Source organism: Streptomyces sp. H51 (assembly GCF_035656535.1).
GTDB lineage: Bacteria > Actinomycetota > Actinomycetes > Streptomycetales > Streptomycetaceae > Streptomyces.
In genome coordinates, this window is sequence record NZ_JAYMHD010000049.1 from 113,545 (window position 1) to 170,884 (window position 57,340).

Here is a 57,340-nt window from a genome sequence, read left to right on the forward strand (position 1 = left end):
CGCGCACCCGAGGGCATCGGCGGTCCTTCACCCACGCAAATAAGTGGATCTTGTGATTCCCTTTGGGCGATCTTGTGGGCGTACTGATCAGCTCTTTATGGTCTGCTGGCGATCAAGCGAGTTGATCTATACGAGGGGGCTTTGTGCGCAAGGCAGTCGTGCCCGTCATCACCGTACTCTCTCTGTCCTTATTCGCTCCGCTGCAGCCCGCGGCCGCAGCCACCGTCGATCCGCCACTGGCCACGGGCGAGATCCAGCAGATAGGCCCCGGCCTGTACCTGTCCGAGAGCCAGTCCTTCGAGATCGCCGAGGGCGACGTGTCCGTCGGCGCCGTCGGCCGCAGGCACAGCGTCGTCGCCCAGGCGGGCACGGTCGCGCAGCCGGAATCGGCACCGGCGTCCCGCGCCGACATGGGTGCCTTCGGCCCCGGCTGGGAAGCGGAATTCCTCGGCGGCACGCTCAACCGCAAGCTGGAACAGCAGGGCAGCGACATCGTGGTCACCGACCTCGGCGTTGACGAATCGTTCCACTACGGCCTGACCAGCAGCATCGCCTATCCGAGCGGTGGCGGCGTCAACAAGTACGAGACCACCGACGGCTCCAAGATCACCGAGACCACGAAGTGGGACACCTCGGCCGGAGCCATGGTCACCACCATCGTCGAGAGCCTCGGCGCGGACCTGTCCGCGACGGAGGCCGGGGACGACACGTTCACCGACGCCAACGGCAACCCGGTGCCGGCCGTCGACCTCAAGCCCACCTACACGTGGAAGCAGGCGGCCCCCGGCATCGACAAGTGGCGGGTCACCGTCGTGGGCAGCACGTCCAACGGCACCTCCACGGTCGGCTACGACAGCCAGGGGCGCGTGTCCACGATCACCGAGCCGGCCGCAGGGGAGACCCCGCAGCAGTCGCTGACGGTCACCTACGCGTCGAACACGACGGCCTCCGGGACATCGTTCGGTGACTACCAGGGGCGTGCCAAGGAGATCACCGTCACCACCGGCTCCACCACGCAGACGGTCGCCCGGTACGCCTACGACGCCTCGGGTCTGCTGCGGACCATGACCAACCCCGTCGAGGGCACGGAGCCGGTGGCGTCGTACTCCTACGACACGACCGGCCGCGTCTCCGCGATCAGCTCCGCGGTCAACGGCGCCTGGGACCTCACCTTCCCGGCGGAGTCGGCCGCCCCGAACGTCGAGGAGACGGGCCTGGCGCGCCCGGCCTCGCAGTCCGAGTTCCAGGGCGCGGCCGGAATCAACGACCCGAACGCCTCCGGCCCGCCCGCCACCGACTTCACCACCGGTGAGATCTCCGACCCGCAGGCGTACCCCCGCCACTGCAACACCGCCACGTCCTGGCTGTGGTACACGAAGAGCGGCTGCGCCGCGTGGGTCGCGCACTACGGCTGGCACGCTCCGTACTGGAAGCAGCTGCCCAGCGGCTACTACGTGGTCGGCATCAACCACGACCACTGCACGAACGCTCCGGACAAGCCGTCCGGCTACAACTTCAAGTCCGCCTGCGACATGCACGACTACGGGTACGGCCTGATCGGCAACACCTACAAGGGCTACAAGTACTACCTCGACCGCAGCAAGAAGCCGAACGTGGACTACGCCTTCCACACCACGCTGCGCGACTACACCTGCTCGGCCTACCGGTTCAAGAGCCTGTGCCGCAGCATCGCGTACACGTACCTCAAGGCCGTCCAGAAGTACGGCAACCCGAAGAACGGCGCCAACGCCACCTGATCCGCGGCACCGCCTTCTGACGGATCACGCCCACGAGCGGCCTGGCCGGGCGGCGGAACCTTTCGCCGTCCGGCCTCCTCGCGCTCGGCTCCTTTCCCCGCCACACGCATCAGCGGGCTCAGCCATGCCCGCTTCCCACCGGAGCTTCTGTGAAAAGACCTCTATGGACCACGGTCGTCACCGCGGTGATGGCCGTGACTCTCGGCGCCGTTCCGGCCCAGGCCGCGGTACCGCACAGCGCGATCGCGGCGGCGACGACCGGCGATCCGGTCGATCCGCCGCTGTACGACGCGACTTCCGCCGGCGGCACCGTCCGCGTCAACGTCGTCACCGCGAACCGCACGGACCTGTCCGCCGCCGCATCGGCCGGTGAGACGGTGCAGTCGTTCGAGACCATGCCGGTCGTCACCCTCAAGGTCGGCCGGAGCGGGCTGGACCAGCTGGCCGCCCAGCCCGGCGTGGTCAGCGTCACCGAGGACGTACCGGTGCCGCCGTCGCTGGACGAGAGCGTCCCGATCATCGGCGCCGACCAGGCCTCCGCCCAGGGCATGACCGGAGCGGGCAGCGTGGTGGCCGTCCTGGACACCGGGGTCGCGACCCACCACCCGTTCCTCAAGGACCGGGTCATCTCCGAGGCGTGCTTCTCGCCGATCGACCCCGACCTCACCGCCACCAGCCTGTGCCCCGACGGGACCGCCCATCAGGAGGGGACGGGCACGGCCGACTCCGGTACCGGCCCCTGCGCGACCATCGCCGAGTGCGACCACGGGACCCACGTGGCAGGCATCGTCGCCGGCAACGGCGAAGGCATCACCGGGGCCCCCAAGCGCGGTGTCGCCCCCGGCGCGAACATCATCGCCCTCCAGGTGTTCAGCAAGTTCGACTCCGAGGACGTCTGCGGCCCCGGCGCCGCACCGTGCGTGCTCAGCTTCACCAGTGCCCAGCTGTCCGCGCTGGAGAAGGTGCTGCAACTGCGGCAGTCCGGGACACCGGTGGTGGCCGCGAACCTGAGCCTGGGCGCCGGCCGGTACGCCACCGCCTGCGACAACGACGCGCGCAAGCCGGCCATCGACAACCTGCTCGCCGCCGGCGTCGCCACCGTGGTCGCGGCCGGCAACAACGGGTACAGCGACGCGGTGAGCGCCCCCGGCTGCGTGGCGTCCGCGATCACGGTCGGTGCCACCACCGACGACGACCAGCTGGCCGCGTTCACCAACCGGGGCCCGCTGCTGGACCTCCTCGCCCCCGGTACCGGCATCATCTCCTCGGTTCCGGGCGACGGGTACGCCTCCAAGAACGGCACCTCCATGGCCGCGCCGCACGTGGCCGGTGCCCTCGCGATCCTGCGGCAGGCGTTCCCCGACGAGAGCATCGCGAGCCTGGAGTCGCGGCTCAAGACCAGCGGGAAGACCATCACCTACACGGGCGCCGACACGCCTCGCATCGACGTCGCCCAGGCGCTCGGCGCGGTCGTTCAGCCGCTCGCCGTCGGCAACGACTTCAACTGCGACAAGAAGGAGGACATCGCCGTCGCCGACCCCGAGGCGACGGTCGGCGGTGACGCCAAGGCCGGCCTCGTGCGGGTCGTCTACGGCGGTGGCAAGGGCACGTCCGAGCTGAACCAGGACCTCGCCTCGGTGCCCGGCGACGCCGAGGCGAACGACTACTTCGGTGACTCCCTCGCCGCCGTCGACCACAACGGTGACGGCTGCACCGACCTGGTCGTGGGCACCTCCCGCGAGGACGTCGGCACCGCCACGGACGCCGGCACCGTGGACGTGCTCTACGGGGCCTCCGGCGGCCTCGGTACCGGCAAGGCGGCACTCCACTTCGAACAGGGCACGGGCGCGGAAGCCGTCCTCGCCGCGTCCTCGGAATCCGGGGACCGCATGGGCGCCGCCGTCGCGGCCGGCCTCACGCTCGACCAGGAGCCGTACCTGGTCATCGGAGTCCCCGGTGAGGACATCGACGGCAAGACGGACACCGGTGCCGTCTTCTATCTGCGCGGCAGCGTCAACCGGACGCTGGTCCAGGGCAGTTCGGGAGTGGCGGGCACTCTGGAGGCGGGCGACAAGTTCGGTTCCTCGGTGGCCGGGAGCCCCGAGTACGTCGTGGTCGGCATTCCGGGCGAGGGCATCGCGGACGTGAGTGGATCCGAGGTGATATCGGGGCAGGTCGATGTGATGACGCACGCGCTGAACAGCAGCGGTGTCCCGGCCCATGTGGGATCCGTCGACCAGGCCAGCCCGTACGTGAGCGGTGAGAACGAGGCCGGGGACCAGTTCGGCGCGTCGGTCTCGGCCGCCCAGGCCATGTACAGGAGCGGCTTCCCGTGGCCCATGCGGGCCACGTACATCGCCATCGGAGTTCCGGGCGAGGACCTCACGTACGGAGGAGCGGCCAAGGCCGACGCCGGACGTGCCGTCGTGGTCAGGGTGAACAGGATCATTTCTCCCCCGATCTCGGAGGTCAACAGTGGCTACGACCAGGCTCCCGACGACGTCTCCGGAGCACCCGAGGCCGGTGACCGCCTGGGCGCCCAGGTCACCGTCGTCAACCGGGACCCGGGGTCGACCGTCACCGACGCCACCCTGGTGATGGCCGTCGGCGTGCCGGGCGAGGACATCGGCACGGTCACCGACGCGGGGGCCGTACAGGTCTTCGGCCTGTACAGCGCGCCGGGTGTCACCGACCGGTGGATCGAGGCCGGCAACAACTCCGGAATGCCGGGAACCCCGACCGCCGGGCAGAGCACGGGCACCAGCCTGCACGGCACGCGGGCCAACCTCTACATCGGCATGCCCTACGGACCGGGCGCCTACGGCTGTCTGTACGCGATGCCGTGGGCGAACGTGACCGGAGGCACCGTACAGCCGGTCACCACCTACGCACCGGGCACGGGCGGCCTCCCGGCTGCCGGGCTGCGGTTCGGCATGTCGGCCCGTTGAGTGCCGGGAGTGCCGACTCCCGTTGACGGCATCACGCACTGTGCCCGGCCTCCCCGAGGCCGGGCACAGTGCGTGGCGCAACCTCTTCCCGGGTTTCCCCGTCTGTCTCATTGGGGTGACGATGGTGCGGTACGTGTTGTTTCGACCAGGCCTGTCCCAGGCAGCAAGGGGTAACCGACCGGAGGAGACGCGAGGAGAACATTGACCGCCGAGAGGACGCCGGAGTCCGGCATAACGGACAAGAATGCCACGAACGGCCCACACCGCCGCGCCGGCCGCCGCGCCGGGGGCCGCGCCGGGGGCCGCAAGCCACGCAGCGAGCACCGCAGAGCACTGATCCTGGTGGCCTGGACCGCTGTGGGCATCGCCGTGCTCGGCGGCACCGGAGCCGGCTACGTGTACTTCAGACTCAATGGCAACATCAAGAGCGTCGACATCGACCGGGCCCTGGGCACCGCCCGGCCCCCGAAGGCCGACAACGGCTCGGAGAACATCCTCGTCCTCGGCTCGGACACCCGCTCCGGCCGGAACCGGAAGCTCGGCGGCGGCTCGGACGACGGCAGCGCCCGCTCCGACACCGCGATGGTCGTGCACGTCCGCAAGGGCCACCGGAAGGCCGACGTGGTCTCCATCCCGCGCGACACCCTCATCGACCGCCCCGAATGCACCGACACCGAGGGCGTCACGCACGGCGCCGCCTCCGGTGTGATGTTCAACTCCGCGTACTCCACCGGGGGCGCCGCCTGCGCGGTCAAGACCGTGGAGTCCCTCACCGGCATCCGGATGGACCACTACCTGGAGGTGGACTTCGCCGGCTTCGAGAAGCTGATCGATGAACTCGGCGGCGTCCGGGTCACCACCACCAAGGACATAGCGGACTCCGACAGCCACCTCAGGCTGAAGGCCGGCACCCACACCCTCGACGGCGTGCAGGCCCTCGGGCTGGTCCGCACCCGGCACGGCGTCGGCGACGGCTCCGACCTCGGCCGCATCCAGCTCCAGCAGGCCTTCGTCAAGGCGCTCGTCGACCGGGTCGGGGACCTCGGCGTCTTCACCAGCCCGAAGAAGCTGTACGACCTCGCCGACACCGCCACCAGCGCGCTCACCGCGGACTCCGACCTCGGATCGGTCGACAGGCTGATGTCCTTCGCGAGCGGCATGAAGGGCATCACCTCGCGGAACATGCACATGGTCATGCTGCCGGTGCGCTACGACGCCGCGAACCCCAACCGCGTGATCGTCGAGCAGGCCAAGGCCCAGCAGGTCTGGGACGCCCTGAAGAACGACGGGACGATCCCGGCGAGCGCCACCACGGGCACGGCCACCGGCGAGGCCGGCGGTGTCGTCAGCTGACGGCGCCCCCGGGCGGAACGACCACCACCCGGCCGCGAACCGGACGCACCCCGGCCGGGAACCGCACGCATCCCGGCCGCGCATCGGCCGCGAATCGCACGCACCCCGGCCGCGCATCGGCCGCGAATCGCACGCGGAATAGAACGGCCCACCCCCCGGTTTTGGGGGATGGCGCCAGTCCTGGCAGACTGGTACGTCGGCTCCGGTTCACGCCTGTCGCATCCCGCGGCGGCGACCCGGCGCCCTCCCGAAACCTAGGAGACACCTTGAAGCGCGACATCCACCCCACATACGTCGAGACGCAGGTCAGCTGCACCTGCGGCGCGTCGTTCACCACCCGCAGCACCATCGAGTCCGGCACCATCCGGGCCGAGGTCTGCTCCGAGTGCCACCCGTTCTACACGGGCAAGCAGAAGATCCTCGACACCGGTGGCCGTGTGGCCCGCTTCGAGGCCCGCTTCGGCAAGGCTGCCGCCGGCTCCAAGAAGTAGCGAGCCCCATTCCGCCGGTCCACGGCCGTGCCCCTGCCCAGGGGCGGCCTGGACCGGCGTTTTTGGTCGCCCGCCTTCCCCTTCCGAGCAGTATCAGGAGCCCAAGATGTTCGAGGCCGTCGAGGAACTCATCGGTGAGCACGCCGACCTGGAGAAGAAGCTCGCCGACCCGTCGGTCCACGCCGACCAGGCCAACGCGCGCAAGCTGAACAAGCGCTACGCCGAGCTCACCCCGATCGTCGCCGCGTACCGCTCCTGGAAGCAGACCGGCGACGACATGGAGACCGCGCGCGAGTTCGCCGCGGACGACCCCGACTTCGCGGCCGAGGTCAAGGAGCTGGAGAAGCAGCGCGAGGAGCTGACCGAGAAGCTGCGTCTGCTGCTCGTCCCGCGCGACCCCAGCGACGACAAGGACGTCATCCTCGAGATCAAGGCGGGCGCGGGCGGCGACGAGTCCGCCCTGTTCGCCGGCGACCTGCTGCGCATGTACCTGCGCTACGCCGAGCGGGTCGGCTGGAAGACCGAGATCATCGACGCCACCGAGTCCGAGCTGGGCGGCTACAAGGACGTCCAGGTCGCCGTGAAGACCCGCGGCCAGAGCGAGCCCGGCCAGGGCGTGTGGGCCCGCCTGAAGTACGAGGGCGGGGTGCACCGCGTGCAGCGCGTCCCGGCGACCGAGTCCCAGGGCCGTATCCACACCTCCGCGGCCGGTGTCCTGGTCACCCCGGAGGCCGAGGAGGTGGACGTGGAGATCAACCCCAACGACCTCCGCATCGACGTCTACCGCTCCTCCGGCCCGGGCGGCCAGTCCGTCAACACCACCGACTCCGCCGTGCGCATCACGCACATCCCCACCGGAGTCGTCGCCTCCTGCCAGAACGAGAAGAGCCAGCTGCAGAACAAGGAGCAGGCGATGCGTATCCTGCGCTCCAGGCTGCTCGCAGCGGCGCAGGAGGAAGCGGAGAAGGAGGCCGCCGACGCCCGCCGCAGCCAGGTCCGCACCGTCGACCGCTCCGAGAAGATCCGCACCTACAACTTCCCGGAGAACCGCATCTCGGACCACCGCGTCGGCTTCAAGGCGTACAACCTGGACCAGGTCCTGGACGGCGACCTCGACGCGGTGATCCAGGCCTGCGTCGACGCGGACTCGGCGGCGAAGCTCGCGGCCGCCTAGCCCCACGCACGCACGGGCGCCGGACGCGACAGGCGCACCGACGCAGGCGCACAGGACGCACTAGACGCACGAGACGCACGAGACGCACGGACGAGTACGACACGGAGGACTTGCGTGAACCTGCTGCTCGCGGAGGTGGCACAGGCCACCCAGCGGCTGGCCGACGCCGGCGTGCCCTCGCCGCGCAACGACGCGGAGGAGCTCGCCGCGTTCGTGCACGGCGTGAAGCGGGGCGAGCTGCACTCCGTCAAGGACTCGGACTTCGACGCCCGCTACTGGGAGGTCATCGCCCGGCGCGAACAGCGCGAGCCGCTGCAGCACATCACCGGGCGGGCCTACTTCCGCTACCTCGAACTCCACGTCGGCCCAGGCGTGTTCGTGCCGCGGCCGGAGACGGAGTCGGTGGTCGGCTGGGCGATAGACGCCGTCCGCGCGATGGACGTCGTGGAGCCCTGCATCGTCGACCTGTGCACGGGCTCCGGCGCCATCGCGCTCGCCCTCGCCCAGGAGGTGCCGCGCTCGCGCGTGCACGCCGTGGAGCTGTCGGAGGACGCCCTGCGGTGGACCCGCAAGAACATGGAGGGCTCCCGCGTCGACCTGCGCCAGGGCGACGCGCTGACCGCCTTCCACGACCTCGACGGCCAGGTCGACCTGGTCATCTCCAACCCGCCCTACATCCCGCTGACCGAATGGGAGTACGTCGCTCCCGAGGCGCGCGACTACGACCCGGAACTCGCCCTGTTCTCCGGGGAGGACGGCCTGGACCTGATCCGCGGCCTGGAGCGCACCGCGCACCGGCTGCTGCGCCCCGGCGGCGTCGTCGTCGTGGAGCACGCGGACACCCAGGGCGGCCAGGTGCCGTGGATCTTCACCGAGGAACGCGGCTGGGCCGACGCGGCCGACCACCCCGACCTCAACAACCGCCCGCGGTTCGCCACCGCGCGTAAGGCGCTGCCGTGAGCACCCCCGACACTTCGATCCCGCAGTACGTGTACTTCGTGTACGAGGAGGCCCGCTAGATATGGCACGGCGATACGACACCAACGACGCGACCGACCGCACGACCGGTCTGCGTGAGGCCGCGTCCGCCGTCCGCCGTGGCGAGCTCGTGGTACTGCCCACGGACACGGTGTACGGCATCGGCGCCGACGCGTTCTCCTCGGAGGCGGTGGCGGACCTGCTGGCGGCCAAGGGCCGGGGCCGCAACATGCCCACGCCCGTGCTGATCGGCTCCCCGAACACCCTCCACGGTCTCGTCACCGACTTCTCCGAGCTGGCCTGGGAACTGGTCGACGCCTTCTGGCCGGGCGCCCTCACGCTCGTCGCCAAGCACCAGCCGTCCCTGCAGTGGGACCTCGGCGACACCCGGGGCACCGTCGCCGTGCGCATGCCGCTGCACCCGGTCGCCATCGAACTGCTCACCGAGGTCGGCCCCATGGCGGTGTCCTCGGCGAACCTGACCGGCCACCCGGCGCCGGAGAACTGCGACGCGGCCCAGGAGATGCTCGGCGACTCGGTCTCCGTGTACCTGGACGGCGGCCCCACCCCGGGCAACGTCCCGTCCTCCATCGTCGACGTCAGCGGCCGGGTGCCGGTGCTGCTGCGCGAGGGCGCCCTGTCGGCCGACGAGCTGCGGAAGGTCGTACCCGACCTCGAGGTGGCGAATTGACGTCCCCCGACGCGGGGCGTGGCATAGGCAACGGGGAAAGCCCGGCGGAGATCACGACGACGTTCGTGGGGCTTCCGCGCGACAGCTTCCGGATCCTCCACGTCAGCACCGGCAACGTGTGCCGCTCACCCATCACCGAGCGGCTGACCCGGCATTACGTCAGCCAGCGGCTCGGCATCCTGGGCCGCGCGCTGATCGTGGAGAGCGCCGGCACCTGGGGCCACGAGGGCGCGCCCATGGAGGCCAACGCGGAGCAGGTCCTCGCCGACTTCGGCGCGGACCCCTCCGGCTTCGTCGGCCGGGAACTCCTCGACGAGCACGTGATCATGGCCGATCTGGTGCTGACCGCTACCCGCGACCACCGTGCCCAGGTCATCTCCATGGGCCACTCGGCGGGCCTGCGCACCTTCACGCTGAAGGAGTTCACCCGCCTGGTGAAGGCGATAGACCCGGCCACCCTGCCCCCGCTGGAGGACGGCGTGGTGGCGCGCGCGCGTGCCCTGGTCCGCGCGGCCGCCGCGCTGCGCGGGTGGCTCCTGGCCCCGACGGCCGAGGCGGACGAGGTCTACGACCCCTACGGCGCCCCGCTGCCCTTCTTCCGCTCCGTCGGCGACGAGATACACCAGGCACTGGACCCGGTGGTGACGGCCCTCACGGGAGTCCCGGCCCGCATGTGACCCACACCGCCACGCACGCCGCGCGGCCCCGCCCCCACCCCCCGAACCCCGACACCCCGGCCCCACCCGGTGCCCGAGCCCCCCAGGAACCGGCCTGGTGGCCTGGCGGCCTTCGGCCTTCCGGCCTGGTGGCCTTCCGGCCTTCCGGCCTTCCGGCCTGGTGGCCTTCCGGCCTTCCGGCCTTCCGGCCTGGTGGCCTTCCGGCCTTCCGGCCTGGTGGCCTTCCGGCCTTCCGGCCTTCCGGCCTGGTGGCCTTCCGGCCTTCCGGCCTGGTGGCCTTCCGGCCTTCCGGCCTGGTGGCCTTCCGGCCTTCCGGCCTTCCGGCCTTCCGGCCTTCCGGCCTTCCGGCCTTCCGGCCTTCCGGCCTTCCGGCCTTCCGGCCTTCCGGCCTTCCGGCCTTCCGGCCTTCCGGCCTTCCGGCCTGCGGCCTTCCGGCCTGCGGCCTGCGGCCTGCGGCCTTCCGGCCTGCGGCCTGGCGGCCTTCCGACCTACGGCCCGGCGGCCCCGGTGGCCGAGGTCCGCGACGCGAGTGTGTGGACGGCCGGAGTCCGCCGCAGAGGTTGGAGGCGCCGGAGGCCTGCCGGGGCTGGATGGACAGGACCGGCTGCACAGGCCGGCTGGAGGCGCGGTGTGCCGTGTGCCTCTACCGGGCGCGGGCGCGGGCGCGTGTCGCTGGCATGTGCGCGGTCATCGGCGCGGGCGCGGGCGTGAGAGGGCCGGGTGGGGGACGGGAGGGCCGGGTGGGTGTCAAGGGGCTGGTCGGCCACCCGGGAGGACGTCGCGGCCGGGCGCACCGGCGGTGCCGGGCCTACATTGGTCCTACGTCACCGTCGACGCCCCCGGAGCCCACCATGCCGGTCACCCCCACGCGCGAGGCCGATGTCCTGCGGCGGCAGGACCCGGAACTGGCCGACATCCTGTTCGGCGAGCTCGACCGGCAGTCCACGACGCTCCAGCTGATCGCCGCCGAGAACTTCACCTCGCCCGCCGTGCTGGCCGCGCTCGGCTCGCCGCTGGCCAACAAGTACGCCGAGGGCTACCCCGGCGCCCGCCACCACGGCGGCTGCGAGATCGTCGACGTCGCCGAGCGCCTCGCCGTGGAGCGGGCCAAGGAACTGTTCGGTGCCGAGCACGCCAACGTGCAGCCGCACTCCGGCTCGTCGGCCGTCCTGGCCGCCTACGCGGCGCTGCTGCGCCCCGGGGACACCGTCCTCGCCCTCGGCCTGCCCTACGGCGGCCACCTCACGCACGGCTCGCCCGCGAACTTCTCCGGCCGCTGGTTCGACTTCGTCGGCTACGGCGTGGACGCGGAGACCGGCCTGATCGACCACGACCAGGTGCGCACCCTGGCCCGCACCCGCCGGCCGAAGGCGATCGTGTGCGGGTCGATCGCCTATCCGCGCCACATCGACCACGCCTTCTTCCGCGAGGTCGCCGACGAGGTCGGCGCGTTCCTCATCGCCGACGCCGCCCACCCGATCGGGCTCGTCGCCGGGAAGGCGGCGCCCAGCCCGGTGCCGTACGCCGACATCGTCTGCGCCACCACGCACAAGGTGCTGCGCGGTCCGCGCGGCGGGATGATCCTGTGCGGGGCCGACCTCGCCGAGCGGGTCGACCGGGCCGTCTTCCCCTTCACCCAGGGCGGCGCCCAGATGCACACCATCGCCGCCAAGGCGGTCGCCTTCGGCGAGGCGGCGACACCGGCGTTCGCCGCGTACGCCCATCAGGTGGTCGCCAACGCCCGGGTCCTGGCGGCCCAGCTCGCCGCCGAGGGGCTGGTGGTGACCACCGGCGGCACGGACACCCACCTGATCACCGCCGACCCGGCGCCGCTCGGCGTGGACGGACGCACCGCGCGCGGGCGGCTGGCCGCCGCCGGGATGGTGCTGGACTGCTGCGCGCTGCCGCACGGGGACGGCCGGGGCCTCAGGCTGGGCACGGCAGCGGTGACCACCCAGGGCATGGGCCAGGGGGAGATGGCGTTCATCGCCGGTCTGCTGGCCGGCGTGCTGCGCGGCGAGGTGGAGAGCCAGAAGGCGCGTGAGGAGGTGCGCGAGCTGGCCGGTAGATTTCCGCCGTACTCCGGCTGAGCGGGGACAGCCGCACCGGCGTGCACAGGGGTCCGCGCACCGGCGTGCACATGAGGTGTGACCGGGGCGCGACCCGAGGACACAGCCGCACGTGCAACCATCGTCGATACCCGGAAGTCCCCACTGGTATGCGTCCGTCGCTAGGGTGTGGGGCTGTGATGGCCAGCGAGACCTGTGGGGAAGCCCGTGCGTGAATACCTGCTGACGCTCTGCATCACGGCCGCGGTGACGTATCTGCTGACAGGGCCGGTACGGAAGTTCGCGATCGTGGCCGGGGCGATGCCGGAGATCCGGGCACGCGACGTGCACCGTGAACCCACCCCGCGGCTCGGCGGTATCGCGATGTTCTTCGGCCTGTGCGCGGGCCTGCTCGTCGCGGACCACCTGACCAACCTCAGCGAGGTCTTCGAGAAGTCCAACGAACCGCGGGCGCTGCTGTCCGGCGCGGCGCTGATCTGGCTGATCGGCGTGCTGGACGACAAGTTCGAGATCGACGCGCTGATCAAGCTGGGCGGTCAGATGATCGCTGCCGGCGTCATGGTCATGCAAGGTTTGACCATTCTGTGGCTGCCGATCCCGAGTGTCGGTACGGTCGCCCTGACGCAGTGGCAGGGCACCCTCTTGACGGTCGCTCTGGTCGTCATCACCATCAACGCGGTCAACTTCGTGGACGGCCTCGACGGTCTCGCCGCAGGAATGGTGTGCATCGCGGCGGCCGCGTTCTTCATGTACACCTACCGCATCTGGTACTCGTACGGCATCGAGGCCGCCGCTCCCGCGACGCTGTTCGCCACCATTCTCATGGGAATGTGCCTGGGCTTTCTGCCGCACAACATGCACCCCGCGCGCATCTTCATGGGCGACTCGGGGTCGATGCTGATCGGACTCGTACTGGCCGCGGGCGCGATCTCCGTCACGGGGCAGGTCGACCCGGACAACCTGTTCGGGGGCTCCGAGCGCAGCACCGTCCATCAGATGGTGCCGGTGTACATCCCCTTGCTCATGCCGCTGACGATCATCGCGGTGCCGACCGCCGACCTGGTGCTGGCGATCGTGCGGCGCACCTGGCGTGGCCAGTCGCCGTTCGCGGCCGACCGCGGCCACCTGCACCACCGGCTGCTGGAGATCGGCCACTCGCACAGCCGGGCGGTGCTGATCATGTACTTCTGGTCGGCCCTGATCGCCTTCGGCGCCCTGGCGTACTCCGTCAACTCGGCGTCCATGTGGATCGTGCTGAGCGTGGTGATCCTCAGCGCGCTGGGGCTGGTGCTGCTCCTGCTGCCGCGCTTCACCCCGCGGGCGCCGCGCTGGGCGGAGGCCTTCGTGCCGCCGCGCTACCGCCGGCGCAGGGCGGTCGCCGAGGCGGCGTCCACCCCGGCGCACGCGTCCGCGGCCGATGAGGAGCCGCGCCCTCCGGTCGCCGCCGGGACCTCCGGAGTCAACGGGGCGACCGCCGTGAGCCGCCGTTCCCGCTCGCTGGACCGACGTAAGGCCGGGACGTCGGGCTGACGGCCGCAAGGTAAGAATCTGACTAGAGCATTGCCAAGTCGTGGGGGAACGAACCAGCCCAATACCAGACAGATCGGCGCTGTTTCTGCACAGACGCGCAGGGTCACTCTCATGTGTGACAGCAAGCACACCCGCTTGGTAAAGACCGCATCAAATAGTTTGTGATACGGTTCACGAGAACCCCGGACAAAGTCGAAGGACCGCACTGCGACGGCCCCTTGGCAGTGAGGTTCCTTCTCACCCCGGGACTACGCTCGTCCATGACGACACCCCTGCCCCCTGTGAAAAGCGGAGTTGCCGCCATGCCGTCATCTGACGCCCGGAACCTGCTCCAGGCCGCTGTGCCCACAGCCGCCGTCGGCGCGATCGCCGTCGGTGTCAGCGCTGTGGTCGCCGGCGGCAAAGGGGCGATCGGGGCGGTCGTCGCGACGCTGGTCGTGATCCTGTTCATGGGGCTGGGGCTCTACGCTCTGCAGCGCACCGCCAAATCGCTTCCGCACCTGTTCCAGGCCATGGGGCTGATGCTGTACGCCGCCCAGATCCTGCTGCTGTTCGTCTTCATGGCCGTGTTCAAGAACACGACGCTGTTCCACCCCAAAGCGTTCGCGATCACGCTGCTCGTCGGCACGCTCGCGTGGATCGCCGCACAGACACGTGCCCACATGAAGTCGAAGATCCTCTACGTCGAGCCCGAGAAGTCGGGGCATTCGTCGTGAGGGATAGGGCTGGGATAAAGACGTCCGAGGGATCCTGCTATCGTCCGGTGCCAACTGCGGCATCGCGGGCGCGGGCATCCGAGCTGACGCCTGATCGATCGCGAGGCTTGATGCCCCACAGCCGCCACCACATCCGTAACACCAGTCCGGTGCCGAACCGCGGCCTTGCGCCGCGCCGACACAACGAGGTTGCCGTACCTATGCGCCACGCTGAAGGAGCCCGCGGTGAGTGCTGACCCGACGCAGGTGCTCGCTTTCGAGACCGACTGCCACATCTTCGACGGCTGTGGCTTCCCGGCCCCCGGCCTGCACTCGTTCCTGTTCGAGCCCATCTGGGGCGACGCGAACAGCAACGTGTACTTCAACAAGACGATGCTGCTGGCGTTGCTCGGCTCGGTCATCATCATCGGGTTCTTCTGGGCCGCGTTCCGCAAGCCGCAGGTCGTGCCGGGCAAGCTGCAGATGGTCGCCGAAGCCGGTTACGACTTCATCCGGCGCGGAGTCGTCTACGAGACGATCGGCAAGCGCGAGGGTGAGAAGTACGTTCCGCTCGTCGTCTCGCTGTTCTTCTTCATCTGGATGATGAACCTCTGGTCGGTCATTCCGGTCGCCCAGTTCCCGGTCACGTCGATCATCGCCTACCCCGCGGTCCTGGCCCTGATCGTCTACGTCCTGTGGGTCTCGCTGACCTTCAAGCGCCACGGCTTCGTCGGTTTCTTCAAGAACGTCACCGGCTACGACAAGTCCCTGGGCGCCGTGCTCCCGCTCGCCATGGTCATCGAGTTCTTCTCGAACCTGCTGGTCCGCCCGTTCACGCACGCCGTCCGACTCTTCGCGAACATGTTCGCGGGTCACACGCTGCTGCTGCTCTTCACGATCGCCAGCTGGTACCTGCTGAACGGCGTCGGTATCGCCTACGCCGGCGTCAGCTTCATCATGACCGTCGTGATGACGGCCTTCGAGCTCTTCATCCAGGCCCTGCAGGCGTACGTCTTCGTGCTCCTGACCTGCACTTACATCCAGGGCGCGCTCGTCGAGCACCACTGAGCGCCCGCACCACCCCCTATTCGTCCGGTGGCCAACCCCCACCGGTCCGGTAAAGAAAAGGAAGAACTGGCATGTCCCAGACCCTTGCTGCTGTCTCCGGTTCGCTCGGCTCCATCGGTTACGGCCTTGCCGCCATCGGCCCCGGCGTCGGCGTCGGCATCATCTTCGGTAACGGCACGCAGGCCCTGGCCCGTCAGCCCGAGGCTGCCGGCCTGATCCGCGCCAACCAGATCCTGGGCTTCGCCTTCTGTGAGGCGCTGGCCCTGATCGGTCTGGTCATGCCCTTTGTCTACGGCAAGTGATCTGACAGATCCACCACCAGCCGACTAGACGAAAGGCACCGAAATGAGCCAGCTGCTCATTGTGGCGGCCGAGGAGATGGAGAATCCCCTCGTCCCGCCGATCCCCGAGCTCGTCATCGGCCTCATCGCCTTCGTCATCGTCTTCGGCTTCCTCGCCAAGAAGCTCCTCCCGAACATCAACAAGGTTCTGGAAGAGCGTCGCGAGGCCATCGAGGGCGGTATCGAGAAGGCCGAGGCCGCACAGACCGAGGCCCAGAGCGTCCTTGAGCAGTACAAGGCTCAGCTCGCCGAGGCCCGGCACGAGGCCGCGCGTCTGCGCCAGGAGGCGCAGGAGCAGGGCGCCGCGCTCATCGCCGAGATGCGCGCCGAGGGCCAGCGGCAGCGCGAGGAGATCGTCGCCGCCGGTCACGCCCAGATCGAGGCCGACCGCAAGGCCGCCGCGTCCGCGCTGCGCCAGGACGTCGGCAAGCTCGCCACCGAACTGGCCGGCAAGCTCGTCGGCGAGTCCCTCGAGGACCACGCCCGGCAGAGCCGTGTGATCGACCGTTTCCTTGACGAGCTCGACGACAAGGCGACGAAGGCCGAGGCCACGCGATGAACGGAGCGAGCCGCGAGGCCCTGGCAGCCGCACGCGAGCGTCTCGACGCGCTGACGGACTCCACGTCCGTGGACGCCGGCTCGCTCGCCGACGAGCTGGCCGCCGTCACCGCGCTGCTCGACCGCGAGGTCGGCTTGCGTCGGGTCCTGACCGACCCGGCGCAGTTCGGTGAGGCCAAGGCCGGTCTGGCCCAGCGCCTGTTCGGCAGCCAGGTCAGCGGCCCCGCCGCCGACCTGGTGTCCGGGATGGTGCGCTCCCGCTGGTCGCAGTCCCGCGACCTGGCGGACGCGCTCGAGGAGCTGGCGAACATCGCCGACCTCACCGCCGCCCAGCGGGCGGGCACGCTCGACGACGTCGAGGACGAGCTGTTCCGCTTCGGCCGGATCCTCACCTCGAACACCGGGCTGCGCGCCGCGCTGACCGACCGCAAGGCCTCCGTACCGGCCAAGGTCGAGCTGCTGCACCGGCTGCTCGGCGGCCGGGCCGCCGCGACGACCGAGCGTCTGGTGGTGCGTCTTGTGAGCGCGCCGCGGGGACGTAGCCTGGAGACGGGACTGGACTCCCTGTCCAAGCTGGCCGCCGAGCGCCGGGACCGACTGGTGGCCGTGGTCACCTCGGCGGTGCCGCTGAGCGACGCGCAGAAGCAGCGCCTGGGCGCCGTCCTGGCGAAGCTCTACGGGCGCCGCATGCACCTGAACATCGACGTGGACCCCGAAGTTCTCGGCGGGATCCGGGTGCAGGTCGGCGACGAGGTCATCAACGGCTCCATCGCGGATCGCATCGAGGACGCCGGCCGCCGACTGGCGAGCTAGCAGCAACTTCATAAGCAAGACGTACTTACGGCCCTGGTTGGGCCGTGCAGAGGATTCACCTCTTTCAGGGGGGAGTCCCCATCCCCCCAAAGTGAAACTTCGGGCCCAACAAGGAGAGCAGGGAACCCAGATGGCGGAGCTCACGATCCGGCCGGAGGAGATCCGGGACGCACTGGAGACCTTTGTCCAGTCGTACCAGCCGGACGCGGCCTCGCGCGAGGAGGTCGGTACGGTCACCCTTGCCGGCGACGGCATCGCGAAGGTCGAGGGCCTGCCCTCGGCCATGGCCAACGAACTGCTGAAGTTCGAGGACGGCACCCTCGGCCTCGCCCTCAACCTCGAGGAGCGCGAGATCGGTGCCATCGTGCTCGGCGAGTTCGCCGGCATCGAGGAGGGTCAGCCGGTCACCCGCACCGGTGAGGTGCTCTCCGTGGCCGTCGGCGAGGGCTACCTCGGCCGCGTCGTCGACCCGCTCGGCAACCCGATCGACGGCCTCGGCGAGATCGAGACGTCCGGCCGCCGCGCCCTCGAACTGCAGGCCCCCACGGTCATGCAGCGCAAGTCGGTGCACGAGCCGATGGAGACCGGCTACAAGGCCGTCGACGCGATGACCCCGATCGGCCGCGGTCAGCGTCAGCTGATCATCGGTGACCGCCAGACCGGCAAGACCGCCCTGGCCATCGACACGATCATCAACCAGCGCGACAACTGGCGCTCGGGCGACCCGAAGAAGCAGGTCCGCTGCATCTACGTCGCCATCGGCCAGAAGGGCTCCACCATCGCCGGCGTGCGCCGCGCGCTGGAGGAGAACGGCGCCCTGGAGTACACGACCATCGTCGCCGCCCCGGCGTCCGACCCGGCCGGCTTCAAGTACCTGGCGCCGTACACCGGTTCGGCCATCGGCCAGCAGTGGATGTACGAGGGCAAGCACGTCCTCATCATCTTCGACGACCTGTCGAAGCAGGCCGACGCCTACCGTGCCGTGTCGCTGCTGCTGCGCCGCCCGCCGGGCCGTGAGGCCTACCCGGGTGACGTCTTCTACCTGCACTCCCGTCTGCTGGAGCGCTGCGCGAAGCTCTCCGACGACCTGGGTGCCGGCTCGATGACCGGTCTGCCGATCGTCGAGACCAAGGCCAACGACGTCTCGGCGTTCATCCCGACCAACGTCATCTCCATCACCGACGGCCAGTGCTTCCTGGAGTCCGACCTGTTCAACGCCGGCCAGCGCCCGGCCCTGAACGTCGGTATCTCGGTCTCCCGCGTCGGTGGCTCGGCCCAGCACAAGGCGATGCGCCAGGTCTCCGGCCGCCTCCGCGTGGACCTCGCCCAGTTCCGTGAGCTGGAGGCGTTCGCCGCCTTCGGTTCCGACCTGGACGCCGCGTCGAAGGCCTCGCTGGAGCGCGGTCAGCGCATGGTCGAGCTGCTGAAGCAGGCGCAGTACGAGCCGATGGCCACCGAGGACCAGGTCGTCTCCGTCTGGGCCGGCACCACCGGCCGGATGGACGAGGTCCCCGTCGCCGACATCCGCCGCTTCGAGAAGGAGCTGCTGGAGTACCTGCACCGCAAGGAGCAGGGCCTCATGACCTCCATCAAGGAGGGCGGCAAGATGTCCGACGACACCCTGACGGCCGTCGCCGACGCGATCGCGGAGTTCAAGAAGCAGTTCGAGACCTCGGACGGCAAGCTGCTCGGCGAGGACGCCCCTGCCACCTCCGGCAAGTGACGACGGAAGGGACCTGACTCATGGGAGCCCAGCTCCGGGTCTACAAGCGTCGTATCCGATCCGTCTCCGCGACCAAGAAGATCACGAAGGCGATGGAGATGATCGCCGCCTCGCGCGTCGTCAAGGCGCAGCGCAAGGTGGCGGCCTCCACGCCGTACGCGAACGAGCTCACCCGAGCGGTCACGGCGGTCGGCACCGGTTCGAACACCAAGCACCCGCTCACCACGGAGGCGGAGAACCCGACGCGTGCCGCGGTCCTGCTCATGACGAGCGACCGCGGTCTGGCCGGCGCCTTCAACTCCAACGCCATCAAGGCGGCGGAGCAGCTGACCGAGCGTCTCGAGCGCGAGGGCAAGGAGGTCGACACCTACATCGTCGGCCGCCGCGGTGTCGCCCACTACAAGTTCCGTGAGCGCAAGATCGCGGAGTCCTGGAGCGGCTTCACCGACGAGCCCACGTACGCGGACGCCAAGAAGGTCGCGGCCCCGCTGATCGAGGCGATCGAGAAGGACACGGCGGACGGCGGGGTGGACGAACTCCACATCGTCTTCACCGAGTTCGTCTCGATGATGACGCAGACCGCACTCGGCGCCCGGCTGCTGCCGCTGCGTCTCGAAGAGGTGGCGCAGGACAAGCCCCAGGGCGAGATCCTGCCGCTGTTCGACTTCGAGCCGTCGGCGGAGGACGTCCTCGACGCCCTGCTGCCGCGGTACGTCGAGAGCCGTATCTACAACGCGCTGCTCCAGTCGGCCGCTTCGAAGCACGCCGCCACGCGGCGCGCGATGAAGTCGGCCACGGACAACGCCGGTGAGCTGATCGAGACGCTCACCCGGCTTGCCAACCAGGCCCGCCAGGCCGAAATCACCCAGGAAATCAGCGAGATCGTCGGTGGCGCGAGCGCCCTGGCCGACGCGACCGCGGGGAGTGACCGCTAATGACCACCACTGTTGAGACCGCGACGGCTACGGGCCGCGTCGCCCGGGTCATCGGCCCGGTCGTCGACGTGGAGTTCCCCGTCGACGCGATGCCGGAGATCTACAACGCCCTGCACGTCGAGGTCGCCGACCCGGCGAACGCGGGCGAGAAGAAGACGCTGACCCTGGAGGTCGCCCAGCACCTGGGCGACGGCGTGATCCGCGCGATCTCCATGCAGCCCACCGACGGCCTGGTCCGCCAGGCCGCGGTGACCGACACGGGCACGGGCATCTCCGTCCCGGTCGGCGACTTCACCAAGGGCAAGGTGTTCAACACCCTCGGCGAGGTGCTGAACGTCGACGCCCCCTACGACGGCGAGCGCTGGTCCATCCACCGCAAGGCCCCGGCGTTCGACCAGCTCGAGTCGAAGACCGAGATGTTCGAGACCGGCCTGAAGGTCGTCGACCTGCTGACCCCGTACGTCAAGGGCGGCAAGATCGGTCTGTTCGGTGGCGCCGGTGTCGGCAAGACCGTGCTGATCCAGGAAATGATCATGCGTGTCGCCAACCTCCACGAGGGCGTCTCCGTCTTCGCGGGCGTCGGCGAGCGCACCCGTGAGGGCAACGACCTCATCGCGGAGATGGAGGAGTCCGGCGTCCTCGACAAGACCGCGCTGGTCTTCGGCCAGATGGACGAGCCCCCGGGCACCCGTCTGCGCGTCGCCCTGGCCGGTCTGACGATGGCGGAGTACTTCCGCGACGTCCAGAAGCAGGACGTGCTGTTCTTCATCGACAACATCTTCCGCTTCACCCAGGCCGGTTCCGAGGTCTCCACGCTGCTCGGCCGCATGCCGTCCGCGGTGGGTTACCAGCCGAACCTGGCGGACGAGATGGGTCAGCTCCAGGAGCGCATCACCTCGACCCGCGGTCACTCGATCACCTCGATGCAGGCGATCTACGTCCCCGCGGACGACCTGACCGACCCGGCGCCGGCCACCACCTTCGCCCACCTCGACGCGACGACGGTGCTCTCCCGTCCGATCTCGGAGAAGGGCATCTACCCGGCCGTGGACCCGCTGGACTCCACGTCCCGGATCCTGGACCCCCGCTACATCGCGGAGGACCACTACAACGCGGCCATGCGCGTGAAGACGATCCTGCAGAAGTACAAGGACCTGCAGGACATCATCGCGATCCTCGGTATCGACGAGCTCGGCGAGGAGGACAAGCTCGTCGTCCACCGTGCCCGTCGCGTGGAGCGCTTCCTGTCCCAGAACACCCACGCCGCCAAGCAGTTCACCGGCGTGGACGGCTCGGACGTCCCGCTGGACGAGTCGATCGCCGCGTTCAACGCGATCTGCGACGGTGAGTACGACCACTTCCCCGAGCAGGCCTTCTTCATGTGCGGTGGTCTCGAGGACCTGAAGAAGAACGCCAAGGAGCTGGGCGTCTCCTGAGCCTCGCGCTCACCGTGAGCTGTGCTCATGTCAGAGGGGGCGGGGTTCGTCCCGCCCCCTCTCTCACGCCTACTAGACTTGTAACCAACACCCGGCAGACCCGCCGGGTGGTGACCCGAGGAGCCACCCTTGGCTGCTGAGCTGCACGTCGCGATGGTCGCGGCCGACCGAGAGGTCTGGTCCGGCGAGGCCACCCTGGTCGTCGCGCGCACCACGTCCGGCGACATCGGCGTCATGCCCGGTCACCAGCCGCTGCTCGGTGTGCTGGAATCGGGCCCGGTGACCATCCGTACGAGTGATGGTGGAACGGTCGTCGCCGCTGTGCACGGCGGTTTCATCTCGTTCGCGGACAACAAGCTGTCCCTGCTGGCAGAGATCGCCGAGCTCTCGGACGAGATCGATGTCCAGCGCGCGGAGCGGGCGCGCGAGCGCGCGCAGGCCGAGGCCGACGCGCACGCGCTGCGCCGTGCCGACGTACGACTGCGGGCAGCGGCGGCGCGCTGACCACAGCGCGCCGTGCGATGACGTCACTCAGCCGCGGCTGGGACCGGAGCGATCCGGTGCCCGCCGCGGCTGAGGCAGATCTGGATGATTTTTCCGTTCCGTTACCTGTACGGGTACCTAGGAGACGAGGAGGTCGGTGCCGATGGTCCTCGCTCTGACTGTGTGCGGAATCGTCGTCGCCCTCGTGGTGCTGGGGCTGTTCGTCTTCGGCCTGCGCCGCAGGCTCATCCAGCGCTCGGGCGGCACCTTCGACTGCAGTCTGCGCTGGGACGTGACGGAGAGGCCCGACACCAGCGGCAAGGGCTGGAGCTACGGCGTCGCCCGCTACAACGGCGACCGCATCGAGTGGTACCGCGTCTTCTCCTACGCCTACCGGCCGCGGCGCACCCTGGAGCGCGCGGCGATCGAGGTCGCCGGCCGCCGTCTGCCCGAGGGCGAGGAGGAGCTGGCGCTCCTGTCCGACGCCGTCGTCCTCACCTGCCTCCACCGCGGCACCCGCCTCGAACTCGCCATGAGCGACGACGCGCTGACCGGTTTCCTCGCCTGGCTGGAGGCAGCCCCGCCCGGCCAACGGGTGAACGTGGCGTAGCCGCGTTCACCGTTGGATGGGGGTCCCCCCGGACGAAGTCTGGGGGAGGGTGAACGTGGCGTAGCAGTGTTCACCGTTGGATGGGGGTCCCCCCGGACGAAGTCTGGGGGAGGGTGAACGTGGCGTAGCAGTGTTCACCCGCTGGCCGGGGGATCCCGGACCGGGTCCGGGTGAGGGTGGGTGTGGTCCGACGGCTGCCGCCACGGGCCGGCGTCCGCCGCCGGTGCCCCCGTTCAGCGCATGAAAAAGCCCGCCGCGGACGGCCCGGAGGCCGCCCGCGGCGGGGGTTGGGGAAGGGGCGGATCAGCTCAGGCCGGTGCTGATGGCGCTCACCAGCTCGCCGTTCGCGGTGTCACCGCTGAACTCCCAGAAGAAGGCACCGCCGAGGCCCTGGTTCTTGGCCCAGGCCATCTTGGAGCCGATGGTGGCCGGGGTGTCGTAGGACCACCAGTTGGTGCCGCAGTGGGCGTACGCCGTGCCCGCGATGGTGCCGTTGGCGGGGCAGGAGTTCTTCAGGATCTTGTAGTCCTCGATGCCCTGCTCGTAGGTGCCGGCAGCCGGGCCGGTGGCCGTACCGCCGGGGGCGGACTGGGTGACGCCGGTCCAGCCGCGGCCGTAGAAGCCGATGCCGAGCAGCAGCTTGCTCGCCGGCACGCCCGCCGCCTTGAACTTCGCGATCGCCTCAGCGGAGTTGAAGCCCTGCTGCGGGATGCCGGCGTACGAGGTCAGCGGCGAGTGCGGAGCGGTGGGACCGTTCTTCGCCCAGGCGCCGAAGAAGTCGTACGTCATCACGTTGTACCAGTTGAGGTACTGCGTGGCGGGGCCGTAGTCGGCGGCCTCGATCTTGCCGCCGCTGGAGGCGTCGGCGGTGACGGCCGCGGTGACCAGGTCGTTGCCGAACTCGGTACGCATCGCCTTCATCATGGAGCTGAAGGCGTTGCTCGCGCTGGTCGTGTCACAGGTCAGACCACAGGCGTTCGGGTACTCCCAGTCCAGGTCGATGCCGTCGAAGACATCGGCCCAGCGCGGGTCCTCGACCAGGTCATGACAGGACTTGGCGAAGGCGGCCGGGTTCTTCACGGCATCGGGGAAGCCGCCGGACCAGGTCCAGCCACCGAAGGACCAGAGGACCTTGATGTGCGGGTACTGGGCCTTCAGCTTGCGCAGCTGGTTGAAGTTGCCGCGCAGCGGCTGGTCCCAGGTGTCGGCGACGCCGTCGACGGACTGGTCGGCGGTGTAGGCCTTGTCGTAGTCGGCGTAGGCGTCACCGATGGTGCACTTGCCGCCCTGGACGTTGCCGAAGGCGTAGTTGATGTGCGTGATCTTCTGGGCGGAGCCGGAAGTCACCAGGTTCTTCACGTGGTAGTTGCGCCCGTAGACGCCCCAGTTGGTGAAGTAGCCGAGCTTGACCTGGGCGCCGCCGCCCGGGTTGCCGCCGCCACCGCCGGTGGTGGTCACCTTGGTCGCGCCGCTGACCGGACCGGTCTGGTCAGCGGTGTCCCGGGCCTGGACGGTGTAGGAGTAGTCCGTGCCCTTGGTGAGACCGCTGTCCGTGTACGACGTGGTCGTCACCGTCGCGACCTTGGCGCCGTCGCGCAGCACGTCGTAGTTCTTGATGCCCTTGTCGTCGGTGGCTGCCGACCAGTCCAGCTTCACCGAGGTGTCGGTGATGCCGGAGGCGGTCGGGGTACCGGGAGCGGACGGGGCCGCGTCGCCGGGAACCTCCGTGCCGCCGTCGCAGCTGCCGCCGTTGAGCTTGCAGCCGCTCGGGGAGCCGGAGCCGGTGCCGTTGAAGCCGAAGCTGACCGACGCTCCGGGGGCGAGGGAGCCGTTCCAGCTGAGGTTCTTGGCGGTCCAGTGGTCAGCGGTGTTGGTGACCGTGGCGTCCCAGGACGAGGTGACCTTCGTGCCGGAGGGGAAGTCCCACTCCACGGTCCAGGAGCTGATCGTCGTGGTGCCGGTGTTCTTCACCGTCCACTTGCCCTCGAAACCGGCGCCCCAGTCCTGGGTCTTGGCGTAGGTGGCCGTCGCCGAGGTGGCGGCCTGAGCGGGGCTCGCCAGGCCGACGAGGCCGGCGAAGGGGAGTAGCAGGGTGGCGAATCCTGCCGCGGCTTTGTGTCTGAAGCGCATGCTGCGCCTCCTTATGGGGGAGAGGCTGTTGTGGACGTGACTGAGCCATCACATCCGCAGTGCCGCGAGAATAGAAAGGTCTGGACCACGGGGTCAATAGGTCTGGACCACTCTGCTTCCGGTTCCCCGCGCCTCAACTCCTTTGCGGCAGCGCTTGCTTGGCGGCATGTGCACACGGCTCCTGCGTGCCGGTCGGGCGGTTGACGTGCGTCTTCGTCAGACACGCCCCATGAACGCCGCGGGCCCGCGCCGTCCCGGCAGGGGAAGGTCGCGGGCCGCTCGATCTCCTCCCGTTCGTCGCCGAACGGGTGCGTCTCGTCTGGTCATCACCGAGGGGTTGGTCTCGTTCCGGTCGTCACCGACCGGATTTCGACCGCCGTTCGGAGGTGAGCGTCAACGCTCCCCGCCCGGGACCCAGAGCACGTCCCCGACGTACTTGTTCGCCGTGCGGGCGAGGATGAAGAGGAGGTCGGAGAGGCGGTTGAGGTAGGTGGCGGTCAGCGGGTTCATCGTCTCGCCGTGCACCTCCAGCGCCGCCCACGTCGAACGCTCGGCACGGCGGACGACCGTGCAGGCCTGGTGCAGCAGCGCGGCGCCCGGAGTGCCGCCCGGGAGGATGAAGGAGCGCAGCTTCTCCAGCCGTTCGTTGAAGCGGTCGCAGTCCGCCTCCAGCTTGTCGATGTAGAACTGCTCCACCCGCAGCGGCGGGAACTCCGGGTTCTCCTTCACCGGCGTCGAGAGGTCCGCGCCCACGTCGAACAGGTCGTTCTGGACGCGGGCGAGGACCTCGACGACCTCCTCCTCCAGGCCGCCCAGCGTGATCGCCGTGCCGATCACCGCGTTCGCCTCGTTGGCGTCGGCGTACGCCGAGATCCGGAGATCCGTCTTGGCGACCCGGCTCATGTCACCGAGGGCGGTGGTGCCCTTGTCGCCGGTCCTGGTGTAGATGCGCGTCAGATTGACCATGTGACCAGCGTAGTTACGCCCCGGCCGTCCGGAGTGCTCGTGTGCCCACTGTCACGGCCACTGTCACGTCGGGTGGCGCGGCCGTCACGTTGGGCGGGCCGGTCAGCCGATCGCGATGCGGGGGTGGGCGGCGGGGCGGATCCAGGACATGATGCCGTCCATCGTGGCGCGCGGCACCGACACGCAACCGGCCGTCGCTCCCGTCCCGTTGACGTGCAGGAAGATCCCCGCGCCCCGTCCCGGGACGGCGGGCCAGCGGTTGTAGTTGATGACGAGGGCCTTGGCGTACTGGGTCGGGTAGTTGATCAGGTGCTCGCTGCCCCGGTCACCGGCCTCGGTGAGCGGGAAGTCGGCGCCCGCCTCGCCGTGCATCGAGTTGTAGAACTTCGACTCCGGGTCCTCCACCCACCAGTCGTCGGAGCCGACCACGTGGTACGGCATGCTCGTGCCGCCCGCCTGGACGCCGAACCCCTCGGTGATGGTGTAGGTGCCGCTGGGCGTGGCGTACGTGCCCTGCTGCCGGGTCGCTCCGTTCGTCACGCCGTTGGACCCGACCCGCCCGGCGCTCGTGCTGAACTGCGCCTTCCAGCCGGAGGGCCCCCTGGCCCAGGCCGTGACGGTGGCGTAGGAGCCGCCGGCCTTGACGGTGATGACCTGGGTGGCGTCGCCGACGTCGACGGGGACGGGGAAATCGGGGGCACTGTTCGTGGCGCCCTGCGTGCCGCCGGTGCCGGTCCGCGTGGCACCGCCGGTTGCGGTCGCCGTCCCCTTCGCGGAGGTGCCGGCGCCGGCTTTGGCGGACGCGGAGGCGGACGACGATGCGGAAGCCGAAGCGGACGGGGACGGGGACGGGGACGCCTCGCATCGGCGTCGGCGGTTGGCGAGGCGCCGCGAGTCCCGGTGGAACCGGCGTCGGCGGCGACCTGCCCGGAGGCCCCGGCATCCTCCCCACCGCTTCCGCAGCCCGCGACCAGGAGGAGCGCCCCGCCGGCGGCGGCCGTGGTGAGGAACCTGTGGACGTGGGCCGGGGAAGGCCGGGAGCGGGACGGCACGGATGCTTCTGACTGCACGAGGTGATCCTTGGTCGGGTACGGGTGGCAAAGGAGACGGACAGGGGGATGGGAAGGGCGGCGGCCGGATTCAGCCCTGCTTCGCGCCCGCGGCCGCGGGAAGGGAGCCGGAGCAGGTGGCGCGGCCGAAGTTCCCCGTGGCGGTGGCGCTCTGGACGTGCCGGCCGCGAACGGCCAGGGCGCAGCGCGCGGTGCCGCCGTCGTCGCCGAGCACGATGCTGATGAGCGGATCCCGGCCCACCGGGACCTCGACGGTCCTGTGCCCGGGGAGCCGGGCGCCACGGACCACGGTGGCGGGACGCCCAGTCCGGCACCTACGACATGGGCTTCCGCGACTACGACCCGGGCCTGAACCGCTTCACCACCCGGGACATGTACAACGGCGCCCTGGCGGACATGGGCCTTGGCGCCGACCCGTTCACCGGCAACCGGTACGCCTTCACCGGTGGCAACCCCACCAGCAACGTCGAACTGGACGGGCACTGGTTCGCGCTGGCCCTGCCGGCGCTGTCGCTGGGACCGGTGGGCGTCGCCATCGTGGCCGCGGTGGTCGTCGTCGCCGCCGTGGCCTACGTCGCCACCGAGGTGGCGAACGACACCTCCGACGACACCGCCGACGAGGCGAAGGATGAGGAGGAGCCCGAGCCGGCTCCCAAGCCGACGCCGCGAGCACCGGGGCCGAAGGACGACACCCGGACCGGGGGCGACTGCAGCAGCGGTTCGGGCGGCTGGGTCGAGCACGGGGACCTGGACAAGAAGAACGGAAACCGCGCCACGGGCGTCACCGCCTGCCTCACCGAGTCCTACCTGGACACACACAAGGGTACGAGGACGAACACGTCGGTGGTCGCCCCTCCGGGGTACCGGTGGGCGCAGCGCACCGCCGGATTCCTCGGGGCTCATCCGGTGGACCAGAACATCAATGCCTGCCATCTCCTCGGCAAGCAGCTGAGCGGGTCGGGCACCCAGTTGGAGAATCTGGCAACCTGCTCTCGAGGAGCGAATGCGCCACAAGATGGCTCCCGGCAGGGAACCAACAACATGCAGAACTACGAGAACCAGGTGAGGGCCGCAGTCGACGCAGGCCAGGCCGTCTACTACCAGGTGACCCCCACGTACAGTTGGCGCAGAACCGTACCCCTCGGATTCCGGATATCCGCCTACGGGACCAACCCCGACGGGTCCACCGGCATCCAGATCGACGCCTTCGTCTCGAACACCCTGGCAGGCCGGAACCTCGGGATGTTCAACGACCCGAAGACCGGTCAACAGGTGCCAACCGGGTCGACGTCATGACCGGGCCCAGCGAAGGAGGAGAGAATGACTGAGATGCCCGAACGGGAGACGCTTCAGCGGCTGATGCCGCCCACGGTCGAACCCGATGTATCGGTCGACTGGGCGCAGATGGGCGAGTCGTGGGGCAAGGAGTTTCCTTCCGACTACCGGTGGTTCATCGGGCTGTACGGCTCTGGGACAGTTCAGAACTATCTGGTGGTCCAGGAGCCGGAACCGAAGGGTGACCTGCCGAAGTCGGAGTTCGGTGGCATGCTCCACGAGACGGTGAATGCCAGGAACGCGTGGGCGCGGGGGAAGAAGTCACCCGAGCTGGTGAGGGCGGAGCCTGAGCTGATCGCGTGGGCGGCGGACTCCAGTGCGGACATCCTGTGCTGGGACGCTTCCGGCGATGACCCCGGCGCGTGGCCCGTCCTGGTGTACAACCGGGACGACAACCTGTGGAGCCGCTACGACTGCGGAATGGTGGAGTTCATTTCGCGACTGCTGCGAGCGGACTTCGGCGACTGTCCCCTCGGTGATCTCTCCCTTTGGGGAAGGCAGTCTGCGGCCTTCCTGACCGAGAGCGAGAAGCGGCGCCTGCTGAAGGAGGGGCTGGACCCATGGACAGGCGAGCCAGATCCGTTCGCCGGAATGTTCGGCGACTGACCGAGGCCGAGATCCCTGCTCAACCCGCATCCACCTGAGTAACAGGGGTGGCTGAGCCGGGATCATGACAAGGCGAGGCTCCTGGCCAGTGTGCTCGTGCTCACCGCACGTGGCGCAGTGGTCAGGAGCCTCGTTCGTCATTGCGGCAGCGGTAGCCCGCACCGGGATCGATCGAGCCGGGCGGCAGGTACCCACCGGACGGAAGCAATGACCGGATCGAGTTCAGCAGAGGGAGACAGCAGTGTGTCGGCGTGGGACAGACTCCAGCGCCTCATGCCCGCGGACCGCTGAGTGGGTTCCACCCGGCGCTCCGCAGTATCGGACTCACCTCCTCTGAGAGGGCGGTTCGTAAGTCTTTGGGGGGTCTGCTGTCGCCTGATGGTGTGGCGGCGGGGCGGAATCTGCCGGTCCGTGCTTGTTGATCTGGTGATGTGACCGGGTGAGTGAACGCAAGCCGTATCCGAGTGACTTATCGGACGAGCAGTGGGCGTTGATCGGTGCGACACGAAGTCGCGCATTTCGAGTGAACTCGCAGACGGGAGCTGTCCCGTGGCCCGATGGCTCACGGCTGGCCCGACCAGCGGTGGACGCTCGCCCGGGTGAAGACGTTGATCGGCCGGCTGTTCCGCGTCACCTGTACGGTCGAGGGGACGTGGAAACTCCTGCGGCGGCACGCTCACCAAGTCCTACCAGTACAGCCCGTGAGGCGAACGCCTGTCGCAGATCAAGCACAACACGGACGGCACGACCGAGGGTGGGATCGACCCCATGTGGGCGGACGACGACGGGGTACGCCGCTTCGCGCACGTCCGGGAGGCCCAACGCCTCCTCCCGCTCGGCCTCGACCCGGACACGGGAGAACCCAACCCGTACGCGGACATGTTCGGTCCCTCATGGCCCGGGCTGCGTCAGGACGACTGACCGCGTGAAGCCAGGGGCCGCCGCTCCTTTCCGTCGGCATGCACACCGGCCGGAAGGCGGCGCGGCCCCGATCCTGCTCCGACACTGCCACTGGGCACACGGTGGGCGTGGTGGCGTGCAGCGCACCTGGCAACGACGCGTAATGGCACGGGCATCCCGATCCCGGCCGGCACATCAACGCCTGCCACCGGATCGGAAAGTCGCTCGGTCGCGCGGCCACCCCACCTCGCCGGCTACCACGCCCCGCAGACCGGAAAGTGTGCCGGGGACGACTTCACCCGGCGATCTGCGCGTCCTTGTGGAACGAGAGGAAAGACAAGTGACTGTTCCCAAAAGTCGATCCGGATCGTGGGTTCGGGCCCTTTTTGCGGCAGGTCTGTACGTCTCCGCGATTTTCTGCCTCGCCTTCAGCCTTCCCTTCATCGGTGAGGAGATCGGGCCTACGAGCGATCCTGACGACGTGGTAGGGGCAAACTTCGTCCTGTTGATTTCCCTCCTTTTTCTATCGGCCGCTGCGTTGGTGTCTCGCAGGTGGAAAGTCGCCTGGTTGTTGTGCTCAATACTTCTGGTATTGATAGTGTCCGCCTGGACTCAGGTTCCGTCTCTGATTACGTACTGGAATTTCGAGGGGCCGTGCTACAGCCCTGACGGGCATTGCTGAAGGCTGTCTGGCGATCGCCCACGGGCCAGGTGGCTGAGAGATGAGCCGGTGTGGACCGGTTCGTCCGGGGGTTGGTCGTCGTGTCGGCGGCTGCTGTATAAACGGGCCGCCAACGGACCTCCGCCCCTGTCGAAGGGCTCATTCATGCTGTCCCGAACATGCCCCCGCCGGGGCGGACGCAAGTCCGCCGCTGCCGTCGTCCTGGTCGTCGTGGCCGTCGCCGTGACCGGATGTTCCCCGTCCGGTGGTGGGTCGCGGCCGGCGGGGGAGGAGAGTTCTCCGACGGCGGCGCGGGATCGGACCGGGTCGACCGGCGCACCCCGACCCGGGGACGGAGCCGCGAGCTCGCCCGAGCCGAGGACCGCCGCTGAGTTCGTCGCGCGGGCGCGGGAGTCCATGGCGGCCGGGAAGGGGTGGACGTTCGCCCTGCGCGGCAGTGAGTCCGCCGTCATGCGGGGGCAGGCGCCGTCGAGTGCCACGTACACCGCGACCGTGCACCGGACCACCGCCCCCGTGGCGCTCCGGCAGACCGGCACGGTCACCACGAGCAAGGGCGAGCGCAAGCCCGAGGTGGTGTATGTCGTCGGCGGCACGGGTTACGTCAAGGAGGGCGGCGCCTGGACGAAGGGTCCGCTGACCGACGCCCGCATCGCCGACGACGTGGAGGACCCCCTGGCCGAGCTGGACGCGTTCGCGGCGTACGCGAAGAGCGCGAAGGTGAGCCGTACCGGGGCCGGCGGCCGGGACGTCCGGCTGCGGGTCGACGCGTCCGGCTGGGCGCTGTCGGCCGCACGTGGACGTCCCGCGCTGGAGCGCGCGGTGCGGGAGGTGGAGCCGACCCTGGCGCAGCTGCGCAAGGCCGGGGTGACGGCGACCGACGACCGGATCACACTCAGGAGCTTCACCGAGACGTGGGAGCTGGACGGGGCCCACGGGTACCGGGTCACGTCACACCGTTACGCGTTCACCTTCCTCGTCCCCTTCCAGGGCGGGGACATCACGGTGAGCCAGGAGGTGCGGGCCGACGGCCGAGGCCCGTTCACCGGGAGCGTGACACTGCCGCCCGACGCGAGGTGACGGTGGCCGAGGCGCGGTGCCGGCGGCCGCCGACGGCCCGTCAACTGCCCCGCACCCGCGGACGTGACCGGCATCTCACCTCGTGAGACGTGAAACGCGTTACTAATCTGGCCGCTGCGCCCCCCGCGGGCGCTAGTGTCCGCCCGAGAAGATAGGTCCCTGCTTGACCTTCCCGCCTCCCCGGCGGCGTCGCGGTGAGCTCCTGGTTCCAGGACCGTCCCGTGACGCCCGGCCCAACCCATCGAGCGGACGGGGGAAGAGAATGCCAGGGCCTGACGACAGCGCGTATCAGGGGAGTCGCACAGTGGCACGGAAGCTCGCCGTCATCGGGGCCGGACTCATGGGGTCCGGTATCGCCCAGGTCTCCGCGCAGGCGGGCTGGGACGTCGTCCTGCGTGATGTCACCGACGAGGCACTCAGGCGTGGCACCGACGGCATCAAGGCCTCGTACGACAAGTTCGTGGCCAAGGGCCGGATGGAGGCGCACGACGCCGACGCCGCCCTCGCCCGCATCACCGCGACGACCGACCTGGACGCCGCGGCCGACGCGGACATCGTCGTCGAGGCCGTGTTCGAGAAGCTCGAGGTGAAGCACGAGATCTTCCGCGCGCTCGACAAGCTCGTGCGCGAGGACGCCGTGCTCGCCTCCAACACCTCCGCGATCCCGATCACCAAGATCGCGGCGGCCACCGAGCACCCCGAGCGGGTGGTCGGCGTGCACTTCTTCTCGCCGGTGCCGATGATGCAGCTCGTCGAACTCGTCCGCGGCTACAAGACGAGCGACGAAACCCTCGCCACCGCGCGGGAGTTCGCCGAGTCCGTCGGCAAGACCTGCATCGTGGTCAACCGGGACGTGGCCGGCTTCGTGACGACCCGGCTCATCTCCGCCCTCGTCGTCGAGGCGACGAAGCTGTACGAGTCGGGCGTGGCGACCGCCGAGGACATCGACCTCGCCTGCAAGCTGGGCTTCGGCCACGCCATGGGACCGCTGGCCACGGCGGACCTGACCGGCGTCGACATCCTGCTGCACGCCACCAGCAACATCTACACCGAGTCGCAGGACGAGAAGTTCGCCCCGCCGGAGCTGATGCGCCGGATGGTCGACGCCGGTGACATCGGACGCAAGAGCGGGCAGGGCTTTTACACGTACTGAACCCGGTACGCAGCACCGCACGCACGCACCAGCCCCGGGGAATCACCCCCCGGGGTGAATTTGGTATCGGTTCGCTTACAGACGGCAACCAGTCCGCCGCTGAGGCAGTCAGACGATGCACAGCCACCGTCACGGAGTACGCCACCGCGATCACGGGGAGCGCATATGCACATCAGGGGCGACCACGCCGAGCTGGTCGTCGGGGGCCGCCTCGACGTCCGCAGCGCGGCGGACGCCCGTACGGTCCTGCACTCGGCCGTCGACGACGGAGCCGGCGACCTGGTGCTGGACCTGTCCGAACTCGACTCCTGGGACGCCACCGGGCTCGGGGTGATCATGGGGGCCCACCGGCGGGCCGGCCGCTGCGGCCGCCGCCTGGTGCTGCGCGGCGTACCGCCGCAGATGCAGCGCCTGCTGGTGGCCACCCGGCTGCACCGCATCCTGGCGATCGAGGGGGGCATCGGGGTGGAGTCACTGCCCCGCGTGTGACCGCTCGAACCGGTGTGAACCGGATGACGGGGGAGACCCGGGCGCTCGGCACCGAAAGGCCCGTCGCGCGCATTCCTCATGAGACCGTGACGTCTCGGGCGGCGCGGCACCCCGGACTGTCGTGGATACTGAGCGAAGGTTTAGGGTTCGGTCGCCCGCTGCCTGACACCCCTGCGAGCGGGCCCGGACCAGAAGCGACAGCGCGGTGTGCAGCAAGGCCGGGAGGGGCTCACGCACACGACGCTTTTGGGGGCTTGAACCTATGGACCCGAACAGCCGGGGAGCCGAGGAGCACGGCCAGGACGGCAACGCGCCGCGTCAGCGCCCGCCCAGGGATCCCCTGACACCCGACTTCGGCCAGCACGCTCCCGCGCTCGCGCGCACCGTGCAGCTCGTCACCGGCGACTACCTGCTCACCGTCAACCCGGTGGACGGCAGCGAGATCGAGGTCTGCCCGCCGGGCGAGCGCCCGGGCCGCCCGGGGAAGCGGACGGCGGACGAACGCGACCGCGCGGCCCGCGCCGCCCGGCCGCCCGCCCCGCCCGGACCGGCCCGGCCGTCACTGCCGCTCCTGGAACGCCAGGAAGTGCGCGAGGACCTCGTCCGGCTGCTCGCCCGCGGCCGGTCCGTGCGCCTCGCCGGCCCCGCCGGCTCGGGCCGCACCAGCCTCCTCGACGTCGTCGCCGAGGACTGCGCGGACCTCGCCCCGGACGGTGTCGTCCGGCTGAGCGGCTTCCGCCGGACGGCCGACGACCTGCTGTACGACCTCTTCCACGCCGTCCACGACGCGCCCCTGCACCGCCCCGGCCGGGAGGATCTGCTCGACTGCCTGCGGGACGTCGGCGCGGTCGTGGTCCTCGACGACATCGAGTTCGGCGGCGCCGCCCTGGACGACCTGCTGGACGCGACGCCCGAGTGCGCCTTCCTGATCGGCGCCACGCCCGACGTGCCCGTGCCGTCCGCCCACGCGGGCGTCGAGGAGATCACCCTCGGCGGTCTCGGGCGGGCCGCCGGCGTGGACATCCTGGAGCGTGTCGTCGGCCGGGCGCTGACCGAGGAGGAGGCCAACTGGGCCGGCGACCTCTGGTTCGAGTCCGAGGGTCTGCCGCTGCGGTTCGTCCAGGCCGGCGCCCTGCTGCTGCAGCGGGACCAGCTGCGCGCGAGCGCCGACGCCGTCGACGAGTTCGGCGTCTTCGCCGACGCCACCCCCGGCACCCCCGCCGACATGCCCCTGGACGCCGGGGACGGCGACGAGACCCCGCTGCCCTCGCTCGGTGAGGCCGCCGCGCCCGCCCGGCTGCTCGCCTCCCGGCTCAGCCCCGCCGCCCGCGCCGCCCTGCGCTTCGCCGTCGTGCTCGGCGGCGAGGTGCCGCACCAGGCCCATCTGCCCGCCCTCGTCGGCGACACCCACGCCGACGCCGCCCTCGGCGAGCTGGTGAGCAGCGGGCTGGCCCTGCCGGTCGGCTCCCGCTACCGGCTCGCCGCCGGGGTGCTCACCCAGCTGGAGACCGCCGGTTACGCCGACGCCGCCGAGGCACAGGCCCTGACGGCGGCCCGGCACTACGCCTGGTGGGCCGGACACCCGTCGGTCACCCCGGAGCGCGTGTGCGCCGAGGCCGACGCCCTGCTCGCCGCCCTCGCCGTCCTCGTGCCGGCCACCACCGCGTCCCTCGACGGCGAGGCGAGCGTCGCCGTGCAGCTGGCCCGCACCGCGGCGCCCGCGTTCGCCGCCGGGCTGCACTGGAGCGCCTGGGAGCGGGCGCTGCGCTCCGGCGCCGAGGCCTCCCGGCTGGCCGGCGAGGTGTCGGAACAGGCCTACTTCCACCACGAGCTCGGCGTCCTCGCGCTGTGCGGCGGAGAACTCGACCGGGCCCGCACCGAGCTGGAGGCGTCCGTCGGCCTGCGCGGCGCGGCCGCCGACAAGCGCGGCGCCGTCACCGGTCGCCGCGCCCTCGCCCTGGTCACCGACCGCTCCGGCCCGCCCGCCGCCGGTCCCGGTACGGACCCGGGGCCCGGTACGCGGGCGGCGCTCGGTGCGACCACGGGTGAGGAGGTGCCGGACGCGGGCTCCGAGGAGTCGCGGTCGCCGGCCGGCGGTGTGCCGGCCGGGTTCGCGGCGGGGGCCCCGTTCCAGTCGCCGGCCGAGCCCTACGTCGTGCACCGGGACCCCTCCGACGGCCCGGCGAAGTCCCGCCGCGGCGGACTGCGCGGCATCGCCCGCCGCAACCTCGTCGCGGCCGGCGCGGGCGCCCTGCTCGCCGCCGTGCTGGGCACCGTGGTCACGCTCGGCGCCACCTCCGACAACAACGCCGACACCCCCTCGGACCAGGTCGGCGTCAACCCGTCGGCCGGCCAGGGCCTCGACGACGGCAGCCTGGGCGCCGACCAGCCCGAGAGCGGGACCGCCGACGGCGACACCGGCACCGCGACCAGCCGGCCGACCGATCCGGGCCCGGACGGCGCCTTCGGCACGTCCGACGACCCGACCCCGCCCGCCGCGGACACCGCCGCGCCGTCCGACGAACCGAGCGGCACGCAGAGCTCCGGCGGCGCCGCGTCGAGCAGTCCCTCGCGGACGCCGACCACCAGGCCGCCGTCGCGGACGCCCACACCCAGGCCGTCGACGACGCCGTCGACGTCGTCGAGCCCCACACCGACGGAGTCCGCGTCGCCGTCCCCGTCGAGCTCGCCGTCCACGCCGTCCACCTCCGACTCGGCCAGCGGCCCGGTGTCGTCGGCCCCGACGGTGACGAGCGGCTCGGCGGGCACGCCGACCGTCGGCGGCACGGCGACGGCCGGCACGGTGATCTGAGGCGGTGACAGGCGAGGGGCCGGGTCCGTGCGCACGGACCCGGCCCCTGGGAGCGACCTCAGAACAGCCGCAGCTTGTCGTCCTCGATGCCGCGCAGGGCGTCGTAGTCCAGCACCTGGCAGCCGATCCCGCGGTCGGTCGCCAGCACGCGGGCCTGCGGCTTGATCTCCTGGGCCGCGAAGATGCCGCGCACCGGGGCGAGATGGGGATCCCGGTTCAGCAGCTCCAGGTAGCGGGTGAGCTGCTCCACGCCGTCGATCTCGCCGCGCCGCTTGATCTCGACCGCGACGGTCTGCCCCTCGGCGTCCCGGCACAGGATGTCGACCGGTCCGATGGCCGTCATGTACTCGCGGCGGATGAGGGTGTAGCCGTCGCCGAGCGTCTCCATGCGGTCGGCGAGCAGTTCCTGGAGGTGTGCTTCCACGCCGTCCTTGATCAGTCCGGGATCCACGCCGAGCTCGTGCGAGGAATCGTGGAGGATCTCCTCCATTGTGATGATCAGTTTTTCGCCCGCCTTGTTGATCACGGTCCAGACGCCGTCGTCCTCGCCCGTGCCCTCCTTCAGCGTGCACGGCGGGGACATCCAGTTGAGGGGCTTGTAGGCGCGGTCGTCCGCGTGGATGGAGACGCTGCCGTCCGCCTTCACCAGGATCAGGCGGGGTGCCGAGGGGAGGTGGGCGGTGAGCCGGCCCGCGTAGTCGACGGAGCATCGGGCAATGACGAGACGCATGGTCGGCAACGCTACTCGACGCGCGGCGGTGCGCGCGATCTCCCCTGCCCGTCTCCCGCCGCCACCCGCGACCGGGACCCGCCGGCCGCCCTGGTTGTCCCGTAATTGAGCTGTTCGATTGTGGCCGATTGTGGGCCCAACGGGGCCCGGCTTTGTACGCGTTCTCCTGGTGCGGTCACCGCCCGTTGCCTACGGTAGTGAACGGGAGGTCGCGAGGCGTGTACGCAGCGTGTTGACAGCGTGAGCTCCCTTACCTGTCCGGCAACCCCTGCTCTTCGGGGGTGCGAGAGGAGAACCCATGTCGCTCGACGTCTCACCGGCCCTACTCGAACAGGCCGAGCGAGGCGAGGTCGACGAAGCCGCCTTCGTCGACTGCGTCCGGACCTCCCTGCCCTACGCGTGGGAGATGATCAGCTCCCTGGTGGCCCAGCTGAAGGTCGACGGCGGACCGTTCGCCGACAACCAGACGCCTCCGCCGGACGAGCAGGCGCGCGGTCAGCTGCTGCGTGCGCTCGCGAGTGACGCGATACGCGGCGCGCTGCAGCGGCACTTCGGTGTGCGGCTGGCCTTCCAGAACTGCCACCGGGTCGCGGTGTTCCCGCTGGACGCCTCGGTGGACGAGACGCTGGCCCGCTTCACCTCGGTGCGCAACCAGCTGCTCAACCAGTCTCCGGAGCTCCGGGACTGCTGACCGGCAGCACGCCGTCGGCTTGCCGCTCCGTACGCGGGAGGTGCATTCAGTACCGGGGCGGCAAGCTCCGTGGCGGACAGTCGACTTCAGCCGAGATGGGGAAGTACCTCGGCGCCGAGCCGCCGCACGTTCTCCTCGGTGGCCGCCAGGTCCCCCGATCCTTCGACGAGCAGCGCGAAGCGGGAGATGCCGGTCCGCTCGCTGGTGGCCGCGAGCCGGTCGGCGCACAGTCGCGGGGTGCCCACCGGGTGCAGCCCGCAGAGCAGTTCGGTGTACGCCACCGGGTCCCGCATCCGGCGGGCGCGGCCGTCCACCGTCACATGGGCCCGCAGTCCCTGCCTGAGCCATCCCGGCATCGCCTTCACCAGCGCCTCCACCGCGTCCGTGCTCCGGTCGGCGATCTGGCAGACGCCGGCCGAGACGTGCCCGGCGCGGTGGACCGCCTCCGCCGGATGCCCGGCGGCGCACGCCTGTTGCCGCCACAGGGCGATCATGTCGGCCTTCTCCTCGTCCCCGACGTGCATGCCGAGCAGCATCGGCAGCCCGCGCCGGGCGGCCAGCCGCACGCTCGACGGCGAGGTGCACGCGACGACGACCTCGGGCCCCGGAGTGTCCGTCAGGGACTCCGACGGCCGTGGCACGACGGGCACTTCACGGAAGCGGTAGCGCTTCCCGGTGGCCGCGACCGACGGTTCGCGCAGCCAGCGCATCAGCAGATCGAGTGATTCCGGGAACCCCTCCTCGTACGCCGCGAGACCCGAGCCGAACACCTCGAGGTCGACCCACGGACCGCCGCGCCCCACACCGAGCGAGAACCGCCCGCCGGAGACGAGGTGCAGCAGCGCCGCCTGCTCGCCGAGCGCCACCGGGTGGGCGCTGGGCAGCACGCTGACCGCCGTGCCCACCCGGATGCGGCTGGTGCGGCCGAGCAGCAGCGCGGCCAGGGTGATCGCGGACGGGCAGGTGCCGTACGGGACGAAGTGGTGCTCGGCCAGCCAGACCGAGTCCAGCCCCGCCTCCTCCGCGACCTCGGCCGAGCGGACCGCGCGGTGCAGCGCCTCCCCATGGCCCTGCCCCGGGAACTGGGCCGCCAACACGAAACTTCCGACGTGCATGTGCTTTTCCTGCTTCCTTGGCTCCGACGCGGAGCTCCCCCACCCGGCATAACCGTGTGACACGTGCCGAGGACACGGCCTGGCGAGGAGATTTGCGGATTGTCTGCAGAAATCGGCGACCGGGTCGGGGGACTTGCGGGGAGCGGCTCCCTCCGCGTACCCCGGTCCGGCCCGCGTACGCTGGACGCGAGCCCTGTTTCCCGCAGCCCGGTGAGGTGTTCTGTGTCCCCGCGTCGCAATCGACCCAAGGGAACCGGCTCGTCCGGCCCCAGCGCCGAGGACGACCGGTCCCGCTACGGCGGCTGGCAGTCCAGCGAGAGCTGGCAGGGCGAAGACTGGAGCGTGCGTCATGTGGCGGGCGCGAGCGCGCAGGGCAAGACGTACCGCTGCCCCGGCTGCGACCAGATGATCCCCTCCGGCGTCCCGCACGTGGTGGCCTGGCCGGAGCACGCGGGCGTCGACGACCGGCGGCACTGGCACAAGGCGTGCTGGAACGCGAAGGACCGCCGCACCACCCGGGTGCAGCGGTCCCGCAACGCGCCCCGCTTCTAGGCCCTCCCGGGCCGGTTCCGGGCCGGCCCCGGGCTGTGCGGTGTCTCCGCCGTGTCACACGTCCCGCTGCTGCAGCAGCGCCACCGCGCCGCCGTACGCGAGGGCGGTCACGCCGACGGCGATCCACAGCGGCTCCCAGCCGGACGGGCCGGAGTCGCTGAGGGAGTTGGAGTAGAAGACGCTGAGCTGGTTCGGGATCGAGTACTCGAACAGGGCCTGGCGCAGGCCCTCCAGGCTCTCCGAGAACATGAAGAGAGCGATCACCAGCGGCGCCAGCACCAGGCCGATCATGATGGTGATCGCGCCGGCCGAGTGCCGGATGATCGAGCCGACGAGGAGCGACAGCAGCCCGAGCAGGGCGATGTAGAGCGAGACGCCGAGGGTGGCCTTGAGCCACTCCGCCTGGGTCGGTTCCCGGGCACCGTCCAGCAGGGCGACGTCCGCCAGGGCGACCAGGAGCACCGACGCGAGCGTCACGGTGAACGCGACCGCGAAGAACACGATCGACTTCGCCGCCAGCACCCGCGTCCGCGACGGGCACGCGGTCATCGTCGTCCGGACCATGCCCGTGCCGTACTCCGAGGCGGTGGTGAGCACGCCGAGCGTGATGATGCACATGCTGCCCAGCAGCAGCCCGAAGACGCCGAAGGACAGCGGGTTCTCGCCGGCCAGGTCGCCCTCCGAGGCGTTGGCGGACACCAGACCCGCGGTGAGCAGCCCGATGCCGACGACGAGCAGCAGGAACACGCCCAGCGTCCACATCGTCGAGCGCACCGACCGGATCTTCGTCCACTCCGAGGCGACCGCGTGCCCGAGATGCGCGCGCACCACCGGGATCGGCGAGGTGTAGCCGGGGTACGGCGAACCGGGCGCGGGCGCCGCCTGCCAGTGCGGTGCGGTGGCCTGCGGCATCGGGGGCTGGGGCGTGCTCATCGGGCGTCCTCGGGCTCGGGCTCGGGCTTGGTCAGGTCGGCGGCGGGAGCGGGAGCCGGGGCGGCGGGCGCGGGAGCGGCTGCCCCGGGGCTCGCCTCGGCGGGCGCGGCGTCGGCCGCGGCTCCGGCGGGCGCGGCGGGCGGCTCCGGCGCCTGGGCCGCGGGGGCCGGCTGCGCGGCCTGCGCGGGTGCCTGCGGGCCCTGCTGCGCCGGCTGCGCGTACGGGTTCGGCGGACCCGCGTACGGCGTTCCCGGCGCTCCCGGAGCACCGTACGGCCCGGCGGCCGACTGGCCGGCGCCGTACGGGCCCGGCGTGCCCTGCGGCGGTGCGAACGGCTGCCCGCCCTGCTGGGGCGGCGGCGGGGCGTACCAGCCGGGCTGGCCCTGACCGGGCACCGGCACCGGCGGCTGCACGCCCGGCGGGAGGGGCTGCATCAGCCCCTCCCGCTGATCGGTCGTCGAGCGGTAGTCGACGGCGCCCTGCGTCATCCGCATGTACGCCTCCTCCAGCGAGGCCTGATGCGGCGACAGCTCCCACAGGCGCACGTCGGTGTCGTGCGCGATGTCGCTGATGCGGGGCAGCGGCAGCCCCGTCACGCGCAGCGCGCCGTCCTGCTCGGGCAGCACGTGCCCGCCCGCCTCGGTGAGCGCGGACGTCAGCTTCTCGCGCAGCTGCGGCTCGGTGTCGGGGGTGCGCACGCGCGCGAAACCGGCGGAGTTCGCCGCGATGAAGTCCTGCACGCTCATGTCGGAGAGCAGCTGTCCGCGGCCGATGACGATGAGGTGGTCGGCGGTCAGCGCCATCTCGCTCATCAGATGGGAGGAGACGAAGACCGTACGGCCCTCCGCCGCGAGCGCCTTCATCAGGTTGCGCACCCAGAGGATGCCCTCGGGGTCGAGACCGTTGACCGGTTCGTCGAACAGCAGCACCTGGGGGTCGCCGAGCAGGGCGGCGGCGATGCCGAGCCGCTGGCCCATGCCGAGGGAGAAGCCCTTGGACCGTCTCCGGGCCACGTCCTGCAGGCCGACCACGCCCAGCACCTCGTCCACCCGCCGGGCCGGGATGCCGGACAGCTGGGCCAGGCTCAGCAGGTGACTGCGCGCCGACCGGCCGCCGTGCACGGCCTTCGCGTCGAGCAGCGCGCCCACCTGGCGGGGGGCGTTGGGCAGCTTGCGGTAGGGGTAGCCGCCGATCGTCACCCGTCCCGCCGTGGGGTTGTCCAGGCCCAGGATCATCCGCATCGTGGTCGACTTGCCGGAGCCGTTGGGCCCCAGGAAGCCGGTGACGGCACCGGGCCGCACCTGGAACGAGAGGTTGTACACAGCGGTCTTGTCGCCGTAGCGCTTGGTCAGGCCGACTGCCTCGATCATGCTCCGCACCCATCGAAAGGTTCAGGACAGCGGGGCACGTGCCCCCCGTAAGAGTTAGGAGGATATCGAGCCGCTGACGGTTCCGCCCAAGGGCGGGTAAAGTCACGCGTCCCGTTTCCTGAGCAGTGCGTAGCCTCCGGCCAGTGCGGCGGCCGTCCACAGCACCATGATGGCGAGGCCGCCCCAGGGGCCGTACGGGGTGTCGTCGGCGACCGGCGTGACCACCCGCATGATCCGGCTGCCGGCCTGGTCGGGCAGGTAGCGGCCGACCTTCTTCGTCGCGTCGACGTTCCCCAGGATGTTGGAGATCAGGAAGAAGAACGGCATCAGGATGCCCAGTGACAGCATCGGCGAGCGCAGCATCACGGCGACGCCCATCGAGAACACCGTGATGAGGGTCATGTAGAGGCCGCCGCCGACCACCGCGCGCAGCACGTGCGGGTCGCCGATCGACACCTGGCGCGAGCCGAGCACCGCCTGTCCGAGGAAGAAGGCGGCGAAGCTGGTGACCATGGAGACGACCAGCGCGAGACCGGTGGCCACGGCCAGCTTGCTGAACAGGAAGGTGCCGCGCTGCGGCACGGCGGCCAGCGAGGTGCGGATCATGCCGGTGCTGTACTCGTTGGAGACGACCAGCACCCCGAACACGATCATCGCGAGCTGTCCCAGGCTCATGCCGGCGAAGCTGATGTAGGTCGGGTCGAAGGAGAGCCGGTCCCGCTCGCTCATCGAGTCGAAGCCCTTGTCCGACAGGGCGGAGATCAGCATGCCGAGGGCGATCGTGACGACCACGGCCAGGGACAGCGTCCACACCGTGGACGCCACCGACCGGATCTTGGTCCACTCGGACCGGATGACCTGGGTCGCGGTCATGCTCCGCTCCTCCTCCAGTCGTCGCCCCGCCCCCAGGCCGCGGGCTCGGGACCGGTGTGCGCGTGGTACTCGACCGACTCCGCGGTCAGCCGCATGAACGCCTCCTCCAGGGAGGCCTGCCGGGGGCTCAGTTCGTGCAGCGTGATCTCGTGCCGTGCCGCCAGTTCGCCGATCTGCTCGGCCTTGCCGCCGTCGATCTCCAGCGCCCCGCCCGCCGCCTCGACGGCGGTGATCCCGGCCTCGTGCAGCACGTCGAGCAGCCGCTCGCGCTGCGGGGAGCGGACCCGGACGTACGAGCGCGAGTTGCGGTCGATGAAGTCGGCCATGGAGGTGTCGGCGAGCAGCCGCCCCTGCCCGATGACGACGAGGTGGTCGGCGGTCAGCGCCATCTCGCTCATCAGGTGACTGGAGACGAACACCGTGCGGCCCTGCGCGGCCAGCGACTTCATCAGGGTGCGGATCCAGTGGATGCCCTCCGGGTCGAGGCCGTTGACCGGCTCGTCGAACATCAGGATCCGCGGGTCGCCGAGCAGCGCGCCCGCGATGCCCAGCCGCTGCCCCATGCCGAGCGAGAACCCCTTGGCCTTCTTCCGCGCGACCGCGGTGAGGCCGACGGTGTCGAGCACCTCGGCCACCCGCCGCCGGGGGATGCCGTTGCTCTGCGCGAGACACAGCAGGTGGTTGAAGGCGCTGCGCCCGCCGTGCACGGCCTTGGCGTCGAGCAGGGCGCCGATGTACTTCAGCGGGTCCTTCAGCCGGTCGTAGTGCCTGCCGTCGATGCGGACGTCCCCGGCGGTGGGCCGGTCCAGGCCCAGCATCATCCGCAGGGTCGTCGACTTGCCCGCGCCGTTGGGTCCGAGGAACCCGGTGACGAGCCCCGGTCTGACGGTGAAGGTGAGGTGGTCGACCGCCACCGTCTCGCCGTACCGCTTCGTCAGGTCCTCGAGCTCGATCATGCGGCCACGCTAGGACGGCCCTTCCGGGCCTGCCACCCGAGCCGCCGCGCTCTCCGAGCCGGCCCGTCACCCGAACGGTCCCGCCGGCCTGTCACCCGTCCGGTCCCGCCGGCCTGTCACCCGTGTGGTTCCGTCGGCCCGTCATCCGTGTGGTTCCGTCGGCCTGTCATCCGTGTGGTTCCGTCGGTCCGTCGCGCGACGGGACCCGTGCGCGACGGGACCCGTGCGCGACGGGACCCTCCGGTACGCGACGAGGCCCGCACCCCCGGGCGGGGATGCGGGCCTGCGTTGCCGTCAGGGATTACCGGGACTGCTGCGCCGGAACCCCGCGGGAGATCGGCTCGTCGTCCGTGGCCGGCGCACCGGCGGCGGCCACCGCGGCGCCCGTGAGCGTCGCGAGCATCTCGCGGACGTTCGTCAGCTGGGCGTTGATGCTGTCGCGGCGGTTGGTGAGGGCGGCCAGCTCGCGCTCGGATTCCGAACGGATCCGGTCGGCCTTGGCGTTGGCGTCGGCCACGATGTCCTCGGCCTGGCGCTGGGCGGTCTCCACCGTCTGGCGGGCGCGGCGCTCGGCGTCCGTGCGCAGCTTCTCCGCCTCCAGGCGGAGCTGCTCGGCGCGGTGCTCGATCTCGGCGAGGCGCTTCTCGGCCTTCTGCTGACGCGATGCCAGGTCGCGCTCGGACTGCTCGCGGCGCTTGGCGAGGTTCGTCTCGAAGTCGGCGGCGGCCTGCGCGGCCTTGGCGCGGGTCTCCTCGAAGAGGGCGTCGGCCTCCTCGCGCTTGGACTGCGCGTCCTTCTGGGCCTCGGCGCGCAGCTGCGAGGCGTCACTCTTGGCCTTCTCGACGATCCGGACGCCCTCGTCCTCGGCCTTGGCCTTGCGCTCCGCTGCGAAGGACTCCGCGTCGTTGCGGACCTGCTGGGCCGCGGACTCCGCGAGCTCGCGGTGCTGCTCGGCCGCCCGCCGGGCTTCCTCGCGCAGATCCTTGGCCTCTTCCTCGGCGAGGCGGAGGATCTTCTCCACACGCGCGCCGAGACCGGCGTACGACGGCTCGGCGTCGCTTACCTGGGCCTGCGCGTTCTGCGTCTCGAGGTGGAGCTCCTCGATGCGCTTTTCCAGAGCGGTGATGCGGGCGAGAGCGCTGTCACGGTCGGAGACGAGCTTGGAGATTCGTTCGTCCACCTGAGCGCGGTCGTACCCACGCCGCACAAGCTCGAAGCCGTAGGGGGAAGTGTCGCTCATGGGGTTCCTGTCGAATGAGACCGGTGAGGTGATAGGGGGAATCCTAGGGGCCGTAGCGGCGTGTCATCGAGCGGATGCGCGTTTGATCTGGAAAATGACACCCCTTTTGAGTGGCTAACCGCCGGACCGGTTGCGAGAGACCTGGCCAAATGCCGCAGAACATACCGCAATGGACCGGCTTCCCTCGCCACCCGACGTCTCCCACCGTCGCACCCGATCGCCCGACACCCGGCCGCCCGGAACGCCTCAGCCGTCCGACCCCTTGCCGCCCGAACGGGGGGCGCCCACGACGGCGCCCGCCTTGACCCCGGTGTCCTTGCCGGCCGACGGGGCCTCGAAGGACTCCAGGGCCTCCAGGACGTCCTGGACCCGCGAGATCTCGGCGTTGATGTCCTCGCGACGGCGCACCAGGACCTCCAGCTCGCGCTTGCCCTCCTCGACCGTGCGCCGGGCCTCCCGGATCGCCTCGGCCTTGAGCGCCTCGGCCTCCCTGATGAGGGTGGCCTTCTTCTGCTCGGCCTCCTTCAGCAGCCCCTCGGCCTTCTTGACCGCGGCGATACGGACCTTGCCCGCCTCGGAGTTGGCCTCCGAGACCAGCTCCTTGGCCTTCGCCTGCGCCTTGGCCAGCTGCTCCTCGGCGGCCTTGATGAGCGCGTCGCAACGGTCGCCGGTCGACTTCATCGTCTCGGCGACCTCGCGCCGGGCCCGCTCGTGCAGTTCCTCGATCTCGCCGGTGAGGCGGTCGCGCAGCTCCTCCGCCCGCTCCCTGATCGCCGTGGCGTCCCGGCGGGCGCCGACGAGCAGTTCGTCCGCGTCCGCGCGGGCCCTCTCGACCAGCGAGTTGCCCTCGACCGTCGCCTCCGACACCAGCCGGCCGGCCTCCTTGCGGGCCGCGCCCACCATGGTGTCGGCCTGCGCCTCGGCGTCCGCGGTGGTCTTGTGCGCCTGCGTCTGCGCCTCGGTGAGCAGCTTGTCGGCCTCGGCAGCGGTCTCCGAGATGAGCGTGTCGACCTGCTCGGCCGCCTCCGAGCGCCGCTTGTTGGCCTCCTTGCGGGCCTCGTCCAGCGTCCGCTCGGCCTCGTCGCGCGCGGCCGCGGTGACCCGTTCGGCCTCCGCCAGCGCCTGAGCCTTGACCCGCCGGGAGTCCTCGCGGATCCGCTCGGCGTGCGCCTGCGCCGCCCCGACCGTCTCCGCGGCCTCGGCACGCAGCCGCTCCGCGTCGCCGGCGGCGTCCGCGATCAGCTCGTCCGCCTTCGCGACCGCCTCGGCCCGTACCCGCTCCGCCTCGGCGGACGTCTCCGATCGCAGCCGGTCGGTCTCCGCGATCGTCTCCGATCGCAGCCGGTCGGTCTCCGCGATCGTCTCCGATCGCAGCCGGTCGGTCTCCGCGATCGTCTCGGTGGTGAGCCGCTCGGCCTCGTTGCGGGCCTCGGTGATGAGGGTGTCGGCCTGCGTCGCCGCGTCCGAACGGATGCGGTTGGCGTCCTCGCGGGCGTCCGCCCGGGTGCGGGCGGCGGCCTGGTCGGCCTCGGCGATCTTGTCCGAAGCCTCCGTGCGCGCCCGCTGGGCGTGCTCGGACGCGTCCGACCGCAGCCGTTCCGCCTCCGCGATCGCGTCCGACACGGTGCGCTCGGCCAGTGCCTTGGCGGCCTCGGCCTCCTCGCTGGCCCGGCGCCGGACGCGGTTGGCGTCCTCGGTGGCCCGCTCCCGCTCGGCGTAGGCGTCGCCGCGGACCCGGTCCGCCTCCTCCTCCGCCTCGCGCCGGGTGCGGTCCGCCGCGTGCTCGGCGGCGCTGCGCAGCCCGGTGATCTCCTCCTGGGCCTGCTCGTGCAGCCCCGCCACGGAGTCGCGTACCTGCTGGGCGTGGAGCTCGGCCGCCGACACCATCTCGGTGGCGCGCCGGTCGGCCTCCTCGACCAGGCGCACCGCCTCCGCCTGCGCGTCCTCGACGCGCTTGCGCGCCGACGCCAGCAGTTCCTCGCTCTGCTCGCGGGCCCGCTCGCGCTCCTGGTCCGCCTCCCGGCGGGCGGCGCCGAGGAGTTCCTCGGCCTCGCGGCGGCGCCGGGCGGCCTCTTCCTGGGCGGCGGCCAGCGTCTCGGACGCCTCCGCACCGAGCCGCTCGGCGGCGGCCAGCGCCTCCGCCCGGACCCGGTCGGCGCTGTCCTGCGCCTCCGACTTCAGCCGCTCGGCCTCCGCCGCGGCCTCCGAACGCAGCCGTACGGCGACGGCCTCGCCCTCGGCCCGGAACGCGGACGCGTCGGACGCGGCCTCGGTGCGCAGCCGCTCGGCCTCCGTCTCGGCCTGCTGCCGCAGCGTGCGGATCCGCTCGGCGGCCTCGGTGCGCAGCCGTTCGGCCTCCTCGGCGGCCTCCCGCCGGATACGGGTGGCCTCCTCGCGGGCGTCGGTCAGCGACTGCTCGGCGGCGGCGAGGCGTTCCTCGGCCTCCGCGTGCAGCCGCGCCACCTCCTCGGCGGCCTCCGCGCGCCGTGCCTGGACGGTCCGCTCGGTCTCCTCGCGCAGCTCGCGGGCGGCCCGCTCGGCGTCGGCCCGGATGCCGTCCGCCTGCTCGACGACCTCCTCGCGGTGCCGTTCGGCCTCCTGACGGGTGCGCTGCAGGGTCTCCTCGGCCTGCCGGCGGAGGGCGGTGGCCCGCTCGATGGCCTCGGTGCGGACCTTCTCGCTGTCGGCCGTCGCGGTCTGCCGCAGCTCGTCCGCGTCCGCCTTGGCCTTGGCCAGCAGCTCCTCGGCGGTCTTGGCCGCCTCCTCGATCTGCTGGACGGCCTCCTTGCGGGCCTCCGCGCGGATCTTCTCGCCCTCGGCGACCGCGTCGGCGCGCAGCTGCTCGGCCTCGCCACGCAGCCGGCGGGCCTCCTCCTGCAGCTCGACCGTCTTGGCGCGGTACTCCTTGGTGTCGTCCTTCGCCGCGCCCTTGAGCTGCTCGGCGATGTCGTGCGCCTCGGCGCGCAGCCGGTCCGCCTCGGCCTCCGCCTCCCGGCGGATCCGCTCGGCCTCCTCGGCGGCGGCCTTGGTGGTGTTACGGGCTTCCGCCTGCGCCTTGTTGAGGACGTCCTCGGCGGTCTTGGCGGCCTTGGACAGCGCGGTCGCGCTCTCCTCGGCGGTGAGCGTCCGGGCCTTCTCCGCGGCCTCGGCGAGGAGTTTCTCCGCCGCCGCGCGCGCGTCGGCGACGATCTGCTCGGCCTCCGCCCTGGTGGACTCGGCCTCCTTGGTGGCCTCCTGGACCAGCCGGGCGACCTGCTCCTTCGCGGTGCGGGTGCGGGTCTCGTTCGCCGCCTCGGCACTCGTCAGGGCCTTGGCGGCGGCCTCCTTCGCCTCGGCGACCGTCCTCTCGGCCTCGGCCTGCGCCTTGCGCAGCGCCTCCTCGGCCTGGGCCATGCGCTGCTCGGCGGCCCGGCTCAGCTCCTGGGACTGGCGGCGGGCGGCGTCCGACTCCGAGAGCGTGGAGCTGCGCAGCTGCTCGGCGTGGTCGGTGGCCTCCTGGGCCTGGGTGGAGGCGGCGTTCAGCAGCCGCTCGGCGTCCGCGCGCGCCCGGCGCAGGATCTGCTCGGCCTCCGCGCGGGCCGTCTCGGCGTCGCTCTGCAGCCGCTGCCGGGCCTCGCTGGTCAGCCGCTCGGCCTCGGCGCGGGCCGCCGCCATGGCCTGCTCGGCCTCGGCACGCGACTCGTCGAGCAGGCGGCGCGCCTGCGACTCGGTGCGGGCGCGCAACTGCTCCGCCCAGGCCACGTTCTCGTTGACGTGCGACTCGACGGTCTGGCGGCGCTCGGCCAGCTCCTGGTCGAGCTGCTGGCGCCGGGTGACGGCCTCCTGGTGCAGCTCCGCCTGCAGCCGGGCGGCCTGCTCGGCGTGCTCCTGCAGGATCCGCTGGGTCTGCGCCCGGGCCTGGCTCAGCTCCCGCTCGGCCTCCATGCGCAGCTGGTCGGCCTGCACCTGCGCGTTGCGCAGCAACTGTTCGGCCTGGTACCCGAGGTCGCCGCCGTCGAAGGCGGGCCGGGACATGATGGTGCGCCGCGCCTCGTGCAGCTTGGCGCGCAGCACCTCGACCTGGTAGCCGAGGTCCTCGGCGTGCTGGATCGCCTTTTCCCGCTCGGTCTTCAGCCGTTTCATCTCGGCTTCGAACCGAGTGAGGTGGTCGACGTCAGCCGCCGGCTCTCGCTCCTGGCTCTCGTAGCCCCGCACTGCGCGGTCCCATCCGTCCCCTGGTCGCAGGTTTCTCCAAACGAGCTCCGTCCATCCGCCGGACGGGGCCCCCGGGGAATGGTGTCAGATCGACGGCGGAGCAGGGGCTGTTGCCCCGACGCTCGCCCCCCGAAACCCGGACCCCGGCATGCGGCCGCCCTCGCGGAGCGACGGCCGCCCCCAACCCTACCGGCCCATATGTACGAGGGTCAGTGCTCAGGTGACTCAACAGGCGCCGAAGTGACCAGTTCTGTGAGTACGCCGTGGCAATCCTTGGGGTGCAGGAAGGTGATCCGTGACCCCATGGAGCCGCGCCGGGGCTCTTCGTACAGGACGCGCACGCCCTTGTCCTTGATGTCCGCGGCGTCCGCGTCGACGTCCGCGGTGCCGAAGGCGATGTGGTGCACCCCCTCGCCGTTCTTGGCGAGCCACTTCGCGACGGTGGAGTCCTCCCTGATCGGTTCCAGCAGCTGGAGGTAGGACGCTCCGCCGTCGGAGGTTTCGTTGATCTTGAGCATGGCCTCGCGGACGCCCTGCTCCTCGTTGACCTCGGAGTGGAAGACCTCGAAGCCGTAGGTGGCCCTGTAGAACTCGACGGTGGCGTCGAGGTCGTGGCAGGCGATCCCGATGTGGTCGATTCGCGTCAGCATGTTTTCAGTGCAGCGCGACCGGGGTGGTTACGCAACGTGCGCGCGATCACACCGACGGCCCGATGACGTGACGGACCGCACCTCAGTACATTCGAAGTAAACCCTCGTTCACTCCTCGGCAGTGCAGCCGGTAAGGGGAATCACAGCTCATGTCTTCTGGAACGAACACCTCAGTGATCGTCGCGGGCGCCCGGACGCCCATGGGCCGGTTGCTGGGCTCGCTGAAGTCCTTCTCCGGAGCCGACCTCGGCGGCTTCGCGATCAAGGCCGCCCTCGACCGTGCGGGGATCGGTGGCGACCAGGTGCAGTACGTGATCATGGGCCAGGTGCTGCAGGCCGGCGCGGGGCAGATCCCGGCGCGTCAGGCCGCGGTCAAGGCCGGCATCCCGATGAGCGTCCCGGCGCTCACCATCAACAAGGTGTGCCTGTCCGGCCTCGACGCCATCGCGCTGGCCGACCAGCTGATCCGCGCCGGCGAGTTCGACATCGTGGTCGCGGGCGGCCAGGAGTCCATGACCAACGCCCCGCACCTGCTGCCCAAGTCCCGTGAGGGCTACAAGTACGGCGCCGTCCAGGTGCTGGACGCCATGGCCCACGACGGCCTGACCGACTCCTTCGAGGGCATCGCCATGGGCGAGTCCACGGAGAAGCACAACACGCGCCTCGGCATCAAGCGCCCCGAGCAGGACGAGATCGCCGCCCTGTCCCACCAGCGCGCCGCCGCCGCCCAGAAGAACGGCGTCTTCGAGGCCGAGATCACCCCGGTCGAGATCCCGCAGCGCAAGGGCGAGCCGGTCGTCTTCAGCCAGGACGAGGGCATCCGCGGCGACACCACGGTCGAGTCGCTGGGCAAGCTGCGCCCGGCGTTCACCAAGGACGGCACCATCACGGCCGGCACCTCCTCGCAGATCTCGGACGGCGCGGCCGCCGTGGTCGTGATGAGCAAGGCCAAGGCCCAGGAGCTCGGCCTGGAGTGGATCGCGGAGATCGGCGCCCACGGCAACGTGGCGGGCCCGGACAACTCTTTGCAGTCGCAGCCGTCCAACGCCATCCTGCACGCCCTGAAGAAGGAGGGCCTGAGCGTCGAGGACCTCGACCTGATCGAGATCAACGAGGCCTTCGCGGCGGTCGCGGTCCAGTCAATGAAGGACCTCGGCGTGTCCACGGAAAAGGTGAACGTCAACGGCGGCGCCATCGCCCTCGGTCACCCGATCGGCATGTCCGGCGCCCGGCTCGTGCTGCACCTGGCCCTGGAGCTCAAGCGCCGGGGCGGCGGCGTCGGCGCGGCCGCGCTGTGCGGCGGCGGCGGTCAGGGCGACGCCCTGATCGTCCGGGTGCCCAAGGCCTGAACCTGTCCCAGTACGACGACGGTACGACTCTGAAGTGAACGGAGCTGTGATGCAGGACGTCTCCTCGCTGGTCGCCCAGGCCAGGGAAGGCCGGCCCCGGGCCGTGGCCCGGCTGATCTCCCTGGTGGAGGGGGCGTCCCCGCAGCTCAGGGAGGTCATGGCGGCCCTGGCCCCGCTGACCGGCAACGCCTACGTCGTCGGTCTCACCGGCTCGCCCGGTGTCGGCAAGTCGACCTCCACGTCGGCGCTGGTGACGGCGTACCGCAAGCAGGGCAAGCGGGTCGGCGTCCTGGCCGTCGACCCGTCCTCGCCGTTCTCCGGCGGCGCGCTGCTCGGCGACCGGGTGCGCATGTCGGAGCATGCCTCCGACCCCGGCGTCTACATCCGCTCGATGGCCACCCGCGGCCATCTGGGCGGCCTGGCCTGGGCCGCGCCGCAGGCCATCCGCGTGCTGGACGCGGCGGGCTGCGACGTGATCCTCGTGGAGACGGTCGGCGTCGGCCAGTCGGAGGTCGAGATCGCCTCCCAGGCCGACACCTCCGTCGTCCTGCTGGCCCCCGGCATGGGCGACGGCATCCAGGCGGCCAAGGCCGGCATCCTGGAGATCGGCGACGTGTACGTCGTCAACAAGGCCGACCGGGACGGCGCGGACGCCACCGCCCGCGAGCTGAACCACATGCTGGGCCTCGGCGAGTCCCGCGGCCCCGGTGACTGGCGTCCGCCCATCGTCAAGACGGTCGCCGCCCGCGCCGAGGGCGTCGACGAGGTCGTCGAGGCGCTGGAGAAGCACCGGGCGTGGATGGAGGAGCGGGGCGTGCTGGCCGAGCGCCGGCGCGCCCGCGCGGCCCGCGAGGTCGAGACGATCGCGGTGACGGCTTTGCGGGAGCGTATCGGCGATCTGCACGGCGACCGCCGGCTGAGCGCGCTCGCGGAGCGGATCACCGCGGGCGACCTCGACCCCTACCGGGCGGCCGACGAACTGGTCGCGGGCCTGACCCAGGCCTGACCCCGCCCGCAGGCCCGCGCACCGGCCTTCCCACCGGCGCGCACCGCCGACCGGCGCGTGCCCGCGCCTCCTCGCCTCGCGCGTCCGCGCCGGTGCGCTGCCCGGTGCGCTCCGCCGACCGGCGTAGCCCGCGTCCGGCGCCGGTGTGCTGCCCGGCGTGCTTCGCCGTCCGGCGTGGCTCGCGTCCGGTTCGCGCCCGGCCGCTGGGTCGGTGTGGCATGGCGGTGTTCCGTGCGGGTTCTGGGCCGAGGGGCTCGGTGTGTGCCGTCCATGCCCGCTCGCCCCGTGTGTTCGTGCGGCCGGGGCGGCGGGCGTGGGGGAGGTGTGAGCTGGGGGCGGTCACCTTGCGGTCGGGCTTGTGGTGGGCCGGCTTCGGTGGCGCGTCCGGGTGCGCGGCACGCCATGCCGGGTCGGCGCGGTACGGCGGTGTCCCGTGCGTGCCCCGCCGGCGGCACGCCATGCCGGGTCGGCGCGGCATGGCGGTGTTCCGTGCGTGCCCCGCCGGTTCGCGGCCCGGCCGCCGGGTCGGCGTGGCACGGCGGTGTTCCGTGCGGGTTCTGGGCCGAGGGGGTCGGCGCGTGCCGTCCGTGCCCCCTCGCCTCGGGTGTCCGCGGCGGCGGTGGGCGCCGGGGCCGGTCAGGTTCCGGCGGTGCTCGCGGCGTGCTCGCGGAGCGCCGCCTTCAACGGCACGTCCGGGTCCGCGACCCGCCGGGGTTCGACCGCGGCGCCGGAGGTGATCAGGCGGCGGCCGTGCGCCAGGTCGCGGGGCCGGTCCACGGCGAGTACGGCCGTCAGGCGGTCCCCGCGCATCCAGCACACGCTCCAGCCGTCCCCGCGCCCCGCCCCGCCGGTTCCCGGACCGCGTCCACCCCGGCCGTCCGCCGCCCCGCGCCGCACCACCGTGTCCCCGGGGGCCGCGTGCCCGGCGTACTGCACGACCCGGCCGAACTGCTCGGACCAGAAGTACGGGACCGGGTCGTACACCGGCGCCCCGGCCCCCTGGGCGATGTGCGCCGCGACCGCCCTGGCCCCCAGCATGGCGTTGTCCCAGTGGTGCACCAGCAGCCGCTGCCCGTAGCGCGCCGACGGGAAGGACGCGCAGTCCCCGACCGCGTACACGTCCGGCACGGAGGCCCGCAGATGCGCGTCGGCCGCCACCTCGCCGCGGGCGCCGAGGGCGATCCCGGAACCGGCGAGCCAGTCCGTCGCGGGCCGCGCGCCGACCCCGACCACGACCGCGTCCGCCCGCAGCCGGGTGCCGTCCGCCAGGCGCACCCCGTCCGTCTCGACCTCGGCCACCCGGGTCCCGGTGCGCAGTTCGGCGCCGGCCTCCGCGTACCAGGCCGCCATCGGCGCGGCCACCTCGGCGGGCAGGGCTCCGCCGAGCGGGGCCCCGGCCGCCTCGACCACCGTGACCCGGCATCCCGCCTCCCGCGCGGCCGTGGTGAGTTCGGCGCCGATCCACCCGGCCCCGATGATCACCAGCTCGCCCCGCGCGTCCAGCACGGCGCGCAGCCGCTCGGCGTCGTCGAGGGTGCGCAGCACGTGCGCCGGCGCGCCCGGCAGCCGTACCGGGTCGGCTCCGGTCGCGATCACGAGCGTCTCGTACGCCAGGTCGCCCCGGGAGGTGACCAGGCGCCGTTCGCCCGGCACCACGGCCCGTGCCGTGCGCCCCGGTTCGAGGCCGATGCCGAGGTCCTCGAAGTCGATGTCGAAGACCGCGTCGCCGGGCCGGCCCAGGCCGCGCAGCACCGCCTTGGACAGCGGCGGCCTGTCGTACGGGCGGTGCGGCTCGCCCCCGACCAGGGTCACGGAGCCGGTGTAGCCACGTTCCCGCAGCGCGACCGCGGTGTGCACGCCGGCCGCTCCCGCGCCCACGATGACGACTGCCACTGACATCGACCTCCCTGTATCCGCGGTGCCTCGGCCCCCCATCGTGGGGGACCGGCGGCGTGCCGGTCGCGTTCGCGAGCCGTAGTCAAGGGGGCGATAGGGGATGGTCCGGCGTCCGGCGCTCCCTAGCATCCGAAGCGTCCGGCAGCAGTGGCGAACCCGCGCGAGGCGTGGACACCGACACAGAAGGGCGGAAAGAACCCATGGCACGTGATTCCGAGTCCGGGTTGCCCATCGAACCGGTCTACGGGCCCGACGCGTTGCGCGGCTGGGATCCGGCGGCACAGCTGGGGGCGCCGGGGGCGTACCCGTTCACCCGCGGCGTCTACCCGTCGATGTACACGGGCCGTCCGTGGACGATGCGCCAGTACGCGGGTTTCGGCACGGCGGTGGAGTCCAACGCCCGCTACCGGCAGCTGATCGCGAACGGGACGACCGGCCTGTCGGTCGCGTTCGACCTGCCCACCCAGATGGGACACGACTCGGACGCGCCGATCGCGCACGGCGAGGTCGGCAAGGTCGGCGTGGCCATCGACTCGATCGACGACATGCGGGTGCTGTTCGGCGGGATCCCGCTGGACAAGGTCTCGACGTCGATGACGATCAACGCGCCGGCGGCGGTGCTGCTGCTCCTGTACCAGCTCGTGGCGGAGGAGCAGGGCGTGAGCGCCGACCGGCTCACCGGCACGATCCAGAACGACGTGCTGAAGGAGTACATCGCGCGGGGCACGTACATCTTCCCCCCGAAGCCCTCCCTGCGGCTGATGGCGGACATCTTCAAGTACTGCAAGGCCGAGATCCCGAAGTGGAACACCATCTCGATCTCCGGCTACCACATGGCCGAGGCGGGCGCCTCGCCCGTGCAGGAGATCGCGTTCACCCTCGCCGACGGCATCGAGTACGTCCGCACCGCGGTCGCCGCCGGCATGGACGTCGACGACTTCGCCCCCCGCCTGTCCTTCTTCTTCGTGGCCCGTACGACGCTGCTGGAGGAGGTCGCCAAGTTCCGGGCGGCGCGCCGGATCTGGGCGCGGGTGATGAAGGAGGAGTTCGGGGCGAAGAACCCCAAGTCGCTGATGCTGCGCTTCCACACGCAGACGGCCGGGGTGCAGCTCACCGCCCAGCAGCCGGAGGTGAACCTGGTGCGGGTGAGCGTCCAGGCGCTCGCCGCGGTGCTCGGCGGCACCCAGTCGCTGCACACCAACTCCTTCGACGAGGCGATCGCGCTGCCGACGGACAAGAGCGCCCGGCTGGCGCTGCGCACGCAGCAGGTGCTGGCGTACGAGTCGGACGTGACCGCGACGGTGGACCCGTTCGCCGGCTCCTACGTGATCGAGAGCATGACGGACGCGGTGGAGGCCGGGGCGCGGGAGCTGATGGCGAAGGTGGCGGAGGCCGGGGGCGCGGTCGCGGCGATCGAGCGGGGTTTCCAGAAGGAGGAGATCGAGCGGAACGCCTACCGCATCGCCCAGGAGACGGACAGCGGCGAGCGGGTGGTCGTCGGGGTCAACCGGTTCCAGCTGGACGAGGAGGAGCCGTACGAGCCGCTGCGGGTCGACCCCGCCATCGAACGCCAGCAGGCGGAACGGCTCTGCAAGTTGCGTGCCTGGCGCGAGCAGTCCCAGGTCGACGCCGCCCTGGCGCAGCTCAAGAAGGCCGCCGCGGGTGACGACAACGTGCTGTACCCGATGAAGGAAGCCCTGTGCGCCCGCGCCACCGTCGGCGAGGTGTGCGACGCCCTGCGCGAGGTGTGGGGCGTGTACGTGCCGGCCGACGCCCTGTGAGGAGGGGGAAGAACGTGAGCCGTATCCGTCTCGTCGTCGCCAAGCCCGGTCTCGACGGTCATGACCGGGGCGCCAAGGTCGTCGCCCGGGCGCTGCGTGACACCGGGGTCGAAGTCGTCTACACCGGACTGCACCAGACGCCCCGTCAGATCGTGGACACCGCCCTCCAGGAGGACGCCGACGGCATCGGGCTGTCCGTGCTGTCGGGCGCGCACATGACGCTCTTCGCCGAGGTCCTGCGGCTGCTGCGCGAGGAGGGCGCGGCGGACATCACGGTGTTCGGCGGCGGGATCATCCCCGAGGCGGACATCCCCGAACTGCTCGGCCTGGGCGTCGCGGCCGTCTTCACACCCGGCACGCCGATGCGGGAGATCACCGACTGGGTCCACGGACGTCTGGGCGCGGCCTGACCGGACGCCCCTGAGTACGAAAAAAGCCGGGCGACCGGATAACAAATACCAATCGCCCGGTTTTACAATGCTCGGGGGAGGACCACCAGGCAGGCACAGGCAATGGAGACGTGGGATGGTCAAACAGGAGCGCGCCCGGCGCACCCTTCAGCGCATCGTCTCGGCGGCGGCGGACCGGTTCGAGAAGAACGGCTACAACGGCACCACTCTCGACGACATCAGCCGGGAGGCGGGGGTGTCGAAGGGGGCGCTCTACTTCCACTTCGGTTCGAAGCAGGAGGTCGCCGACGCCGTCACCGAGCACTCGTACGGACTGCTGGAGGACCTGCTCGACATCGAGCCCGACCCGGGCGGCTCCGCCGTGCAGCAACTCATCGACCTCACGCACGGGCTCAGCCGCCTGCTGCACGACGAGCCCACGCTGCGCGCCGCCCTGCGCTTCCACCGCGAACGCACCCGCCTGGGGGAGGAGTTCGACCACTACGCGCTGTGGCTGGCGGGCGTGGAGCGGCAGCTCGCGCGCGCGGCCGAACGCCGGGAACTGCGCGGCGACCTGCCCGGCCGGGCCGGCCGGGTGCTCGCCATGGTCACGCTGTTCTCGGTCGAGTCGCTCGCCGCACGCCGCGTGCCGGACCGGGAGGCGGCGCAGCAGATCACGGATCTGTGGAACGTCCTGCTGGGGGCGTTCGTCCCCCTCCCCGCGGCCGGCGGCTTCCGCACCGGCGTGCCGGAGCCCTGCCCGGCCAGGTGAGGGGGAGCCGGACGCCGGACCCTATCCCGCGACGCCCAGGGGACGTTCCGCGACCTGGGCGCTGCCTTCCGGGTGGAAGCGGGCCAGCCTGCGCGGCGGCACGATGCCGGGCAGCAGCACCTCCCACATCAAGGTCGTCCGCTCGGACAAGTCCTTCCGGCCGCACAGCACTTGGGAGCTGAGCTGGATTCCGGTCCAGGAGCCGACGATCATCGCGGCCACCCGCTCGCAGTCGACGTCGGCCTTGACGTCCCCGCGCTGCTGGGCCTCGGCCAGACACTTGCGGAAGATCTCTATCCACTTCGTGTACGGCTCGCTGACGATGCTGGTCTTGGAGCTCTGGTCGGTCACGAGCCGGATCCCGGCCCGCACCCGGACGTTCTCCACCAGCAGCCGCGCCATGTGGTGGAGGATGTCGATGGCCGACTGCAGACCGGGGTTGTCGAGGTTCTCCATGGGGGCCAGTGCGGAGAACTGCTCGTCGATCAGGTGCTGTGCCAGCTCCTCCTTCGAGGAGAAGTGGAAGTAGAGGGCGCCTTTCGTCACCCCTGACTCCTTGACGATGTCGCCGAGGGTGGTGCCGTGGAACCCCTCAGCGTCGAAGACGCGTGCCGCGCCCTCCAGGATGGCGGCCCGGGTTACCTCCGCGCGTTCCTGCCTGGCCATGCGTCCAACCCCTTCGCTCAGTGACCGGAGCTGTCGTCGCGTCGTCCTCCTTCGGGCAGGTCGCGACCCGCTCTCGCCATCAGTTTGCCCGTCCCCCTCACAAAAAACCAACTAACTGGTACTGTTTCTCGCGACGCTTCACCCGCCCCCAGTACGTCGATCTTGGCGTTTGTCCTGCTCAGACATCCCTCAGGAGGCACTGATGAGCGTTCCCTCTTTTCTCGAACAGCGCGAAACCTCGTCGTTAGACGACTCCGAGCTCTTCCTCCAGTCCGTCCCCCGCGCCGTCGTGCACCGCGCGGCGGTCTCCGAGGTCCTGGTGACCGGGATTCGCCAGGCGAGCGACGATCACTACCTCGTGGGTGTGCAGTGGCCCCGCAGCCACTCCTACTACGGCCGGGTCGCCGGCCGCTGGCACGACCCGATGCTGCTGGGCGAATCGATTCGCCAGGCTCTGCTCGCCATCTCCCACCTCGCCTACGAGGTGCCCTTCGGGCACCGGTTCCTCTCCAGCAGCCTCTCCTACGGCATGGAGTCGGACGGCGCCCTGCTCGCCGAGCGCCCCGCGGACGTCCTGCTCGACGTCCGCTGCCGCAACGTCAGGCGGCGTGGGCGCAACATCGCCGC

General features: G+C 71.0%; 50 protein-coding genes and 2 pseudogenes (1 of these 52 cut by a window edge). 37 read left to right on the forward strand and 15 right to left on the reverse strand.

The annotated features are described in order from the left end of the window. Window positions 1–143: 143 nt before the first annotated feature. The 20 genes from VKA29_RS15700 (at window position 144) to VKA29_RS15795 (ending at window position 22,330) form a co-directional block, all read left to right on the forward strand. Window positions 144–1,757, forward strand: a complete 1,614-nt coding sequence (locus VKA29_RS15700; protein ID WP_324786195.1) for a phospholipase A2 — start codon at window positions 144–146, stop codon at window positions 1,755–1,757. Window positions 1,758–1,906: 149 nt separating this feature from the next. After that, window positions 1,907–4,705, forward strand: a complete 2,799-nt coding sequence (locus VKA29_RS15705) for a S8 family peptidase (RefSeq protein WP_324786196.1) — start codon at window positions 1,907–1,909, stop codon at window positions 4,703–4,705. Window positions 4,706–4,906: 201 nt separating this feature from the next. Next, window positions 4,907–6,058 carry an LCP family protein gene (locus VKA29_RS15710; RefSeq protein WP_324786198.1) on the forward strand — a complete coding sequence of 384 codons (1,152 nt, stop codon included), beginning with the start codon at window positions 4,907–4,909 and terminating at the stop codon, window positions 6,056–6,058. Window positions 6,059–6,324: 266 nt separating this feature from the next. Continuing rightward, window positions 6,325–6,549, forward strand: coding sequence for a 50S ribosomal protein L31 (gene rpmE / locus VKA29_RS15715; protein ID WP_324786199.1), 225 nt, complete (start codon window positions 6,325–6,327; stop codon window positions 6,547–6,549). A gap of 106 nt (window positions 6,550–6,655) precedes the next feature. Continuing rightward, window positions 6,656–7,723 carry a peptide chain release factor 1 gene (gene prfA / locus VKA29_RS15720; RefSeq protein ID WP_324786200.1) on the forward strand — a complete coding sequence of 356 codons (1,068 nt, stop codon included), beginning with the start codon at window positions 6,656–6,658 and terminating at the stop codon, window positions 7,721–7,723. Between the two features lie 114 nt (window positions 7,724–7,837). Beyond that, the gene (prmC, locus tag VKA29_RS15725) at window positions 7,838–8,683 is read left to right on the forward strand and encodes a peptide chain release factor N(5)-glutamine methyltransferase (protein ID WP_324786201.1); all 846 of its coding nucleotides are present in this window, start codon (window positions 7,838–7,840) and stop codon (window positions 8,681–8,683) included. A gap of 61 nt (window positions 8,684–8,744) precedes the next feature. Next, complete coding sequence (locus VKA29_RS15730; protein ID WP_324786202.1) at window positions 8,745–9,392, forward strand: L-threonylcarbamoyladenylate synthase; 648 nt, start codon at window positions 8,745–8,747, stop codon at window positions 9,390–9,392. Continuing rightward, window positions 9,389–10,069: a protein-tyrosine-phosphatase gene (locus tag VKA29_RS15735; protein WP_324786204.1), complete on the forward strand. Its 681-nt coding sequence runs from the start codon at window positions 9,389–9,391 to the stop codon at window positions 10,067–10,069. Before VKA29_RS15730 ends, VKA29_RS15735 begins: the two co-directional genes overlap by 4 nt. Window positions 10,070–10,920: 851 nt before the next feature. Further along, window positions 10,921–12,159 (forward strand): serine hydroxymethyltransferase, encoded by a 1,239-nt coding sequence (glyA, locus tag VKA29_RS15740; RefSeq protein WP_324786205.1) that lies wholly within the window; start codon window positions 10,921–10,923, stop codon window positions 12,157–12,159. A gap of 186 nt (window positions 12,160–12,345) precedes the next feature. Next, window positions 12,346–13,668 carry an MraY family glycosyltransferase gene (locus VKA29_RS15745; RefSeq protein ID WP_324786206.1) on the forward strand — a complete coding sequence of 441 codons (1,323 nt, stop codon included), beginning with the start codon at window positions 12,346–12,348 and terminating at the stop codon, window positions 13,666–13,668. Window positions 13,669–13,970: 302 nt separating this feature from the next. After that, window positions 13,971–14,384: a hypothetical protein gene (locus tag VKA29_RS15750; protein ID WP_324786278.1), complete on the forward strand. Its 414-nt coding sequence runs from the start codon at window positions 13,971–13,973 to the stop codon at window positions 14,382–14,384. Window positions 14,385–14,609: 225 nt separating this feature from the next. Next, window positions 14,610–15,431 carry a F0F1 ATP synthase subunit A gene (gene atpB / locus VKA29_RS15755; RefSeq protein WP_324786207.1) on the forward strand — a complete coding sequence of 274 codons (822 nt, stop codon included), beginning with the start codon at window positions 14,610–14,612 and terminating at the stop codon, window positions 15,429–15,431. A 71-nt stretch (window positions 15,432–15,502) separates the two neighbouring features. Then, entirely contained in the window at window positions 15,503–15,733 is a 231-nt protein-coding gene (gene atpE / locus VKA29_RS15760) for an ATP synthase F0 subunit C (RefSeq protein WP_024884520.1), read from the forward strand. 43 nt (window positions 15,734–15,776) lie between these two features. Beyond that, on the forward strand, window positions 15,777–16,331 hold the full coding sequence (locus tag VKA29_RS15765) for a F0F1 ATP synthase subunit B (RefSeq protein ID WP_324786208.1): 555 nt from the start codon (window positions 15,777–15,779) through the stop codon (window positions 16,329–16,331). After that, on the forward strand, window positions 16,328–17,143 hold the full coding sequence (locus VKA29_RS15770) for a F0F1 ATP synthase subunit delta (protein ID WP_324786209.1): 816 nt from the start codon (window positions 16,328–16,330) through the stop codon (window positions 17,141–17,143). The genes VKA29_RS15765 and VKA29_RS15770 overlap by 4 nt, the downstream gene beginning before the upstream one ends. A gap of 130 nt (window positions 17,144–17,273) precedes the next feature. Continuing rightward, window positions 17,274–18,866 carry a F0F1 ATP synthase subunit alpha gene (atpA, locus tag VKA29_RS15775; RefSeq protein WP_324786210.1) on the forward strand — a complete coding sequence of 531 codons (1,593 nt, stop codon included), beginning with the start codon at window positions 17,274–17,276 and terminating at the stop codon, window positions 18,864–18,866. Window positions 18,867–18,886: 20 nt separating this feature from the next. After that, a complete protein-coding gene (locus VKA29_RS15780; protein ID WP_324786211.1) occupies window positions 18,887–19,801 on the forward strand; it encodes a F0F1 ATP synthase subunit gamma in 915 nt (304 codons plus the stop codon). Then, on the forward strand, window positions 19,801–21,237 hold the full coding sequence (atpD, locus tag VKA29_RS15785) for a F0F1 ATP synthase subunit beta (protein WP_324786212.1): 1,437 nt from the start codon (window positions 19,801–19,803) through the stop codon (window positions 21,235–21,237). Before VKA29_RS15780 ends, atpD begins: the two co-directional genes overlap by 1 nt. A 129-nt stretch (window positions 21,238–21,366) precedes the next feature. Beyond that, window positions 21,367–21,741 carry a F0F1 ATP synthase subunit epsilon gene (locus VKA29_RS15790; RefSeq protein WP_324786214.1) on the forward strand — a complete coding sequence of 125 codons (375 nt, stop codon included), beginning with the start codon at window positions 21,367–21,369 and terminating at the stop codon, window positions 21,739–21,741. Window positions 21,742–21,883: 142 nt separating this feature from the next. Continuing rightward, window positions 21,884–22,330: a DUF2550 domain-containing protein gene (locus tag VKA29_RS15795; protein WP_324786216.1), complete on the forward strand. Its 447-nt coding sequence runs from the start codon at window positions 21,884–21,886 to the stop codon at window positions 22,328–22,330. A 303-nt stretch (window positions 22,331–22,633) separates the two neighbouring features. Here VKA29_RS15795 and VKA29_RS15800 read toward each other — a convergent pair whose 3' ends face one another. From VKA29_RS15800 to VKA29_RS15815, 4 genes are all read right to left on the reverse strand, one after another. Beyond that, window positions 22,634–24,460, reverse strand: a complete 1,827-nt coding sequence (locus VKA29_RS15800; RefSeq protein WP_324786217.1) for a glycoside hydrolase family 18 chitinase — start codon at window positions 24,458–24,460, stop codon at window positions 22,634–22,636. A gap of 393 nt (window positions 24,461–24,853) precedes the next feature. Beyond that, a complete protein-coding gene (locus VKA29_RS15805) occupies window positions 24,854–25,426 on the reverse strand; it encodes a cob(I)yrinic acid a,c-diamide adenosyltransferase (RefSeq protein ID WP_324786218.1) in 573 nt (190 codons plus the stop codon). 102 nt (window positions 25,427–25,528) lie between these two features. Then, window positions 25,529–25,966 carry a L,D-transpeptidase family protein gene (locus VKA29_RS15810; RefSeq protein WP_324786219.1) on the reverse strand — a complete coding sequence of 146 codons (438 nt, stop codon included), beginning with the start codon at window positions 25,964–25,966 and terminating at the stop codon, window positions 25,529–25,531. A gap of 600 nt (window positions 25,967–26,566) precedes the next feature. Continuing rightward, window positions 26,567–26,737, reverse strand: coding sequence for a hypothetical protein (locus VKA29_RS15815; protein ID WP_324786220.1), 171 nt, complete (start codon window positions 26,735–26,737; stop codon window positions 26,567–26,569). A 56-nt stretch (window positions 26,738–26,793) separates the two neighbouring features. On the opposite strand from VKA29_RS15815, the pseudogene VKA29_RS36990 reads away from it, so the two are divergent. The 9 genes and pseudogenes from VKA29_RS36990 to VKA29_RS15855 form a co-directional block, all read left to right on the forward strand. Next, a pseudogene (locus VKA29_RS36990) lies at window positions 26,794–26,979 on the forward strand (RHS repeat-associated core domain-containing protein); the annotation flags it as partial. Window positions 26,980–27,081: 102 nt separating this feature from the next. After that, complete coding sequence (locus VKA29_RS15820; RefSeq protein WP_420718500.1) at window positions 27,082–27,792, forward strand: DNA/RNA non-specific endonuclease; 711 nt, start codon at window positions 27,082–27,084, stop codon at window positions 27,790–27,792. 24 nt (window positions 27,793–27,816) lie between these two features. Continuing rightward, entirely contained in the window at window positions 27,817–28,437 is a 621-nt protein-coding gene (locus VKA29_RS15825; RefSeq protein ID WP_324786222.1) for an SMI1/KNR4 family protein, read from the forward strand. A 536-nt stretch (window positions 28,438–28,973) separates the two neighbouring features. Next, window positions 28,974–29,147, forward strand: a pseudogene (locus VKA29_RS15830) (winged helix-turn-helix domain-containing protein); the annotation flags it as partial. Between the two features lie 58 nt (window positions 29,148–29,205). Next, entirely contained in the window at window positions 29,206–29,358 is a 153-nt protein-coding gene (locus VKA29_RS15835) for a hypothetical protein (protein ID WP_324786224.1), read from the forward strand. A 1,057-nt stretch (window positions 29,359–30,415) separates the two neighbouring features. Next, window positions 30,416–31,096, forward strand: coding sequence for a hypothetical protein (locus VKA29_RS15840; RefSeq protein WP_324786226.1), 681 nt, complete (start codon window positions 30,416–30,418; stop codon window positions 31,094–31,096). A 304-nt stretch (window positions 31,097–31,400) separates the two neighbouring features. Further along, window positions 31,401–32,249 (forward strand): 3-hydroxyacyl-CoA dehydrogenase family protein, encoded by an 849-nt coding sequence (locus VKA29_RS15845; RefSeq protein ID WP_324786228.1) that lies wholly within the window; start codon window positions 31,401–31,403, stop codon window positions 32,247–32,249. Window positions 32,250–32,414: 165 nt separating this feature from the next. Continuing rightward, complete coding sequence (locus VKA29_RS15850; RefSeq protein WP_003997851.1) at window positions 32,415–32,738, forward strand: STAS domain-containing protein; 324 nt, start codon at window positions 32,415–32,417, stop codon at window positions 32,736–32,738. 262 nt (window positions 32,739–33,000) lie between these two features. After that, complete coding sequence (locus VKA29_RS15855; protein ID WP_324786231.1) at window positions 33,001–35,550, forward strand: ATP-binding protein; 2,550 nt, start codon at window positions 33,001–33,003, stop codon at window positions 35,548–35,550. 58 nt (window positions 35,551–35,608) lie between these two features. Here VKA29_RS15855 and nucS read toward each other — a convergent pair whose 3' ends face one another. Beyond that, window positions 35,609–36,280: an endonuclease NucS gene (nucS, locus tag VKA29_RS15860; protein WP_324786232.1), complete on the reverse strand. Its 672-nt coding sequence runs from the start codon at window positions 36,278–36,280 to the stop codon at window positions 35,609–35,611. 298 nt (window positions 36,281–36,578) lie between these two features. Between nucS and VKA29_RS15865 the strand changes: the two genes are divergently transcribed. Next, entirely contained in the window at window positions 36,579–36,971 is a 393-nt protein-coding gene (locus VKA29_RS15865; protein ID WP_014675028.1) for an SCO5389 family protein, read from the forward strand. A gap of 86 nt (window positions 36,972–37,057) precedes the next feature. On the opposite strand, the gene VKA29_RS15870 is transcribed toward VKA29_RS15865, so the two are convergent. Beyond that, window positions 37,058–38,086 (reverse strand): LLM class flavin-dependent oxidoreductase, encoded by a 1,029-nt coding sequence (locus VKA29_RS15870; protein ID WP_324786233.1) that lies wholly within the window; start codon window positions 38,084–38,086, stop codon window positions 37,058–37,060. Between the two features lie 222 nt (window positions 38,087–38,308). Between VKA29_RS15870 and VKA29_RS15875 the strand changes: the two genes are divergently transcribed. Next, window positions 38,309–38,638, forward strand: a complete 330-nt coding sequence (locus VKA29_RS15875; RefSeq protein ID WP_324786234.1) for an ATP/GTP-binding protein — start codon at window positions 38,309–38,311, stop codon at window positions 38,636–38,638. A 54-nt stretch (window positions 38,639–38,692) separates the two neighbouring features. Here VKA29_RS15875 and VKA29_RS15880 read toward each other — a convergent pair whose 3' ends face one another. From VKA29_RS15880 to mce, 7 genes are all read right to left on the reverse strand, one after another. Next, a complete protein-coding gene (locus tag VKA29_RS15880) occupies window positions 38,693–39,571 on the reverse strand; it encodes an ABC transporter permease (RefSeq protein WP_324786236.1) in 879 nt (292 codons plus the stop codon). Continuing rightward, window positions 39,568–40,941 carry an ABC transporter ATP-binding protein gene (locus VKA29_RS15885; protein WP_324786237.1) on the reverse strand — a complete coding sequence of 458 codons (1,374 nt, stop codon included), beginning with the start codon at window positions 40,939–40,941 and terminating at the stop codon, window positions 39,568–39,570. Before VKA29_RS15885 ends, VKA29_RS15880 begins: the two co-directional genes overlap by 4 nt. 102 nt (window positions 40,942–41,043) lie before the next feature. Continuing rightward, complete coding sequence (locus VKA29_RS15890; RefSeq protein WP_324786239.1) at window positions 41,044–41,814, reverse strand: ABC transporter permease; 771 nt, start codon at window positions 41,812–41,814, stop codon at window positions 41,044–41,046. Continuing rightward, entirely contained in the window at window positions 41,811–42,770 is a 960-nt protein-coding gene (locus VKA29_RS15895; RefSeq protein WP_324786240.1) for an ATP-binding cassette domain-containing protein, read from the reverse strand. The genes VKA29_RS15890 and VKA29_RS15895 overlap by 4 nt, the downstream gene beginning before the upstream one ends. A 301-nt stretch (window positions 42,771–43,071) precedes the next feature. Next, a complete protein-coding gene (locus VKA29_RS15900; protein WP_324786241.1) occupies window positions 43,072–44,010 on the reverse strand; it encodes a cellulose-binding protein in 939 nt (312 codons plus the stop codon). Between the two features lie 246 nt (window positions 44,011–44,256). Continuing rightward, entirely contained in the window at window positions 44,257–48,204 is a 3,948-nt protein-coding gene (scy, locus tag VKA29_RS15905) for a polarized growth protein Scy (RefSeq protein ID WP_324786243.1), read from the reverse strand. Between the two features lie 209 nt (window positions 48,205–48,413). Beyond that, window positions 48,414–48,854, reverse strand: coding sequence for a methylmalonyl-CoA epimerase (gene mce, locus VKA29_RS15910; RefSeq protein WP_324786245.1), 441 nt, complete (start codon window positions 48,852–48,854; stop codon window positions 48,414–48,416). A gap of 149 nt (window positions 48,855–49,003) precedes the next feature. Between mce and VKA29_RS15915 the strand changes: the two genes are divergently transcribed. Next, entirely contained in the window at window positions 49,004–50,203 is a 1,200-nt protein-coding gene (locus VKA29_RS15915; RefSeq protein ID WP_324786248.1) for an acetyl-CoA C-acetyltransferase, read from the forward strand. Between the two features lie 49 nt (window positions 50,204–50,252). Beyond that, window positions 50,253–51,209 (forward strand): methylmalonyl Co-A mutase-associated GTPase MeaB, encoded by a 957-nt coding sequence (gene meaB / locus VKA29_RS15920; RefSeq protein ID WP_324786280.1) that lies wholly within the window; start codon window positions 50,253–50,255, stop codon window positions 51,207–51,209. A 636-nt stretch (window positions 51,210–51,845) separates the two neighbouring features. Here meaB and VKA29_RS15925 read toward each other — a convergent pair. Further along, window positions 51,846–53,108 carry an FAD-dependent oxidoreductase gene (locus VKA29_RS15925; RefSeq protein WP_324786249.1) on the reverse strand — a complete coding sequence of 421 codons (1,263 nt, stop codon included), beginning with the start codon at window positions 53,106–53,108 and terminating at the stop codon, window positions 51,846–51,848. Between the two features lie 197 nt (window positions 53,109–53,305). On the opposite strand from VKA29_RS15925, the gene VKA29_RS15930 reads away from it, so the two are divergent. The 3 genes from VKA29_RS15930 (at window position 53,306) to VKA29_RS15940 (ending at window position 56,047) form a co-directional block, all read left to right on the forward strand. Beyond that, complete coding sequence (locus tag VKA29_RS15930; protein ID WP_324786251.1) at window positions 53,306–54,886, forward strand: acyl-CoA mutase large subunit family protein; 1,581 nt, start codon at window positions 53,306–53,308, stop codon at window positions 54,884–54,886. A gap of 14 nt (window positions 54,887–54,900) precedes the next feature. Next, window positions 54,901–55,296 carry a cobalamin B12-binding domain-containing protein gene (locus tag VKA29_RS15935; protein ID WP_324786252.1) on the forward strand — a complete coding sequence of 132 codons (396 nt, stop codon included), beginning with the start codon at window positions 54,901–54,903 and terminating at the stop codon, window positions 55,294–55,296. A 115-nt stretch (window positions 55,297–55,411) separates the two neighbouring features. Beyond that, window positions 55,412–56,047 carry a ScbR family autoregulator-binding transcription factor gene (locus VKA29_RS15940; RefSeq protein WP_324786253.1) on the forward strand — a complete coding sequence of 212 codons (636 nt, stop codon included), beginning with the start codon at window positions 55,412–55,414 and terminating at the stop codon, window positions 56,045–56,047. Window positions 56,048–56,068: 21 nt separating this feature from the next. On the opposite strand, the gene VKA29_RS15945 is transcribed toward VKA29_RS15940, so the two are convergent. Next, on the reverse strand, window positions 56,069–56,713 hold the full coding sequence (locus VKA29_RS15945; protein WP_324786254.1) for a ScbR family autoregulator-binding transcription factor: 645 nt from the start codon (window positions 56,711–56,713) through the stop codon (window positions 56,069–56,071). 202 nt (window positions 56,714–56,915) lie between these two features. Here VKA29_RS15945 and VKA29_RS15950 point away from each other — a divergent pair, with 202 nt between their 5' ends. Then, on the forward strand, window positions 56,916–57,340 hold the 5' portion of the coding sequence (locus VKA29_RS15950) for a ScbA/BarX family gamma-butyrolactone biosynthesis protein (RefSeq protein ID WP_324786255.1). The gene runs 517 nt beyond the window's last position; only the first 425 of its 942 coding nucleotides appear in the window; it begins with the start codon at window positions 56,916–56,918; its stop codon lies off the right edge, out of view.

Excerpts from the sequence above, each read along its gene's own strand:
- prfA (WP_324786200.1), top strand. The coding sequence starts at position 6,656 with ATGTTCGAGGCCGTCGAGGAACTCATCGGTGAGCACGCCGACCTGGAG.
- VKA29_RS15730 (WP_324786202.1), top strand. The coding sequence starts at position 8,745 with ATGGCACGGCGATACGACACCAACGACGCGACCGACCGCACGACCGGT.
- glyA (WP_324786205.1), top strand. The coding sequence starts at position 10,921 with ATGCCGGTCACCCCCACGCGCGAGGCCGATGTCCTGCGGCGGCAGGAC.
- VKA29_RS15750 (WP_324786278.1), top strand. The coding sequence starts at position 13,971 with ATGCCGTCATCTGACGCCCGGAACCTGCTCCAGGCCGCTGTGCCCACA.
- atpE (WP_024884520.1), top strand. The coding sequence starts at position 15,503 with ATGTCCCAGACCCTTGCTGCTGTCTCCGGTTCGCTCGGCTCCATCGGT.
- VKA29_RS15765 (WP_324786208.1), top strand. The coding sequence starts at position 15,777 with ATGAGCCAGCTGCTCATTGTGGCGGCCGAGGAGATGGAGAATCCCCTC.
- VKA29_RS15770 (WP_324786209.1), top strand. The coding sequence starts at position 16,328 with ATGAACGGAGCGAGCCGCGAGGCCCTGGCAGCCGCACGCGAGCGTCTC.
- atpA (WP_324786210.1), top strand. The coding sequence starts at position 17,274 with ATGGCGGAGCTCACGATCCGGCCGGAGGAGATCCGGGACGCACTGGAG.
- VKA29_RS15780 (WP_324786211.1), top strand. The coding sequence starts at position 18,887 with ATGGGAGCCCAGCTCCGGGTCTACAAGCGTCGTATCCGATCCGTCTCC.
- atpD (WP_324786212.1), top strand. The coding sequence starts at position 19,801 with ATGACCACCACTGTTGAGACCGCGACGGCTACGGGCCGCGTCGCCCGG.
- VKA29_RS15795 (WP_324786216.1), top strand. The coding sequence starts at position 21,884 with ATGGTCCTCGCTCTGACTGTGTGCGGAATCGTCGTCGCCCTCGTGGTG.
- VKA29_RS15800 (WP_324786217.1), bottom strand. The coding sequence starts at position 24,460 with ATGCGCTTCAGACACAAAGCCGCGGCAGGATTCGCCACCCTGCTACTC.
- VKA29_RS15805 (WP_324786218.1), bottom strand. The coding sequence starts at position 25,426 with ATGGTCAATCTGACGCGCATCTACACCAGGACCGGCGACAAGGGCACC.
- VKA29_RS15825 (WP_324786222.1), top strand. The coding sequence starts at position 27,817 with ATGACTGAGATGCCCGAACGGGAGACGCTTCAGCGGCTGATGCCGCCC.
- VKA29_RS15835 (WP_324786224.1), top strand. The coding sequence starts at position 29,206 with ATGTGGGCGGACGACGACGGGGTACGCCGCTTCGCGCACGTCCGGGAG.
- VKA29_RS15840 (WP_324786226.1), top strand. The coding sequence starts at position 30,416 with ATGGCGGCCGGGAAGGGGTGGACGTTCGCCCTGCGCGGCAGTGAGTCC.
- VKA29_RS15850 (WP_003997851.1), top strand. The coding sequence starts at position 32,415 with ATGCACATCAGGGGCGACCACGCCGAGCTGGTCGTCGGGGGCCGCCTC.
- VKA29_RS15855 (WP_324786231.1), top strand. The coding sequence starts at position 33,001 with ATGGACCCGAACAGCCGGGGAGCCGAGGAGCACGGCCAGGACGGCAAC.
- nucS (WP_324786232.1), bottom strand. The coding sequence starts at position 36,280 with ATGCGTCTCGTCATTGCCCGATGCTCCGTCGACTACGCGGGCCGGCTC.
- VKA29_RS15865 (WP_014675028.1), top strand. The coding sequence starts at position 36,579 with ATGTCGCTCGACGTCTCACCGGCCCTACTCGAACAGGCCGAGCGAGGC.
- VKA29_RS15870 (WP_324786233.1), bottom strand. The coding sequence starts at position 38,086 with ATGCACGTCGGAAGTTTCGTGTTGGCGGCCCAGTTCCCGGGGCAGGGC.
- VKA29_RS15880 (WP_324786236.1), bottom strand. The coding sequence starts at position 39,571 with ATGAGCACGCCCCAGCCCCCGATGCCGCAGGCCACCGCACCGCACTGG.
- VKA29_RS15885 (WP_324786237.1), bottom strand. The coding sequence starts at position 40,941 with ATGATCGAGGCAGTCGGCCTGACCAAGCGCTACGGCGACAAGACCGCT.
- VKA29_RS15890 (WP_324786239.1), bottom strand. The coding sequence starts at position 41,814 with ATGACCGCGACCCAGGTCATCCGGTCCGAGTGGACCAAGATCCGGTCG.
- VKA29_RS15895 (WP_324786240.1), bottom strand. The coding sequence starts at position 42,770 with ATGATCGAGCTCGAGGACCTGACGAAGCGGTACGGCGAGACGGTGGCG.
- VKA29_RS15900 (WP_324786241.1), bottom strand. The coding sequence starts at position 44,010 with ATGAGCGACACTTCCCCCTACGGCTTCGAGCTTGTGCGGCGTGGGTAC.
- mce (WP_324786245.1), bottom strand. The coding sequence starts at position 48,854 with ATGCTGACGCGAATCGACCACATCGGGATCGCCTGCCACGACCTCGAC.
- VKA29_RS15915 (WP_324786248.1), top strand. The coding sequence starts at position 49,004 with ATGTCTTCTGGAACGAACACCTCAGTGATCGTCGCGGGCGCCCGGACG.
- meaB (WP_324786280.1), top strand. The coding sequence starts at position 50,253 with ATGCAGGACGTCTCCTCGCTGGTCGCCCAGGCCAGGGAAGGCCGGCCC.
- VKA29_RS15925 (WP_324786249.1), bottom strand. The coding sequence starts at position 53,108 with ATGTCAGTGGCAGTCGTCATCGTGGGCGCGGGAGCGGCCGGCGTGCAC.
- VKA29_RS15930 (WP_324786251.1), top strand. The coding sequence starts at position 53,306 with ATGGCACGTGATTCCGAGTCCGGGTTGCCCATCGAACCGGTCTACGGG.
- VKA29_RS15940 (WP_324786253.1), top strand. The coding sequence starts at position 55,412 with ATGGTCAAACAGGAGCGCGCCCGGCGCACCCTTCAGCGCATCGTCTCG.
- VKA29_RS15945 (WP_324786254.1), bottom strand. The coding sequence starts at position 56,713 with ATGGCCAGGCAGGAACGCGCGGAGGTAACCCGGGCCGCCATCCTGGAG.